Raw genomic sequence first — 57,671 nt, 5'->3', positions numbered from 1 at the left:
TATGAAATCGGGCAGGAATGTAGCCGATGCCATTCGTAGGGAGCCTTATGTGGAAGCTGTGGCATTCACAACATTCGGTATGCTGCAAACGTACAATACCGCTATGTTGAGGGATGTACAAGGCAACTCCATTGACTTGTTGCATTATCAGTTCATCGGAAAATATTTCGGAGGTAATGGGCATGGAATTGGTAGAGGGTTCGTGGCCGCAGCATGAAGGTGAAGCGGTGGTAGGCAGGAAGATGGTGGAAACGATGAAATGGGGCAATGAGCCCATAGGGAAGAAAATACCTATCGACCTCTCTTGGATGAAAATGGACGGACCGATTACGGTGGTAGGAGTGGTAGATGATATTCGCAATATGGGTTTCTTTGAGGAACTGACAAATACGGCTTTCATCTATAATGAAAAAGGGGTGCGTGTGTTTAACGTCCGTATAAAGGAACCGGTGGAGGAGAATGTAAAGCGGTTGAACGAAATGGTGAGCGAGGCATTCCCTACTTGTTCGTTGGAGTTCAAGACCTATGAACGGATACGTGAAGTGAAGAATGAAAGTGTATTGCGGTTCCGGAACATAGTGTGTGCTACGAGTATTTGCATTTTGTTTATCGTCCTGATGGGTTTGATAGGCTACGTCAGTGACGAGACACAGCGCCGTTCCAAAGAGATTGCCGTCCGTAAGGTGAATGGAGGAGAGGCTTTTGATATTCTCCGTTTACTGTCGGTAGGCATTCTAAAGGTAGCTGCCGGTGCTGTGATTATTGGAATTGTCTTTGCTTGGTATATTTCGGGTATCTGGATGGAGCAGTTTCCGGACAGCTCCTTACTTTCCGTTGGATGGTTTGTGCTGTTGGGCATTTGTTTGCTGGCACTCATTGTATTGGTGGTGGTAGTCAAAGCATGGCATATAGCTAATGAGAATCCGGTAAAGAGCATTAAGAGTGAATAAAAAATAACTTCAGGAAATTATGAGGAGGCACATTTATTATACATTGCAAAGCTTGTTGCACAAGCAAGGCTCCAATGCCATTAAGATTGTATCTTTGGCATTAGGACTGCTGATGTCTGTATTTCTATTTGCACGGATTGCATTCGAGTTGAGTTTTGATAACTTTTATCATGAATCGGATAACCTTTATATTGTGAAGACGGGTTGGCTGAAAAATGGAGTGTTGGAAGGGGGAGAAAGTCGCTTTACCATCATTCCGATTCCGGCTGCCATTGCCGAAGAGTTTCCTGAACAAGTGGAAAGTAGCACAGTGAGCTGTTCGCTTTTTGACAATAGTTTCCAGTTGGGTGAGCGTCAATTAGATATGTCCACGGTGATGGCAGATACACTTTATTTTTCTGTACTCGGTTTGGAGATGATAGAAGGCAATCCACAGGATTTGGCGGGTCCGGATGTCGTATTCCTTTCCGCCAAGTCAGCAAAGGAGGCCTTCGGTGACGAAAATCCGATAGGGAAAACACTGCGTTATGATTTTTGGGGATATCAGACTACACTGCTCGTGAAGGGTATCTTTGCCGATATTCCGTTGAACACTTCTTTGGAGAGACGTCCCGAGGCAATCATTTCTTTTCCTACTATTGGGCGGCATCTGAAGTGGGACCTGGGTTGGCAGAGCGGTGGAAACTACGACGGTTATCTCAGGCTGCGTAGTCCGCAGGATGCTGATTGGCTGAATGAGCGTATGTCCATAGCTATTGCCCGTCATATTCCACCGGAAAGTGGTTTGGAATTGAGCGTACGTATTGTCCCTATCCATAATCTGCATGTCGAGACTCCTCAAGTACGGAAGATGATTTGGATTATGTTCTTCCTGGGTATCGTACTGCTTTTTACGACCGCATTGAACTATGTACTCGTTTCCGTGGCTTCGCTGACACAGCGTGCCAAGGCCATCGGTGTACACAAATGCAGCGGTGCTTCGGGAAGTAGCATCTTTTCCATGTTCATGGTAGAGACTGCTATAGTAGTAGGGCTTGCCTTGCTGCTCATCGGGCTGCTGGTGTATATTTTCCACGAAAAAATGGAAGAATTGGCAGCTGTACCTCTCAGTGTTCTTTTTGACTGGCAGAATCTTTGGGCACCATTGTCGGTGATACTGTTACTGTTTATTTTAGGTGGTTGCCTGCCTGCCATGCTTTTCGCTCGTATTCCGGTGACACAAGTGTTCCGCCGCTATACTTCCGGACGTCGCGGCTGGAAACGGATACTGCTTTTTGTTCAGTTCATCGGAGCGGCATTCATTCTGGGGATGATGCTGATGGTCGTTTCACAGTACAGTTATGTAACGACGCGTGACCGTGGTTGGCGTCCCGAACGTGTGGCATATATCACCCAGCGGGAAGTGGATGGCAATAGCCTGCGCAGTATTGTCGGCAGTTTGCCTTATGTGGAAGGGGTTGCTTCGGCAGAACGTCCTATATTGTGGTTCGGTTCTAACCAGCCAATTCTTGACAATCAGGGTAACGAGCTTTTCTATCCTCGCAATACCTGGTTCGACAGTGATTTTCTTCCTTTCATTGGTCTGAGACTGAAAGAGGGGCATAACTTGACGGGAGAAGGTCAGTTGCTTGTCAACAGTGTCTTTTGTGAGAAGATGAATTGGACAGACAGCCCCGTAGGCAAGCGGGTGAATGATTATGGCACTGTTGTCGGGCTGTTTGACAGTTTCAGTTTTGCCGATATGCCCAACGATAATTTGCCGGTGATGGTGGAATGGACGGGGAAGACAGCTGCCACCCTGCATGTTCGCCTCAAAGAGCCATTGGATGAAAATCTCGCCCGCCTCAATGAAGAGATGCATCGGATTTATCCTCAGAAAAGCCTCGTATTCCGTTCGGTGGAGCAAGAAATGCGCAGTTATGCCGAGTCTGTACGGGTATTTCGTGATGTCACCCTGCTGGTTTCGTTGACCATACTCTTTATCATTCTGATGGGGCTGATAGGCTATGTGAATGATGAAATCCGCCTGCGTTCAAAAGAGATTGCCATCCGTAAAGTGAATGGCGCGGAGACGGAAAGTATTTTGCTGTTATTGTCAAGAGATGTGCTTTGGCTGGCCATTCCGTCTGTCGCCATAGGTATTTGGGGAGCATGCCGGGCCGGAAAGCTTTGGGCGAGCCAGTTCTCTGATGTTGTGCCATTCCCTATAGGCGGATATATTCTTGTAGGTTGTCTGTTGCTGTTGTTTATCGTTGCTACCGTGGTATTGAAGGCATGGTGCATTGCCAATGAAAATCCGGTAAAGAGCATCAAGAGCGAATAAAGTTGCCGCAACTACATCATGTGTTTGGGGTAGACAGACCATCTGTTTGGGGCGAATAGATGATGTGTTTGGGCTGAATGAATGATATATTTTCGAACAATTTGTTTGTTATAACATAAAGTGCTATATTTGCATCAGAACAAATGAAAGGTTATAACGTAATGAGAGCAAATATTATTAATATAGGAAATAGTAAGGGGGTTATCCTTCCCAGCTCTGTGCTGAAGGAGTTGAACTTATCCTTGAAGTCGTCCGTGCAAATCTCTGCCGAAAACGGTTCGATAGTCATAAAGCCTGCTCCCCGTCAAGGTTGGGAGGAAGCGGCTAAAGAGATGCACGTTTCGGGTGATGATGAACTATTGGTACCGGATATTTTTGAAGATGAAAACTTGGAGGAATGGACATGGGACGAGAAGATGAAATAGAACGTTTCAGTGTGTATTGGGTTAATCTGGACCCTACCAAAGGAAGCGAGATAAAGAAGACTCGCCCTTGTATTGTGGTGAGTCCGGACGAGCTGAATAGGCATCTTAATACCGTGATAATAGTACCGCTGACTTCTACAATCCGCAATTATCCCTTCAGAGTGCGTTGCCTTGTAGCTGACAAGGAGGGAGAGGCAGCCATAGACCAGTTGAAGACGGTAGATAAATCTCGTATAGGGAAATATGTTTCTTCTTTAAGAAAGTCTGAAATAAAGCAGATGAAGGAAGTTTTACGCCAGATGTTTGAGTGAGCTCTTTACATATATCCACAGTGCCACCGCTGCCGTCACAAAAGCAAAGAAGTCCGATACCGGCATACATATCCAGATGCCGTCCAGCCCAAAGTAATGCGGGAATATCAGTAGTCCCGGCAACAGATACAGTAATTGGCGTGTCAGCGACAAGAAGATGCTGATTTTCGCCTTCCCGATGCTTTGGAAGAAATTGCCGATGACAATCTGTGCGCCTACCAACGGGAATATGGCTACGGCAATGCGTACGCCTCTGGAAGCAATGTCTATCAACTCTTCATCACTGGTAAAGATGGCGGATATGGCATGGGGGAACAATTCGCAGATAAGGAAGCCGGTACTGGTGATACATACTCCGGCAATGATGGTCAGGCGCAGGGTGGCCTTCACACGGTCGTGCTTTTGCGCACCGAAGTTATAGCTACAATCGGTTGCATTCCCATCGTCAGCCCCAATACAGTCATTACATAGAGTACCAGCAGTCGGTTGATAATGCCATATGCCCCGATGGCCATATCGCCTCCGTACTGTTGGAGGCTGTTGTTTACGATAATCACAATGACACATGCCGTGACGTTCATCAGGAACGGTGACATGCCGATGGATAATATACTGCTGATGATGCGTTTCTTCATCTTCCAGAACCCCCGTTGCAGACGTACCACACTTGTCTTTTGCAGGAAATGGCTCACTACCCACACCATGCCGATGAACTGCGAGATGACCGTCGCCGTTGCAGCTCCCCGTATTCCCCAGTCGAACTGGAAGATGAAAATGGGAGCGAGGATTATGTTGCAGACTACCGTTACCATAGACGTGAGCATCGCTTTCTTGGGATATCCCGTGGCACGCATGATATTGTTCAAGCCAATCATGGTATAAGTGACGGGGGTACCCAGTAATATCACCTGCATAAAGTCGCGGGCATATGGCAACGTCTCATTGCTGGCACCGAAGAAGCGCAGAATATCATCCAGGAATATAAATGAGATGCCACCGAATATGAATGCATTGACCAGGCAGAACATCAGTGTGTTTCCCAGGACTTCGGTAGCCCCGTCCAGGTCTTTCTGTCCCAGCCGGATGGACGAAATGGTGGAGCCGCCTGCCGATACCATTGTACAGAAAGCCACGACCAGATTCATCAGAGGGAAGGTGATGGCAAGCCCGGCAATGCCCATGGGACCTACGCCATGGCCGATGAAAATGCTGTCGATGATGTTGTACAACGAGGTAATCGTCATGCCTATAATAGCCGGAATGGAATACTGCACAAGCAGTTTGCCAATGCGCTCGGTTCCTAATATATGCGGGTTGTTCATTTGATATGAGTCAATTAAGGAGTACAAAGGTAAGAAATATTTGTTTGATTCGCAGATTATTCTCACCTTTGTGCACTATAATGTTTTGGTATTAACAGATTTAGGTAAAAGAAAGTTTATGGACACAACAAAAGCAACCGCCGTACTTTTTGATTTCGACGGCGTGGTGGTAGACACGGAAACACAGTACAGTCACTTCTGGCATGAAATGGGAAAGCAGTATTTGGGTATGGATGACATTGAAGGCAGGGTGAAGGGCCAGACGCTGGTCTATATTTATGACACCTTCTTTCCGGGCATGGTGGAGGAGCAGGCCGAAATTACCGAACGGCTGAACCGCTTTGAACAGGAAATGTCATTCGACTTTATTCCCGGAGTGCTTGACTTCATTGCCGACCTGCACCGGAATGGGGTGAAAACTGCCGTAGTGACCAGCTCCAACGAAGCGAAGATGGCAGCTGTCTATCGGGTTCATCCCGAAATAAAGACTCTTTTCGACCGTATCCTTACGGCCGAGATGTTTACGGCTTCCAAGCCTGCACCGGATTGTTTTCTGTTGGGTATGGAGGTTTTCGGCACAACTCCCGACACAACATATGTATTCGAGGATTCCTTCAACGGGCTGAAAGCCGGCATGGCTTCAGGAGCTACCGTCATAGGGTTGGCAACCACCAATGCGCGTGAAGACATAGCTCCGTTGTGTCATTATGTATTGGATGACTTTCAGGGATTCACTTACGATAAATTAACTCAATTGCACAAGTAATCAGAAAAAGGATTACCTTTGCGCCGAAAATTAAATTGAGTAATTGTAAATTGTCAAATTGTAAATACTATCATGGGTTATATTTCAGACGACACTCGTAAAGTGACTACACATCGCCTTGTTGAAATGAAGCAAAGAGGCGAAAAGATATCAATGCTGACATCTTATGACTACACTATGGCGCAGATTGTAGACGGTGCCGGTGTAGACGTGATTCTGGTGGGAGATTCCGCTTCCAATGTAATGGCAGGCAATGTCACCACGCTTCCCATCACGCTCGACCAGATGATTTATCATGGCAAATCCGTGGTTCGCGGTGTGAAGCGTGCCATGGTCATCGTCGACATGCCTTTCGGCTCTTATCAGGGCAACGAACTGGAGGGATTGGCTTCCGCTATCCGTATTATGAAAGAAAGCCATGCCGACGCCCTCAAACTGGAGGGAGGCGAGGAAATCATCGGTACGGTGAAACGTATCCTCAGCGCCGGTATTCCTATCATGGGACATCTCGGACTGATGCCCCAATCCATCAATAAGTATGGAACATATACTGTCCGTGCCAAGGATGATGCCGAAGCCGAGAAACTGGTACGCGATGCGCATTTGCTGGAAGAAGCCGGATGCTTCGGACTGGTATTGGAGAAGATTCCTGCCGCATTGGCTGCCCGCGTGGCAAGCGAGCTGACTATACCCGTTATAGGCATCGGTGCCGGTGGCGATGTGGACGGCCAGGTGCTGGTGGTTCAGGATATGCTGGGTATGAACAACGGTTTCCGTCCCCGTTTCCTGCGTCGCTATGCCGACCTGCATACAGTGATGACGGATGCCATCAGCCGTTATGTATCCGATGTGAAGAACTTAGATTTCCCGAATGAGAAAGAACAGTACTAACAAACTCATGACACTCAATTTCTGGCGGATATGTACGGCAAATCTGTTGCTGTTCATATCCGTCTATATGCTTTTCCCTTTGCTTCCTTTTGTGATGGGAGAGCAGTTGGGTGTTTCCGCCGGGCAGGCGGGCAGCATGTTTCTGGTCTTTGCGGTGGCCATGTTTGCTGTCGGTCCTTTCCATGCCTATCTGGTCGATGAATATAAAAGGAAGCATGTGCTCCTTTACTCCACACTCATTATGCTGGCGGCTGTTCTGGGATATGCCTTTGTGGATGGTTATACGAAATTTCTGCTGCTTGCCGCTGTGCAGGGAGCATGTTTCGGGCTGGCAACCACAGCGGGTATTACGGTGGCTATCGACATAACGACATCCGCGCGCCGCAGCGCAGGAAACATGGTATATGCATGGGCTGCACGCTTGGGCATGCTGGTGGGTGTTGTGTTGGGCATTGGAATGTATAAGATGTATGGTTTCCGTATGGTGACCTATCTGTCCGTAGCAGCCGGACTGGCCAGCATATTTTTCGCATCGAGGGTATATGTGGCTTTCCGTGCTCCGATAGGCGTGTCGCTGTGCAATATGGACCGTTTCTTATTGCCGCGTGCATGGGTGCCTGCCATCAATATGCTGCTGATTGCTTTTGTACCGGGAGCGTTGCTGCCACTGATGTTTGTGGGCGATTACTGGTCATTGGCGGCATTGGCTGTATTGGTGTTCATTACAGTCCCGTTCATGAAGATGTTTGTCAAGTTGTCACACCACTGCCAGCGTGGAACGGCAAACACCACTTGCCATTTGTTTATGGAAGCAGGGCTGCTGGTGGGCATGGCTGTGGCTTGCCACCTGATGGACCAAGCGCAGATATACCATGTGGCATCTGTTGCTGCTATGCTTGCCGTATTTTTCTTTGTGCTGCTGACCTATCCTTATTATAAGAAGAAGCGGGTGAGGTAAGGGATAAATACAATCAATCCTATAATGGCCGCCGTTGCAGCACATACCAGTACTGCTCCGGCGGCTATGTCTTTTACTTGCCCTGCCACGGGATGCTGTTGGGGAGACACCAGGTCGACCAGCTTCTCAATGGCGGTATTGAACAGCTCGGCTGCTATCACCACTCCGATGCAGAGAATGACAATCATCCAATCGCTCCGGGCAATGTCCAATAAGAATCCGGCAATTACGGTGAGTACCGTAGCAATCAGATGGAAGATCAGGTTCTGTTCTTTTCCTACGCAGCACCGGATACCTTTCCAGGCATAGCCGAAACTGCGCAACTGCTTTTTAAAGTCGTACTGCATGCTTTTAATGTGCTAATACATTAATTCCTTGAAACTTGTTTCACTCCTTTTACCGTTCTCAGTTTCTTGATGAGCGCTTCCAGATGCCCCGTATCGCTCACCATGATGGTCAGTGTTCCGGAGAACAGTCCGTCATGCGAGTCAATGCCGATGCTTCTCAAAGTAATGCCCGTTTCTTTGGAAATGATGGAAGTGATGTTGGTCACGATACCGATATCATCATGCCCTACTACACGCAGGGTGATGGGGTACTGTGTACCTTGTGACTTTCCCGCCCAACGTGCCTTCACGATGCGGTAGCCGAAACGTGAATGCAAGTCACTGGCATTGGGACAGTCGCAACGGTGTATCTTGATGCCTCCCGTCACACTGACAAAGCCGAATACATCATCTCCATAGATGGGATTGCAGCAGCGTGCCAGCTTGAAATCCAGGCCTTTCAAGTTCTGGTCGATGACGAGTACATCTTCTTTGGTACCTATTTCTTCAGGCATGCCCTGCTGCAGGTTGTAGCCTTCGGCGCTGCGATAGGTTATCTCGTCGCGCGTATCATTTTCCCGTCTTTGCTGTTCCTGGTATTTGTCTATAATCTCGTTGACATCCAGTTCTCCATCGGCTATGGCCTGATAGAAGTCGGTCACTATCTTGAAACCGAGGCGCTTGATGAGGCGCATCATGGTTCCTTCATCATACTCTATCTTCCGGTTCTTGAACTTGCGTTCCAAAGTCTCTTTGGCGAAGGCATGCTGGCGTGCGGCCATTTCTTTCAATGCCTGGCGTATTTTAGTACGTGCCTTGGAGGTGGTTACGATGTTCAGCCAGTCCTGCTTGGGCGTCTGCGTATTCGATGTCATAATCTCCACCTGGTCACCGCTATGCAGCATTTGCTTCAGCTGTACATTCTTACCGTTCACTTTTGCACCGATGCATTTGCAACCCAGTTTGCTATGAATGTGGAACGCAAAATCGAGCACGGTGGAGCCTTTGGCAAGTTTGAACAAATCACCTTTGGGGGTAAATACAAATACTTCGTCCTCGTACAAATCCAGTTTGAACCGGTCCATGGTTTCCAGCCCGTTGCTGTCCGAGTTCTCCAGGGCTTCGCGTACGGAAGTCAGCCATTCGTCCAGTCCGGATTCACCTTTTACGCCCTTATATCGCCAGTGGGCAGCCAGACCGCGTTCGGCAATATCATCCATGCGTTCGGTACGTATCTGTACTTCCACCCACTTGCCTTCGGGACCCATCACGGTGATGTGCAGTGATTCGTAGCCGTTACTCTTGGGCACTGACAGCCAGTCACGTAGCCGTTTCGGGTTGGGCTGGTACATGTCTGTCACAATGGAGTAGGCTTGCCAGCATTCCAGTTTCTCTTTTTCCAGGCAGGAATCCAGAATGACACGGATGGCGAACAGGTCATACACGCCTTCGAAGGGGCATTTCTGCTTCTTCATTTTCTGGTAGATGGAGTGGATGGACTTGGTGCGTCCTTTAATGTGGAACTTTAGTCCGGCGTCTTCCAGTTTCTTTTGTACCGGTGCAATGAAAGAGGCGATGTACTTGTCGCGTGATGCCTTTGTCTCGTTCAGCTTGTCCTTGATATGATAGTAAACCTCTTTTTCGGTATATTTCAGCGAGAGGTCCTCCAGTTCCGACTTCAGCTTGTATAGTCCCAGCTTATGGGCCAGGGGAGCATAGAGATAAGCGGCCTCATTGGCTACCTGTCGGCGGGCTTCGTCATTTTCGCACTCCTTGATTTGCCGCATGATGTTTACGCGGTCGGCAATCATAATGAGAATGACACGCATGTCCTCGGCGAAAGTCAGCAACAGGTTGCGGAAATTCTCGGACTCGATGGTAGGGCTTTTGGAATAAAGTTCGTTTACACGTATCAATCCCCGGATGATGCCTGCCACATCCTCGCCATAGATTTGCTCCACTTCAAGAGCAGTGCAAGTGCCGCAGCGCACGGAGTCGTGCAGCATGAGTCCCAGGATAGAAGCACGTTTCATTCCGATTTCTTCCGCCACGATGACAGCCGTCTGCATATCTTTGATGACGGGATTCAAACCGAATATATCACGCTGGATACGGTTGTTCTGTATAGTATTGACAAGATGTGTTTTCAGCTTTTTGCAGTCTCCCTTCTGGAGGGTTTCTCCGGAAAGTTGCAACAGTTTGCGGTAGAGCGAGAAGAGTAAATCTTTCTCTTTGATAGTGAAAAATTCATCAGTTTCCATAATCGTCCGTATTTTATGCTTCAAAGGTAAGTTTTTTCTTCATTTTCTTGACCGTAGTTCTGCTTTTTTTGTATTTTTGGGCATGAATTAATAAAACAAGATATTATGATAACACCGCAAGACAAAGAGTTGCTCGAAAAGAAAGGCATCTCCGAAGAACAAATAGCCGAACAGTTGGCTTGTTTCGAAAAAGGTTTTCCATACTTGAAGCTGTCTGCCGCCGCTTCTGTAGAAAAGGGTATACTGGCTCCGGATACGGATGAACAGAAGAAATACCTGGATGCCTGGGAGGCATATACACAAACCGATAAAGTGGTAGTGAAGTTTGTGCCTGCTTCGGGTGCTGCCAGCCGTATGTTCAAGAACTTGTTTGAATTTCTCGGGGCAGACTATGACACTCCCCAGACAAGCTTTGAAAAGACTTTCTTTGAGAAAATAGAGAAGTTTGCCTTCTATGATGACTTGAATACCGCTTGCCAGAGGACTGCCGGAAAGGATATATCGGCTTTGGTTGCCGCCGGAAACTACAAGGCGGTTGTTGCTGCCCTGCTCGAAGCAGCCGGATTGAACTATGGCGCTCTGCCCAAAGGATTGCTGAAGTTCCATAAGTATGAAGACGGCAGCCGCACGCCATTGGAAGAGCACTTGGTAGAAGGAGCATTGTATGCTGCCAATAAGAACGGTAAGGTGAATGTGCATTTCACGGTTTCGCCCGAACATCGTGCCTTGTTCAAGGCTTTGGTAGACGAAAAGGCTGCCGCTTATGCAAAGAAGTATGGGGTGGATTATAACATCTCTTTTTCAGAACAGAAGCCGAGTACCGATACCATTGCCGCCGATATGGAGAACAACCCCTTCCGAGACAATGGCAAATTGTTGTTCCGTCCCGGCGGTCATGGCGCCTTGATTGAAAACTTGAACGACCTTGATGCGGATATTATCTTCATAAAGAATATAGACAATGTGGTACCCGACAAGCTGAAAGGTGACACCGTATTATATAAGAAACTGATTGCCGGTGTACTGGTAGCTTTGCAGCAGCAGGCATTTGCCTATTTGCAGTTGCTTGACAGCGGGAAATATACACACGAACAAATTCTTGAAATCCTGCAATTCCTGCAGAAACAACTCTATTGCAAGAATCCGGAGACAAAGAATCTGGAAGATGCCGAGTTGGTTATATATCTGAAAGAGAAGCTGAACCGTCCGATGCGTGTTTGCGGTATGGTGAAGAATGTAGGCGAACCGGGTGGAGGTCCGTTCCTGGCATACAACAGTGACGGTACTATCTCTCTGCAGATTCTGGAAAGTTCGCAGATTGATATGGGCGACCCGGAAAAGAAGGAAATGTTTGAAAAGGGTACCCACTTCAATCCGGTGGATTTGGTTTGCGCCGTACGTGACTATAAAGGACATAAGTTCAATCTTGTGAAGTATGTGGACAAAGCGACAGGCTTCATCTCCTATAAGTCCAAGAACGGCAAGGACCTGAAAGCGCTTGAACTTCCCGGTTTGTGGAACGGAGCCATGAGTGATTGGAACACAGTATTTGTAGAAGTGCCTCTGACTACATTCAATCCGGTAAAGACGGTGAATGACTTGTTGAGAGAACAACACCAATAAGGGGATTTTACTATTGGACGATTTACTATTTACTATTTTGCTGCGCTATAATCGGGTGGCGGATGGTAAGTAGTAAATCGTCTGATTGTATAGTGTTAAATAGTAAATTGTAAATCGTCAAATAGTAAATAAATAGGTAGGATGAAAAAGATTTTATTGTTAGGTTCCGGTGAGTTGGGCAAGGAGTTTGTTATTTCCGCCCAACGTAAGGGCCAGTATATCATTGCTTGCGACTCGTATGCCGGAGCGCCTGCCATGCAAGTGGCAGATGAATGTGAGGTATTCAGCATGCTCGATGGAGATGCTTTGGAACGTGTAGTGCGCAAACACCAGCCGGATATTATTGTTCCGGAAATTGAGGCTATCCGTACGGAACGTCTGTATGATTTCGAGAAAGAAGGCATTCAGGTAGTGCCCAGTGCACGCGCCGTGAACTTTACCATGAACCGTAAAGCCATACGTGACCTTGCAGCTAAAGAGTTGGGATTGAAAACTGCTAAATATTTTTATGCCAAATCTCTGGATGAACTGAAAGCTGCTGCTGAAAAAATAGGTTTCCCGTGTGTGGTGAAACCGCTGATGTCCTCTTCCGGCAAAGGCCAGTCTCTCGTAAAGAGTGCCGACGAACTGGAGCATGCCTGGGAGTATGGCTGTAATGGTAGCCGTGGAGACATCAAAGAACTTATCATTGAAGAGTTCATCAAGTTCGACAGTGAGATAACACTGCTCACCGTAACGCAGAAGAATGGCCCGACCTTGTTCTGCCCGCCTATCGGCCATGTGCAGAAGGGTGGGGATTATCGCGAAAGCTTCCAGCCTGCTCATATTGACCCTGCCCATCTAAGGGAGGCGCAGGATATGGCAGAGAAAGTGACCCGTGCCTTGACCGGTGCCGGATTGTGGGGAGTGGAATTCTTTCTCAGCATGAGAACGGTGTCTATTTCTCCGAACTCTCTCCACGTCCGCATGATACGGGTATGGTAACTCTGGCCGGAACCCAGAATCTGAATGAGTTTGAATTGCACTGTCGTGCGGTGCTTGGTCTGCCTATCCCTGGCATCAAGCAGGAGCGTATGGGAGCCAGTGCTGTCATCCTCTCTCCGATAGCCAGTCAGGAACGTCCCAATTATCGTGGCATGGAAGAGGTTGCGAAAGAAGAGGATACTTATCTGCGTATTTTCGGCAAGCCTACTGCCCGCGTAAACCGCCGTATGGGTGTAGTGCTGTGCTATGCACCTCTTGACAGTGACCTTGACACGCTGCGCGACAAAGCGAAGCGTATTGCTGATAGAGTAGAGGTATATTAATGATTAGTGATGAATGATTGGTGATTTATTGATGAATGGATACCATCGACAAATCACCAATCGTCAGTATTAATCATTGAAAAAGAGTCCGGGATAAATCTCTCCTCCAAGTTCTGTTACATCGAGGCTTTGTAATAGTTTCCCATCCGGAGCATAGAACAGTTGGAATTCTTCATCGGAATTGTATTGTTCCACCTCAATGATAATCACTGTGGGATGTTTGGGAAAGGTGATGATTCTTACGTCCCTTAACTTCATGCCGGCCATTGTACTGCTCATGAATGCTTCTGCCACGGGAGGCGGCACTTTTTCCAGTGACTCTACATCCGTTTCAGTCATGACCCACTCCGCTTGTTTATTGAACCAGACATCAATTTCCTGACCATCTGCAATAAATTCTGCCACGTAGCAACCGGCCATTTGCTCCCATTCCACATCCGTTGCTTGAGGATAGAGCCTTTGAAAAGCTGTTTGTATATTTGCAGGAAGACGTCCTTCCGCAAAAGCGGACACCGACAGCAAGACAAGTAGTCCTGCCAGAATACCGAATTTGAACTTTTTCATAATCAAGGTTGTTTTGAGTTTTCTGTAAGAACAACCTTGTTGTGTTTTTGTTTCCGGAAATCAGTATATTGGTTGATGCACTTTTAAATATCAGTGAACCGGCCTTTGTATACAAAAGCTTTTTTTCCGAAATCCACTTCCGGCAATACGGCATCTTCCTTGAATAATCCGTAAACAGATGACCCCGAACCACTCATGGAGGCATATACAGCTCCTTGCCGGTACATCTCTTCCTTGATTTCTCCGATAGCCGGGAATTGGGGGAATACGCTTTCTTCAAAGTCATTGACCATTCGTCCGTTCCATTCTTCTACGGGAAGTTGGGCAATTTCTTTCAGAGACATTTCCGGGTGATGCGGTTTTATTTTTGCAAAGGCATCCCGTGTAGAGACGAAAATGTCCGGCTTCACCAACCATATCCGATATCCTTTCAGTGAGAGGGGAAGGGGAGAAAATATGTTTCCGATACCTTCTGCGTATGTCGGACGGTTTCTGATGAAGAAGGCACAATCGGCCCCCAGCTTGGCGGCATACTCTTCCAGTGTGTCATCCGGCAGTCCGAGTTCAAACTTATTATTCAGAAGCTTCAGCATGAAGCTGCATCGGCCGAACCGCCACCCAGTCCGGCTCCCGAGGAATATGCTTGAAGAGATGAATATCTACCGGAGGAAGGTTGAACCGGTCATCCAGCAACTTGTAGGCTTTCACTACCAGGTTACTCTCTGCTTCTCCCTCAATTTCCAGACCTGCCTGATGCAGACGGAACTTTCCGTTTCCTTCGTTCAAGATATTGATTTCCAAAGCATCTTCTATGGGAACCGGATAGAAAATGGTTTCCAGATTATGGTATCCGTCCGGACGCTTCTCTGTGATATTCAGTCCCAGGTTTATTTTGGCATTTGGAAAAGTCAGCATGGCGTTGAAAATTAAGAATTAATAATTTAAAATTAAAAGGGGAAGCTATTGGAGTGCAGCTTCCGAAGACAAAGTTAGTGATTTCTGTTCATAGTAGATTGAAAACTTAGCAATGATTTATTTACCGCTTATAAATAAATTCGCTTATCTTTGCTTCCCCTTTCTGAAAGGGAAGTTCATTTAATTTTTAATTTTCAATTTTTAATTCTTAAAGTGGCAGAACAAAGAAGAACATCCCGTACTCCGAAAGGAAAGGCACCACAGCCCGTAACAGACTACGGACGTATCCACCGCAAGCGCCGGAGCTGGAAGAAGCTGTCTTGGGAGCCTTGATGATTGAGAAGGACGCTTATTCGCTGGTAAGCGAAATTCTTCGTCCGGAGTCATTCTATGAGCATAGACATCAGTTGATATATTCCGCTATTACCGATTTGGCCGTGAATCAGAAGCCGGTCGACATCCTCACCGTGAAGGAACAGCTTTCCAAGCGGGGAGAATTGGAGGAAGTGGGCGGCCCGTTCTATATTACCCAACTTAGCAGTAAGGTGGCATCTTCTGCACACATCGAATACCATGCACGTATCATTGCACAGAAAGCTTTGGCACGTGAATTGATTACTTTTACCAGTAATATCCAGAGCAAGGCTTTCGACGAGACGCTGGACGTGGACGATTTGATGCAGGAGGCCGAAGGAAAACTGTTCGAGATTTCCCAGCAGAACATGAAGAAGGATTATACACAAATTAATCCTGTCATTGCCGAAGCCTATGATTTGATTCAGAAAGCTGCTGCCCGTACCGATGGTTTGAGTGGCTTGGAAAGTGGGTATACCAAGCTGGACAAGATGACTTCCGGATGGCAGAAGTCCGACCTCATCATTATTGCAGCCCGTCCTGCCATGGGTAAAACGGCATTCGTACTTTCCATGGCGAAAAACATTGCCGTGAATTTCCGCAATCCCGTAGCGCTGTTCTCGCTTGAAATGAGTAACGTGCAGCTGGTGAACCGTTTGATATCCAACGTGTGCGAGATTCCGAGTGAGAAAATCAAGAGTGGCCAGTTGGCGGACTATGAATGGCAGCAGTTGGATTACAAACTGCGTGATTTGCTGGATGCTCCGCTTTATGTGGACGATACGCCTTCTTTGTCGGTATTCGAACTCCGTACGAAGGCACGGCGTCTGGTACGTGAACACGGAGTGAAGATTATCATCATCGACTACCTTCAGCTGATGAATGCAAGCGGAATGTCTTTCGGTAGCCGTCAGGAAGAAGTTAGTACCATTTCGCGTTCATTGAAAGGTTTGGCCAAGGAGCTGAACATTCCTATCATCGCTCTGTCGCAGTTGAACCGTGGTGTGGAGAACCGTGAAGGCGAGGAAGGCAAGCGTCCCCAGTTGAGTGACCTACGTGAATCCGGTGCCATCGAGCAGGATGCCGATATGGTGTGCTTCATTCACCGTCCCGAATATTACAAGATTTATACTTCTGCCGATGGCAGTGACTTGCGCGGTATGGCAGAAATCATCATAGCAAAGCACCGTAACGGTGCCGTGGGGGATGTGCGTCTGAGATTTATCGGGCAGTATACCCGTTTCCAGAATCCGGAAGATGATATGGTCATCCCACCTCCGACGGAGGGTGGAGGAGCTACATTCGGTTCACGTATGAATGCGCCTATCGGAAGCACGGCGACACCGCCACCTCCATCGGCTGCAGACTTTCCGCCACAGACGGACAACCCGTTTGGAGGTGTGGGGTCGGACGGGCCATTGCCTTTCTGATGTATTTTTTATGGGGATGAATGTGTCAAAAGTATATGAACACTTTCATAATGCTATAATCTTAGGCGCGGATTACGCGGAAGAACGCGGATTCAATAAACTAAATCTGTGAAATCCGCGTAATTCGCGCCTAAATGAACGTATTAAGAGGATTTTCGCATTCTCATGTTAAAATACTGTATTTGAGCCTATTTACTTATTCTAAAACCTTCAATGTGGACAGTAAGAACGTCAATCTTGCTTTTGCTCCCTTTTCCGTTTTGATTGCGCCTCGGGCATCTGCTGTTCTGTGTTTATTTTATCAGTGGATAGGGTATCTTGTTTTACTTCTTGTTCCTTTCTCAGCCGGTTGAGTTTCCATCTGTTCCAGAAAAGGAGCTCACTCCATTTGTTGAAATCCTTTTTGAAGATAATGCCAATACCTTGTGTTGTCAGATTTGTTCGGGTGTAGTAGCGGTCGTTCGTCTCGTTGTACGCTTTCAGGCGGATGTCTCCGGAACGGTTGACGAGCCATTCCGCTTCAAAGTCTCCCACAAAATTGGTATTTGCCATCGGATTGTCACGATAACCGAAATTACCATTGATAAGTAGTCGGTTATTCAATAATTGCCCCGAAAGCATGGTCTCGAACTCCATGTCTGTCCAGCCTCTTTCACCGGTACTGAAATTGGTGCCGAAGTTCCAGTTATTGACATCGAGAATGTTCGATAAAGCGTTATTCAACTGTCCGGAAAGGGTGGATGAAACAACACTGGACATCATATTCGAATTCTGGGTGGCTCCCAAGTTTTCCGGGGTATAGAACTTGCCGATAGCCAGCAGATAGAGTATCTGCATGTTCATTTGCTCGTCAGTAGGAATATAGTTGCGGACAATGGCCTGCACTTCATCGCGTTCGTTGGGCAGCTCGATGTCGAACTTTACATCGGGTGAAGTCAATTGTCCGGTAAGGTCCATCATACAGTTCACTTTTACATTTGTCTGGCTGATGTAGCCGGAGGTTGCCTCGTTGGGCATCAGGTCATTTAAGGATGCTGAGTTGACCGTATAGCCTGCTTTTATGTCCAGAGTGGCATCCAGCGGCGAACCGTTGAATGCAATGGTACTTCCATCCCTGATAATAAAGTCCTTTCGGATAACCTCTTGCAGACTGAATTTATAGACTCCCTGGCTTATCCGGTAACTGCCGAACATCTTTACATCTCCTTTATTGAAAAACTCAGTACGGATATTTCCGGTTCCCCGTCCACTGATATAGTCGCCGGCGATAGGGTCCATGATAATCTTCATGGTAGCGTCGGGAGTGGCGTCTACCAAGAGATTCAGCCGGATGTCAGTGTCGCTCTCTTTATCTTCCTCGATTTCCTTTTGGGCAATCTCGTAGTCGGAAAGGCGGACAGAGTCTTGTACGGCACGGCGTGGTGTCTTGTCCACAAACTTGATGAACAGGTTGCTGACTGCTGTAGATACGTTATCCTTTATATAGGTAAAGGTGGTGTTGCGATTGGTAGTCATTGCAACGTCAATGTTAACGCCATCTTGGGCATTACCGGCAATAGTGGCACTTCCCGTACCATAGACGGTACCGTAGAAGGGGTAGTCCGGTGATTCTTTGGTATTCATCACCAGCATGTCGTTGACATTGAAATTGAAACGGTACTCCAGGTTCTTGAAATGCTGATAGTGCAGATAGCCGCTCATACTGCCTTGATGCCCTTGCGTGTCGAAAATGCGGTTGTTGCGGAAGGTCAACCCGCCGGGCTCGATGTAGATGCTGTCTTTGACGGAGAAAGTGGTGTTGAGCACGTCTACCTTCATGGAAGCATCGCCGAATACACGTCCTTCCATGGTGAGAGCCTTGAATTTGCCATAGAAATGTACATGGCCGGTGGCACGTCCGTTGAATTCGGGCGTGATGCTGCTCATATAATGATGTATAAACTTCAAGTTGGTGCCGCCCGCTTCAATTTGGAGATCCAATGAACTGGTGGGCTTCAAGGGATAGACATAGCCATACACATGGCTTTTGGCGATATCTTTCTCCCGGATATGGGCATCCAGATAGATGCCCTTCACGTCGTGGTGCCATTCTCCGTGTATGTTGGCATCACCCAGCAAGCCTTCGTTCAATCCGAGGTCGCGGATAAACAAGTCAGTGCTCATGACGGGCTTTTCCAGTACTCCGCTGGCGAAAGCCGGACCGGTGGCTTCTCCTTTGAAATTGACTCCAAGGTCTGCGATGTCGAACACATAACCGATGTTGATTTCCTTCAAATCCAGACGTACTGTATCTTCGGGCTGTGGTGAAACGATACCATTGATACGCAAGTGCCGGTCTTTATGGCTGAAGTAGAAATCATTGACATACACTTTGCCGGAGTCGAGTACTACCTGGGAAGGATGTATATCCCACAGTGTATCGTTCAGTATCACGTTGGTGGGCTGGACATCAATGACGGTTTTTAAGGGGGGAAGTTTCCTTTTGCTTTTATTCGCTTCTTTCTGTTCACGGATGAAGTGGGCGATGGCGGCGAGTTTCCCGCTGTAGGTTACAGTGCTGCTGTTACCCCAGTTCAGCGTGGTCTGTATGCTGTTGTTCTGGGCTTGCGCTTCTAAGGCTATATTGACAGCGCCGCTTGATTTGCGGTTGCTGAAGCGTAGGCGTGTATGGAACTGGCCACCGGGATTCTCGCAAAGGAACATTCCGGATTCGATGAATTTGTTTTCATAGCGGAGACGCGGAAAATAGCCTTCTACACGGAGTCGCTGTGCCTTGTCATTGAAGTATCCTTTAATGGTGGAATGGGTATATACTTTTACCGGAATCTGAAAGACGGTGGAGAGCAGTTCCGTATTGTAAATGTGCATGTCGAAATGGAAATTGTTCTCCGTCTCTATAGGTTTCTTGTCTGGCAGAATCAGGGCGGGGATATAACGACGCATGATATTCAGTACACTGGCAGGCAGGGTACGATAAGAATAGTCGCCTTCTATGCTACCTTGGAGAAAGTTGGATTGGATGGTCAGCCGTTTCCGGTCTTCGCTTTCTCTTATGGCGGATATCTTCAGATTGTCCAGGAAGTATTGTGTTTCCGGAGCTGCGAACAGTAAGCTGTCAATGTTGATTTCACCGTTCATCTCGTCAATGGAACCGCCGGTGAAGTCTGCCTTGACTTTGACTGATATTTCCGTATCTTCATAGTTGGGTGTCAGATGTAGGGCATGAGGACGAAATTTGTCGATGCTTGCCTGAAAGTTGAAGGTCGGTACCCGACTGGCGGTATTGATGGTACCGTTCAAAATAACAGAACCATTGGTGTCATCCAAGGCGACTTTTCCCGTGAAGCCTCCCTGCTTGTATTCTCCATCCAGGGTGATATTTTCGTAATTGTAGTCGCTGTAATCAATGGAGCAACCAGCCTTTCAGCAGTACGGACGGGTATTGGTTTTCGTAATGGCTGCTGTTGACATCCAGATTGAAAGTTACTTTACCCAGTTTCTTGTTGCCCAGCATCTTGCCCAGCTCAAACTCTTTGGTTTTCACTGCACCGGAATAGGCAAAATAACCTTTATCTTTGTTAGAACTTAGTTTTACGTCAGTTTGGATGGTTCCGATGTCAGTGCGTACTTGTCCGTAAGTTACGAGGTCTGTGAAGTAGCCCGAGACTTCTCCACGGAAGGAAACCGTTCCTAAGTGTTGCAGGACGGGAGGTACTCCATTATAGTTCTTGCTGAAATTCCGGACAAAGAAGGCAATTCCTTCCGGGTCTGCGTACAAATTGGACAAATTACCGAATATATAAGCATTTTCCGGATGGGAAAGGTCTTGTAGAGATACGTCTCCTCTCAGATAAAAATGATTTCCGACAGAGACGGAAAGATGCGGGCAATTCAGTTGATTGATACTTCCGTCCGTCTGTACCTCTACTTGCAATTTTTCCTTGAAGGAACCAAAAGCCGGAACAAAAGCCGATAAATCCTGCAAGGCGATTTGAGAGGGCAGCAAATGGAATGAGAAACGGACATCTTGGGCAAGATTGTCAAACGCCCCCAGACTATCATAATCCATGTGTATAGTATCCATTGCCAAAGAGGTGTTGGGGAGGTCAATGGCGAAATTTTCGATTTTCATCCGTTGGTCATTGCCGATAACCTTTAGGCTTAGTTTCTTCAATTCAAATCCGGAATGTTCTTCTTCGATGCTCAGACGCTTGATGGCGGCATTGATAGAATCATTTTGCAATGCTTTTAGGGAGATGTTTGCAATAATGTTACGCAAGCGGAGATGCTGTGGATTGAACTTTCCCGGAGTCTCTTTCTCGGACAGCACATCATATGAAACCTTTCCGCGGCGTATCAGTAAGGAATTGATACGGAGATCCAGGTTGTTTTTCTTTTGAACCGTATCTTTGGATGCGAATGCGTCGAGTACAAACTGAAAATTAGGTTTATCCTTGGGAGTCTGCTTGCTCAGATTGATGTTAAAGCCGAACAATTGTATGTTACTGATGGATATTTTGCCGCTGAATAGGGGGAGAATATCGAATTTGGCGGAAAGACGGGTCACCTTCAGCATTTCCTTGCCGGACTGGTCGTCCAGGAGCAGGTCGTCGATGATGATGCGGTTCAGCAATCCTATGTTTATTCGCCCAATGGAAATCTTGCTGTCCAGTATGGAAGCCAGTTCATTGGCAACAAATACAGACATTTGTCGCTGAACGGATGGAATGTTCAGCAACAATATGGTACCGATATACAATCCCAATACAATACCGAGTACCCAGCGTACTGTTTTTTTTAGCTTTCTGATAGGCGGTTAATTTTTATAATCAGCCAACAAAAATATGAAATAATACGTTATGAATCGTACTTTTATCACTACTTTTGCAGCGTTTAAACGTAAATAAACATTATGAGTACAATAATCTTGGGAATAGAATCTTCTTGTGATGACACTTCTGCAGCTGTCATCAAAGATGGTTATCTGCTTTCGAATGTGGTGGCCAGCCAAGCTGTGCATGAAGCATACGGCGGGGTAGTGCCTGAACTGGCTTCCCGCGCGCACCAACAAAATATAGTTCCGGTAGTGCATGAGGCATTGAAGCGCGCCGGAGTAACCAAAGAGGAATTGAGTGCTGTGGCCTTTACGCGTGGACCGGGATTGATGGGGTCGTTGTTGGTGGGGGTATCTTTTGCCAAAGGATTCGCCCGTTCATTAGGTATTCCTATGATTGATGTTAATCATTTGACTGGCCATGTGTTAGCTCATTTCATTAAAGCAGAAGGTGAAGATAATGTGCAGCCGGAATTTCCTTTCCTTTGTTTGCTGGTTTCCGGTGGAAATTCACAGATTATCTTGGTGAAAGCCTATAACGATATGGAAATTTTGGGGCAGACTATTGATGATGCCGCCGGTGAAGCCATTGACAAATGCTCGAAGGTGATGGGATTGGGATATCCGGGTGGTCCGATTATTGACAAGCTGGCTCGGCAAGGTAATCCTAAAGCCTTCTCGTTCAGCAAACCGCATATTCCAGGGTTGGATTATAGTTTCAGCGGACTTAAGACCTCGTTTCTTTACTCTCTGCGCGACTGGATGAAGGAAGACCCCGATTTCATCGAACATCACAAGACGGATTTGGCGGCATCGCTGGAAGCTACCGTCGTAGATATCCTGATGGATAAGTTGCGCAAAGCCGCCAGGCAATATAAAATAAAGGAAGTGGCTGTTGCCGGAGGCGTTTCTGCCAATAACGGATTGCGCAATGCATTCCGTGAGCATGCCGGGAAATATGGCTGGAAGATATTTATTCCGAAGTTCAGCTACACAACGGATAACGCTGCCATGATTGCCATTACAGGATACTTCAAGTATATGGACAAGGATTTTTGTCCGATGGAAGCGCCTGCTTATTCACGTGTAACTTTAGGATAATAGCCCGTTGGTGGAATTAACCGCTTTCATATCTCCTTCTTGGAGGTATGCGCTGGCTTCATTTTGTTCTGTTTTTCGGTTTTCTGCCTACCAGCTTTCTATTTTCTCCCTATCTGCTCCGTGTATATATAAAGGGACCAAATAGGGAGCAGATAGGGAGCAGGTAAGGATTAGGTAGGGAGCGGGTAGGAAAATGTTCTGTTTGTCGGTTTTTCTACATCTTTTGATTCCGACAACGGGTTAATAAGTATGTTTCAAAAATTAACTTATAGTATCTGTCATGGTGGCTACTCAGCGAATCGGTAAAAGTGGATTTTTTAGATGCTGATTAAGCGGATTGGGCGGATTGTTTTAATTTCACGTCCTCGTAAATCGGGCTTTTAAGAATAAAATCCGCTGAATCTGCCCAATCCGGCGTCTGAAAAATGACATAAAAGTGATTCATTGAATGGCTGCGTTGCTGTCATGCTAATATAGACCAATTATTAACATCCACTTATATATATAATAAGGTATGAAGCTGGAAGAAAAGATAGGAGAGTTGCTGAAAGCAAAGAAATTGTCCCTTTCCACCGCAGAAAGTTGTACGGGTGGAGGGATTGCCGCTGTGATAACTTCCGTTCCTGGCAGTTCGGAATACTTTAATGGTGGTATAGTGGCGTATTCCAATGAAATAAAGATGTCTCTGCTGCATGTCTCTGCCGAAACATTGGAAAAACATGGAGCGGTAAGTCGCGAAACTGTTACAGAAATGGTGAAAGGTGCGATGAAAACGCTGAAAACAGATTGTGCAGTGGCTACTTCCGGTATTGCAGGTCCTGGAGGTGGGACTCCGGAAAAACCGGTGGGTACGGTGTGGATAGCTGCTGCCTATAAAAATGAAATCGTTACCATGAAGCAGGAGGGAGACGAGGGAAGAAAGGGAAATGTGGAAAAAGCAATTCAAAATGCCCTTTTGTTGCTTTATGAGAAGCTGAAATGAGGAAAAAATGCTATCATACAGTGAATTATTTTAAGAAAAACTTGTTTGGTAACGATAAAAGTGCTTACTTTGCGCTCTGTTTGAAATAGGCAAAAAAGAAAACTATAAAATTAAGATAGAAATGTCAAAGATTTGTCAAATTACCGGAAAGAAGGCCATGATTGGCAACAATGTTTCACACTCAAAGAGAAGAACGAAGAGAACCTTTGATTTGAACTTGTTTAACAAGAAGTTCTACTATGTAGAGCAGGATTGCTGGATCAGCCTTAGCATTTGCGCTAATGGTTTGCGCATTATTAATAAGAAAGGACTGGACGCTGCTTTGAAAGATGCGGTAGCTAAAGGTTATTGTGATTGGAAAAGCATTAAAGTTATTGGCTAAAGTAGAGGAGAATACTGATTATGGCAAAGAAAGCAAAAGGTAACAGAGTACAGGTGATTCTGGAATGCACAGAACACAAGGATAGCGGTATGCCGGGTACTTCTCGTTATATTACGACGAAGAACAGAAAGAATACCACAGAGAGATTGGAGTTGAAGAAATACAACCCGATTCTGAAGAGAGTGACAGTACATAAAGAAATTAAATAATAAATCTATAACTTATGGCAAAGAAAGCGGTAGCAACCTTGCACGAAGGAAGCAAAGAAGGACGTTCTTATACAAAGGTTATCAAAATGGTGAAGTCTCCTAAGACTGGTGCTTACATCTTTGATGAACAGATGGTCCGTAATGAAGATGTTCAGAACTTCTTTAAGAAATAAGATAAATGCAGTGGCTGTAAAGCGCTGATGACTTATAAAGATCCCCTTGTCGGAATTTCCGGTAAGGGGATTTCTTTTTAAAAAGAGGATGAAGTTTTTAATATTCGTCAGTTTTGTTATATCTTTGCTGAAAATGCGAAGATAGGCTGCACCTCAGCATAAAAAATGAACGGGTTCATTTTATTCTGCATTCGGTTTGCACTATCTTTGCAGGGAATGCGAAAACAGGTTGCATAAAAATAATTAGCGTATGGGATTTTTTAGTTTTTTTCTCCAAGGAAAAAAAGGAAACATTAGATAAAGGATTATCTAAGACCAAAGAAAGTGTGTTTGGCAAGATTGCGCGTGCCGTAGCAGGAAAGTCAAAAGTTGATGATGAAGTATTGGATAATCTGGAAGAGGTGTTGATAACTTCGGATGTGGGCGTGGAAACGACACTGAAAATTATTGAACGTATCGAAAAGCGTGCAGCATCCGACAAATATATGAATGCCACTGAGCTGAATCATATTTTACGTGATGAAATCGCAGCGTTGCTTACAGAGAATAATTCGGAGGATGTGGATGACTTTGAAGCGCCGATTGCGAAGAAACCATACGTCATTATGGTAGTGGGGGTCAATGGTGTAGGGAAGACTACTACGATTGGCAAACTGGCTTATCAGTTCAAGAAAGCCGGAAAGTCTGTTTATCTGGGTGCTGCCGATACTTTCCGTGCTGCTGCTGTGGAGCAGTTGGTGATATGGGGTGAACGGGTAGGTGTACCTGTTGTAAAGCAGAAAATGGGTGCTGACCCGGCTTCTGTCGCTTTTGACACACTGAGTTCTGCAACTGCCAATAATGCGGATGTGGTAATTATTGATACGGCAGGACGCCTTCATAATAAAGTCGGCTTGATGAATGAACTGACGAAAATCAAGAATGTGATGAAGAAGGTTGTCCCTGATGCTCCGAATGAGGTGTTGCTTGTGTTGGATGGCTCAACCGGACAGAATGCATTCGAACAGGCCAAGCAGTTCACTCTGGCAACGGAGGTTACGGCAATGGCTGTTACAAAGTTGGACGGAACAGCCAAGGGTGGCGTAGTCATCGGCATTTCAGACCAGTTTAAAATTCCGGTTAAATATATTGGATTGGGTGAAGGAATGGAAGATTTGCAGGTGTTCCGTAAAAAGGAATTTGTTGATTCACTGTTCGGGGAGAATGCATGAAACGGAAGACTATAGATATCATCACTTTAGGATGTTCTAAAAACCTGGTGGATTCGGAACATTTGATGCGCCAGTTGGAGGAAGCGGGATTCCATGTGACACATGATGCGGAAAGGCCGAAAGCAGATTGCCGTAATCAATACTTGCGGTTTCATCGGTGACGCCAAGGAGGAATCCATTAATATGATTCTGGAATTTGCGCAGGCCAAGGAGGAAGGAAGCTTGGAGAAGCTTTATGTAATGGGCTGTCTTTCGGAACGTTATCTGAAGGAATTGGCCGTTGAAATTCCCCAGGTGGATAAATTCTATGGTAAATTCAATTGGAGAGAGTTATTGCAGGATTTGGGAAAGGCCTATCATGACGAGTTGCACATAGAGCGTACATTGACCACTCCCAGGCATTATGCCTATTTGAAGATATCCGAAGGGTGTGACCGTAAATGTTCTTATTGTGCTATCCCCATCATTACGGGGCGGCATGTGTCGCGCCCGATGGAGGAAATACTTGACGAGGTGAAATATCTGGTTGCACGGGGTGTAAAGGAATTCCAGGTTATAGCCCAGGAGTTGACCTATTACGGAGTAGATTTATATAAGAAGCAAATGTTGCCCGAGCTTGTTGAGCGGATTTCGGATATTCCCGGAGTGGAGTGGATACGCTTGCATTATGCCTATCCGGCGCATTTTCCGACTGATTTATTCCGTGTGATGCGTGAGCGTGACAATGTATGCAAATATATGGATATTGCCCTGCAACATATCAGCGACAATATGCTGCAAAAGATGCGCCGCCATGTGACGAAGGATGAGACATATAAGCTGATAGAACAATTTCGTGAAGAGGTTCCCGGTATCCATCTCCGTACTACACTGATGGTGGGGCATCCGGGAGAAACTGAAGCCGATTTTGAGGAGCTGAAAGAGTTTGTCCGTAAAGTGCGTTTCGATAGAATGGGGGCTTTTGCGTATTCGGAAGAAGAAGGAACGTATGCTGCTGCTGAATATGAGGATTCTATTCCCCAGGAAGTGAAACAAGCGCGCCTGGATGAGTTAATGTCTATTCAGCAAGGCATTTCAGGGGAGTTGAGTGCGGAGAAAGTAGGCAGGCAGATGAAAGTAATCATTGACCGGCTGGAAGGCGAATATTATATTGGACGTACAGAATTTGATTCTCCCGAAGTGGATCCGGAGGTTTTGATTGAGCGTGGAGACAAAGCGTTGCATATAGGTAACTTTTACCATGTAGAGATAGTAAATTCCGATGATTTCGACCTTTTTGGACGAATAATTTAAAGATTTTTCCTTATCTTCTTGCATATGTGAAGAAGATTTGCTAATATAGCACCGTAGTTCAATTTAAAGGCTTACATTTTGAATAACAAAGAGTTTACTTCTGAATTGTCGCGGAGGTTAGGATACACATTGAAAGATACTTCTGAACTGGTTGCTTCATTGCTGTCGGATATGACACGACAGTTGGAGGAGGGGAATATTATCTCTATACAAGGGTTCGGTACATTCGAAGTGAAAAAGAAGGCAGAGCGTATTTCTGTGAATCCGACTACAAAGCAGCGTATGCTGGTACCTCCCAAATTGGTGTTGACCTATAAGCCGAGTACATTGTTAAAGGATAAGTTTAAGTAACCGGCTTTAAAAAAAATCTCCCGTATTATGAATGAGAAACTGAACATACAAGACCTGATTGACACGCTGGCTGAAAGGCATGGCATGAGCAAGAAGAATGCGGATAGTTTTGTGAAAGAATTCTTCCAGCTGATTGAGGAGTCATTGGAGAAGGATAAGTATGTGAAGATACGAGGTTTGGGGACTTTCAAGCTGATAGATGTCGGGAGTCGTGAAAGCGTTAATGTGAATACGGGGGAAAGGTTTGAGATACAAGGGCATACAAAAGTGTCGTTTACACCGGAACCGGCTTTGAAAGATATTATCAATAGGCCATTTTCGCATTTTGAAACTGTAGTTTTGAATGACGCTACGGTGCTTGAGGACACTCTGCAGGAAAATGACAGTGAAGATGAAGAAGATACTGAAATCAAAACTCCGGAACAAGAGGTGGAGGAGAAGCTTGCCTTAGTGGAAGAAGCCACGATGGAAGAACCTTTGGTGGAAACTGTAATAGAAGAGCCGTTAATTGAGCCCGAACCGGAAGTTGAAGAGGAGAAACCGGAAAAAACCGAACCTGAAGCAATGCCTGAAAATATAGTTGCTGTTGAGCCGGAACCGTCTGAGCCGGTGATAAAAGATACGGCAGATTCTTCGACTATGAAATATTTTATAGGCATCGTCGTGTTTGTAGTGTTGTTGTGTGGTGGCGCCGTAGCTTTCATGTATTATCCGGACTTGCTTGACAAACTTACTGCAAAGCCTCTTGTAGAAGAAGTTGCAGACTCGGATGTGAAGGAATCTGCTACTGAAAAGGTGGATGTTCCTGCCGGTCAAGACAATATTGCCTTGACAGACAGTATTGTTTCAAAAGATGTTGTAGTTCCTGCCCGGACAGATACTGTGGCAGAAACTGTTGCTGCAACAACTCCTGTGCTTAAAGAAACTCCAAAGGAAAATGTACAAGTACAGTCTCCCGCTCCCAAAAAAGAGCAGAAAAAGACAGTTGTACCGTTTGAGCCGGATTCTGTGGGATATACGATTGTGGGAACAGAAACCACTTATACCATCAAGGAAGGAGAAACGTTGACTAGGGTAGCGCTTCGTTTTTATGGGACAAAAGCTCTTTGGCCTTATATCGTGAAGCACAATCCCGGCGTAATCAAGAATCCGGATAATGTGCCTTATGGTACTACTATCAAGATACCGAAATTGGTCAAGAAGCAGTAAAAAATTACTGCTTCTTTTTTTGTTAAATACTAAACTCTATGAAAGTAGTTTAATCTAAAGGTTTCGCATAGTTTTTTAATAAAAATTAGTTGGTATGGTTAATTTATTCCCGTACTTTTGGGAGCGAAAAAAATAATTACCGGTTCAAAATCGGATAAATGAAGAAATTAAACATTAAAAAATAGATTGATTTATGGCTGAAACAATTGACATCCGCGAACTGAATGAGCGGATTGAAAGACAAAGTGCTTTCGTTACCAATCTTACCACAGGTATGGACCAGGTCATTGTAGGACAAAAGCATCTGGTAGAGTCGTTGTTAATTGGTTTGTTGTCCGATGGACACGTGTTGTTGGAAGGTGTGCCCGGTTTGGCAAAGACTTTAGCTATCAAGACGCTTGCTTCGTTGATTGATGCGCAATACAGCCGCATTCAGTTTACGCCTGACTTGTTGCCTGCCGACGTAATAGGTACAATGGTTTATAGCCAGAAGGACGAAACGTTCCAAGTAAAAAAAGGTCCGGTCTTCGCAAACTTTGTTTTGGCCGATGAAATCAACCGTGCTCCCGCCAAAGTACAGAGTGCTTTGCTGGAAGCCATGCAGGAACGTCAAGTTACTATCGGCAATGAAACTTTCGGGTTGCCCAAACCATTCCTGGTGCTTGCCACACAGAATCCTATCGAGCAGGAAGGTACTTATCCGCTGCCCGAAGCGCAAGTGGACCGTTTCATGCTGAAAGTTGTAATAGACTATCCGAAGCTGGAAGAGGAGAAACTGATTATCCGCCAGAATATCAACGGAGAGAAGTTCAACGTGAAGCCAATCTTGAAGGCTGACGAGATTATCGAAGCCCGCAAGGTGGTTCGCCAGGTGTATCTGGACGAGAAAATCGAAAAATATATTGTCGATATTGTATTTGCTACCCGTTATCCGGAAAAATATGATTTAAAAGAACTGAAAGACATGATTGGTTTCGGCGGTTCGCCCCGTGCTTCCATCAACTTGGCCCTGGCTGCCCGCAGCTACGCGTTCATCAAACGTCGCGGTTATGTCATTCCGGAGGATGTGCGCGCTGTGGCACATGACGTACTTCGCCACCGTATCGGCTTGACTTACGAGGCAGAAGCCAGCAATATGACATCTGATGAAATCGTCAGCAAGATACTGAACAAGGTTGAAGTGCCCTGACGCATAATAGAGGTTTTCGTAAACTTGAGGTTTACAATCCTAGACCTAAGGTTTAGCGTCGTAAACCTTAGGTTTGAGTACCGAAAACCTCCCCCTTTTCATAGGGAAGTTTCTGTTATAAACTAAATTGCGCTTGTGTGCTTAAATGAGATTATTAAAATAAATCAATGGAAACAACAGAACTTTTGAAGAAAGTCCGTCAGATTGAGATAAAGACGCGCGGATTGTCCAACAATATCTTTGCCGGGCAGTATCACTCTGCCTTCAAGGGTAGAGGTATGGCATTCTCCGAAGTGCGCGAGTATCAGTTTGGCGATGACATACGCGACATTGACTGGAATGTGACCGCCCGCTTCAACAAGCCTTACGTCAAGGTGTTTGAGGAGGAACGCGAATTGACAGTGATGTTGTTGGTAGATGTTTCCGGTAGTTTGGAATTTGGTACGGTAAAGCAGATGAAGAAAGATATGGTGACGGAAATTGCCGCCACATTGGCATTCTCTGCCATTCAGAATAATGACAAGATTGGTGTCATCTTCTTTTCGGACCGGATTGAGAAGTTTATTCCACCCAAGAAGGGACGTAAACATATACTTTACATCATCCGCGAATTGATAGACTTTCATGCGGAGAGCCGGAGGACAAACATCCGTTTGGGATTGGAATATCTGACGAATGTGATGAAACGCCGTTGCACGGCATTTGTCTTGTCCGACTTCATCGACCAGGAAAGTTTCAAGAACGCCATGACCATTGCCAATCGTAAGCATGACCTGGTTGCCGTTCAGGTATACGACCGTCGTGTGGAAGAATTGCCACCCGTGGGACTGATGAAGATTAGGGATGCCGAGACGGGACATGAGCAGTGGATTGACACCTCCTCGCGTGCTGTGCGTCGTGCCCATCATGACTGGTGGGTGAACAAGCAGGCGGAACTGAATGAAACGTTTACCAAGAGTAATGTCGACAATGTGTCGGTACGTACCGACCAGGATTATGTCAAGGCATTGATGAATTTGTTTGCGAAACGAAATTAATCGGAAAATGAAAAGATATTTATTTCTGATAGCGTTATTGATAGCATGGTTGGGAAGGGTAGTAGCCCAGTCGGTAACGGTAGATGCTACGATTGACTCTTTGCAGATTCTTATTGGAGAGCAGGCAAAGATAAAGCTTCAAGTATCTCTGGATGCCGATAAGCGTGCCATATTTCCGGTATATACCGATACGCTGGTGAATGGGGTTGAAATTATTGATGTGGTCAAGCCCGATACGCAGCTGTTGAATGATGGCCGGCGTGCATTGATAACCCAAGAGTATACAGTTACCTCTTTCGACTCGGCTCTTTATTATCTGCCGCCTATGGAAGTGACGGTGGATAATGAGAAGTATCGCTCCAAAGCGTTGGCCTTGAAAGTATATTCGGTGAATGTCCCGTTAGACCCGGAGAATCCGGAACAGTTCTTTGGTCCCAAGACAGTGATGCAAGCGCCTTTTGCTTGGGAAGACTGGTATGGTCTTATGGCTTGTGGTGCGCTGATTATCCCGATAGGGTATTACTTGTCTATCTGATAATGCGTTTCTTCGACAATAAGCCTATTATCCGTAAGGTGAAGGTAGAACCTAAGCTGCCTCCCCATCAGTTGGCTATGCAGGAGATAGAACGTATCAAGAATGAGAAGGTATGGCAGAAAGGGGAGCCGAAGGAATATTATACGGAATTGACCGATGCTCTTCGTACATATATAAAAGATCGTTTTGGTTTCAATGCTTTGGAAATGACTTCTACGGAAATCATAGATAAGTTGCTGGAAATGAAAGATAAGGAAGCTATATCAGATTTGCGTGAATTGTTCCAGACTGCTGATTTGGTGAAATTTGCCAAGCATAATCCATTGATGAACGAAAATGACGCTAACCTGATTAATGCCATTGACTTTATTAATGAAACCAAGGAGAAAGAAGAGGAGAATGCCAAGCCGCAGCCTACTGAGATTACCATTATCGAGAAACGTTCTTTGCGTACCAAGATTTTGCTGGGAGCGGGTATTGTAGTGTTGGCTGTAGCCCTTGTCAGTTCATTGATATATATCGGATTGGAGTTGTATAATTATTTTGCTTAATGCTGGAAAAGTGACTTCAATCGGATATACATGAGTGAAAAATGAAGGATGTTTGGAGCGGAGCTGAATTGTAAATCGTTAAATCGTACATAAATATGGTTTTTGCCAATATTGAATATTTATTTTTGCTGCTGTTGCTTATACCTTATATAGTATGGTATATTATGAAGCGGAAGAATAGTGAAGCTACGCTTCAGATTTCGGATGCCCGTGTGTATGCCCATACCCCTAAAAGCTATAAGAACTATTTGTTGCATGTACCGTTTGTATTGCGGATAATTGCCTTGATACTGATTATTCTTGTTTTGGCACGTCCGCAAACCACCGATAGCTGGCAGAACAGTGAGATTGAGGGTATTGATATCATGCTTGCTATGGACGTTTCTACCAGTATGCTGGCCGAAGACTTGAAACCTAACCGGTTGGAAGCGGCGAAGGATGTAGCGGCAGAGTTTATTAACGGACGTCCGAATGACAATATAGGTATAACTCTGTTTGCTGGAGAAAGCTTTACGCAATGTCCGTTGACAGTAGACCATGCCGTATTGTTGAACTTGCTTAAAGATATGAAGTGCGGGCTGATTGAGGACGGAACGGCAATCGGTATGGGTATTGCCAATGCCGTTACCCGTTTGAAGGATAGCAAGGCAAAGTCGAAAGTTATTATTCTGCTGACGGACGGTGTCAACAATAAAGGTGATATTTCTCCTTTGACAGCTGCTGAAATAGCAAAGAGTTTTGGCATTCGTGTTTATACTATTGGGGTGGGAACCAATGGTATGGCTCCTTATCCTTATCCGGTAGGTGGAACAGTGCAATATGTCAATATGCCCGTCGAAATTGATGAAAAGACTTTGACACAGATTGCCGGAACAACGGAAGGTAACTATTTCCGTGCCACCAGCAACTCGAAGTTGAAGGAAGTGTATGAGGAGATAGACAAGCTGGAGAAAACAAAATTGAATGTAAAAGAATACAGCAAGCGCCAGGAAGAGTACCGCTGGTTTGCGTTGGCTGCTTTCTTGTGTGTATTACTGGAGGTACTGTTACGCAACTCTATATTGAAGAAGATACCGTAAAAACGGAGAATGTCTTTTAGCGTATCAGTCATTGCGTAGCCAAATTGTAATTTGTAAATTGCTAAATTGTAAATAAAAAGATGTTTCGATTTGAAGAACCTGCATATTTGTACTTGTTGCTGCTGTTGCCTTTATTGGCGGCCTTCTACTTGTACTCCAATTATCGGAGAAGGAAAGCCATTCGTAAGTTTGGTGATCCTATACTGATGGCACAACTAATGCCGGATGTTTCCAAATACCGTCCGGATGTGAAGTTTTGGTTGGTTTTTGCGGCTATCGGGTTGTTCACGGTACTGCTGGCACGTCCGCAGTTTGGTTCCAAACTGGAGACGGTAAAACGTCAGGGAGTGGAAGTGATGATTGCGTTGGATATATCCAATTCCATGCTGGCACAAGACGTACAGCCAAGCCGCTTGCAGAAGGCAAAACGGCTGGTGGCACAGTTGGTAGATAAGATGCAGAATGACAAGGTTGGTATGATTGTTTTTGCAGGTGACGCATTTACCCAGTTGCCTATTACGAGTGATTATATTTCTGCCAAGATGTTTTTGGAGTCTATCGATCCTTCGCTGATTTCCAAGCAAGGTACGGCAATTGGAGCTGCGATAAATCTGGCTGCCCGGAGTTTTACACCTCAAGAAGGAGTGGGACGTACTGTTATTGTCATCACCGACGGTGAAAACCATGAAGGTGGTGCCGTAGAAGCTGCTAAGGCTGCTGCAGAGAAAGGTATCCAGGTCAATGTATTAGGGGTAGGTATGCCCGAGGGTGCCCCCATTCCAATAGAGGGTACTAATGATTATCGTCGTGACCGTGAAGGTAATGTAATCGTTACTCGCTTGAATGAGCAGATGTGCCAGGAAATTGCTCAGGCGGGAAATGGTATTTATGTGCGCGTAGACAATACCAATGGTGCACAGAAAGCGATTAGTCAGGAAATCAACAAGATGGCAAAGGCAGATGTGGAAACACAGGTGTACACGGAATTCAATGAACAGTTTCAGGCAGTGGCATGGATTATTCTGCTGTTGTTACTGGCTGAGATGTTGATATTGGAGCGCAAGAATCCTCTGTTCCGCAACATTCATTTATTCTCTAATAAGAAATGATGCGTATGTTACAGAAAAAGTATATTGGAATGGTTTTGCTGCTGTTAGTGGCAGTTTCAGCTTCTGCACAGAAGGCGGAACGCGATTATATCCGTAAGGGAAACCGTTTTTTTAAGGATAGCGTATATGTGGATGCAGAAGTGAACTATCGGAAGGCTTTGGAGGTAAACCCGAAGTCAACGGTTTCCATGTTCAACCTGGGAAATACATTGACCCAGCAGAACAAGCTGCAGGAAGCGATGGAGCAATATGTGGGGGCTACCAAGATAGAAAAGGACAAATCGAACTTAGCACAGATTTATCATAATATGGGAGTCATCTTTCATTCTCAGAAGGATTATGCAAAGGCGGTAGAAGCTATAAGGAGTCGTTACGCAATAATCCGAAAGATGATGAAACGCGCTATAACCTTGCTTTGGCACAGAAACAGTTGCAAGACCAGCAGCAGAACCAGGATCAGAATCAAGATCAGGATAAACAGGACCAACAGAAGGAGCAGGATAAACAGCAGGATCAGCAGAAAGACCAGCAACAGAATCAAGACCAGCAACAACAACCTTCTCAGCCGGAAAAGAAAGATAATGAGATGTCTAAGGAAAATGCCGAGCAGCTGTTGAACTCTGTCATGCAAGACGAGAAGGATGTGCAGGATAAAGTGAAAAAGCAGCAGGTACTTCAAGGAGGTCGTCTGGAAAAAGATTGGTAACAAACATAATAGGAAATAATATATGAGAAAAATAGTTTTCTTATGGATAGCACTGATTGCAGTCAGTATGAATGCCTTTGCCGATGGCAAGGTATCGTTTACTGCGTCCGCTCCTGACGCTGTGGCGGTAGGAGACCAGTTCAGACTGTCGTATACGGTGACTACACAAAAGGTGAGGGACTTTCGTGCTCCTTCTATTAAGGGATTTGATGTGTTGATGGGGCCCAGCCGCTCGCAACAGAGTAGCGTGCAGATGATTAATGGGCAGACGACTTCAACCAGCAGTATTACATTCACTTATATTTTAATGGCGACTGCAGAAGGTGATTTTACCATTCCAGGAGCCACTATCACTGCTGATGGTAACCAAATGGTTTCGAATTCTGTACGAGTAAGGGTTCTTCCGGCAGATCAGGCTGCTAATGGAGCTTCTGGAAATAGTGGCAAACAGAGTGGGGGCACTGCCAGCCGCGCTTCTTCCGGGACATCTGTATCGAATAGTGATTTGTTTATTACAGCTACTGCCAGTAAGATGACGGTGTATGAACAAGAGGCTTTTCTGCTGACATACAAGATATATACCTTGGTGGACTTACGTATGTTTGATAATGTGAAATTGCCTGACTTCAAAGGATTCCATTCTCAGGAAGTAGAATTGCCTAATGACAGAAGATGGGGATTGGAGCATTATAAAGGTAGAAATTATCAGTCTACAATCTATCGCCAGTTTGTGTTGTTCCCGCAACAAGCCGGTAAGCTGACAATTGATGCTGCACGCTTTGATGCTTCCATTGCAAAGGCTACACAAGTTGCTGATCCGTTCGAGGCATTTTTCAATGGAGGAAGCAATTACGTAGAAGTTAAAAAGACAATTTTAACTCCGCAACTGACAATTGACGTAAAACCCTTGCCAGCAGGTAAGCCTGCCGATTTTTCGGGAGGGGTGGGAGAGTTCAATATAACTTCTTCTATCAATAGTACAAATGTCAAGACCAATGATGCTGTGACTGTCAAACTTGTCATTTCTGGTACTGGTAATCTGAAATTGCTTTCTAATCCGGAAGTTAAATTCCCCGAGGATTTTGAAGTATATGATCCGAAGGTGGACAATAAATTCCGTCTGACAAATTCGGGCCTCTCCGGTAGTAAGGTCATTGAGTATCTGGCAATTCCTCGCAATGCGGGAACTTATAAGATTCCTGCCGTAAAGTTCAGTTATTTTGATATTAATTCCCGTTCGTATAAAACGTTGACTACGGAGGAGTATGAATTGCATGTGGAAAAGGGAGCAGGTAATGCTGCTCAGACTATTGCAAACTTTACAAGCAAGGAAGAGTTGAAAGTATTGAACGAGGATATTCGTTTTATCAAGCAGAATAACGTTACTCTGTCTCCCAAAGGTAATTTCTTCTTCGGTTCGTTGACGTATTGGTTGTTTTATTTGATACCGGGTATTGCATTCATTACATTCTTTATCATCTATCGTAAGCAAATAGCAGCCAATGCAAATGTAGCAAAGATGCGTACTAAGAAAGCCAATAAAGTGGCGGTGAAACGTATGAAACAAGCTGGTAAATTATTGGCAGAGAATAAGAAAGATGCGTTTTATGATGAGGTTTTGAAGGCTCTTTGGGGGTATATCAGTGATAAACTGAACATTCCGGTATCCCGTTTGTCTAAGGATAATATCGAAGAGGAACTTCGCAATTATGGCGTGAATGATGCGTTGATAAAGGAATTCCTCGATGCATTGAATAACTGTGAGTTTGCCCGCTTTGCTCCGGGTGATGATAACCAGGCTATGGATAAGGTATATTCAGCTTCTTTGGAAGTTATCAGCAAAATGGAAAACTCGATAAAACATTAATCAGGAGGAAATGGTAATGAATAAAATATTGTTTTTTACTCTTAGTCTGGTGATGGCAATTACTGCCTATGGGCAGAATTCTGCATCTGTAGATACATTACAGACTGCTAGTGACTCTACATCCGTCGGTTCACATGCGGAATTCTCTGCTGCAAGACAAGAACGCAATGTGACAAAGGCTGAAGGTGACAGCGCTATATACGGAATGATTATGCTTCTGCCATTCAAATATATGAGAATCTGTTAAAGAAGGGAGAGGCTGCAGAGGTCTATTATAATCTTGGCAACAGTTATTATAAGGCAGATGATATAGCAAGAGCTATATTGAATTATGAGCGTGCCTTGTTGCTGGAACCTGGTAATGCTGATATTCGTGCAAATTTGGAGATAGCACGTTCTAAGACAATCGATAAGGTAATCCCGGTTCCTGAGGTTTTCTTTGTATCTTGGACTAAATCGTTGATTAATTGTCTTAGCGTAGATGCATGGGCTAAGTTGGGGATTGTATTCTTTATACTGTTACTCGTTTCGTTCTATCTCTTTTTCTTTTCAAAACAGATTATGGGAAAGAAAGTGGGATTTATTGCAGGAATAGTATTTCTGGCTCTTGTTATATTGAGTAATGTGTTTGCTGCTCAGCAAAAAGGCGAACTGATGGAACGTAATGAAGCTATAGTGTTAGCACCTAGTGTCACAGTGCGTAGTACTCCCAGTGAAAGTGGTACAAGTCTGTTCATTCTTCATGAGGGACGTAAAGTTGAGATAAAAGACAACTCTATGCGTGAATGGAAAGAAATTCGTTTGGAAGACGGTAAAGTAGGGTGGGTTCCAGCTTCCGCCATAGAAGGTATTTAAATTTTTCCCTATATTCTAAAAACAGCTCGTATAAACCGGTAATTCCGCTTTATACGAGCTGTTTCTGTCTATTTTCAGGAGCTTTTTCTCTGTACTTATAATTCTGTATACTTGAAAAATGATTATTTTTTTGAGAGGCAATATTCTTTTTGAAAAAAGATAAAGAAATAGTTTGTTTTATCTTTTTTTTTCCTTAAGTTTATAGCGTGATAATAAAAAGTACAGAGTATTAACCATTAAATTTATGAATATGAGAACAATAACATTTAATGAATTACGTAAGATTAAAGACTCATTGCCTAGTGGTAGTATGCATAGAATAGCCGATGAACTTGGACTGAATGTTGACACTGTAAGAAATTTTTTCGGTGGACACAATTTTAAGGAGGGGAAAAGTGTTGGGATTCACTTGGAACCTGGACCAGATGGTGGATTGGTTATGATTGATGATACTACTGTTTTAGAGCGAGCTTTAAAAATTTTAGATGAAATGGCAGGTAAAACTGAAGAAGCTGTTTGAGCTTAAGAAGAGAAGTTAGATAGAATCCCAATTGCTGACAACAATTGGGATTTCTTGTTTGTTTTAATCTCAAAATCAATGATATATGGAAGATAAATTAGTTACTTTGGCAATCTTAACGTATGCGAAAGCTCAAATATTGAAAAATGTTCTTGAAAATGAAGGTATTGAGACTTATATCCACAATGTAAACCAGATACAACCGGTTGTTTCTTCGGGTGTACGTGTGCGTATTAAGGAGAGTGACTTACCCCATGCTCTGAAAATTACTGAAAGCTCTGCGTGGTTATCTGAAGAGGTAGTGGAGGGAAGTCACCTAAACTGGAGAAGGTTAGTAATAAAGTGCTGATTCCAGTGGATTTTTCCAATTATTCTTTGAAGGCTTGCGAGTTCGGTTTCAATTTCGCTCAGAATATAGGTGCAGAAGTTGTTTTGCTACATGTTTATTTTACTCCTATATATGCAACTTCTTTGCCATACGGAGACGTATTTAACTATCAGCTAAGTGATGAGGAGAATGTAAGGAGTATCTTACAAAAAGTTCATGCGGATTTAAACGCATTATCTGATAAAGTAAAAGAGAAGGTAGCTTCCGGCGAGTTTCCAGATATTAAATATACTTGTGTCTTGCGTGAAGGTATTCCTGAAGAAGAGGTACTCCGCTATACCAAGGAATATCGACCACGCATTATCATAATGGGAACTCGTGGTAAAAGTCAGAAGGATATTGATTTGATCGGTAGTGTAACGGCTGAAGTGATTGAACGTAGCCGTGTACCGGTATTGGCCATTCCTGAAAATACTCCATTCAAGCAATTTTCTGAGGCTAAGCGTATTGCATTCATTACTAATTTTGATCAACGTGATTTAATAGCTTTTGATTCGCTAATAAATAATCTGAAATCATTTAAGTTTTCAGTGTCTCTGATACATCTTTCAGATGTTCAGAATACATGGAATGAAATAAAACTGGCTGGTATTAAGGAATATTTTCAAAAACAATATCCACAATTGGAAATATACTATGATGTGGTAAAGAACGATAATCTGCTTAGTAGTTTAGACAGTTATATCAAGAGTAATCATATTGATATTATAACATTAACTTCTTATAAAAGAAATATATTTTCGCGCTTATTTAACCCTGGCATTGCCAGAAAGATGATTTTCCATTCTGATACACCATTGTTGGTAATTTATGGAAGACCGAATTAGGTGTTGAATATGGATAATATGGTTTCTGTTCAATATCAGCATTATGTTTAATATAGCGCTGGAATAATTTAATCTAATTTTAATTTCTTCTCTCCCTCACTTAAGAAATAACATTCTTTACTTAATGATATAACAATAATAAAAGCCTAATTAATAATTTAATTAGGCTTTTATTATTATGAAAGTATTACATCAACTTTTCAATTTCTTCGAATTCAGGGCCCATTTGCAAATTATAATACACTCTATACAGACCATTTAACCACAAATCTTTTTGATCAGGTTTCAGTTCTCTTGCCTTTTCATAATAAGGTTTTGCCTTTTCATAGAAAGTCTTCAGAGTAGCCTGGTCTTCTTTATACTTCGGATCATTAATATCTGTAGTTGCTTTTTCTGAGAAATCTTGTGCTTGTAAGCAGTAAATCAAGCCTAAATTAGAGTATGCTTCTGCATAATTAGGATCTACTTCTATAGTTTTTTTATAGAATTCAATAGCTTTATCATAGTCCTTCATATTGTGATAAAGGTAGCCTTTTACATACAAATAGAATGTATTGTTAGGATCTTTAGCCAACATATCATCAGCAAACTGCATAGCTTCGTCATATTTGTTGTTATTGCTATAATAATCAATCAAGTGACCGAAGAAGAATGAATGTTCAGGATATTTCTGGATACCTTCTTTTAAAGAAGCAATCCATTTAACAGTATCACCTTCAGCTTTCAATGCAGTAGAGATAAATTCCATTGCGTATTTCCCAACTTCTTTATCATCTTGCGCATAAGGAGCATACTTCAAAATACTAGGATAATCTTCCATCTTAGCAGCTGCTAAACTTGCATAATATGCTATTTGGGGTAATACAGTATCTGTTTGTAATAGATTTTCCTTTTCAAACATCGGGTTGATAGCAATATCAATGTATGTTGCAAAGAAATCTAATGCTTTTTTATTGTCTTCATTGGCTGCATCGCCTTCTTTCTGTGAGGCCAAATTAAAGAATTGGATACCGCCATTGATCAGATTACCGCGTTCTGCTAAAATTGTAGCAGAATTAGATTTTCTATATTTATTCTTGATTTTGCCCTTTTCATTGGGAATTTGTGCCAATTCGTCACATTTGAAGTAGAATTTACACATGTTCAATGCGCTATTATATACCTGAAGAGTGTCATAAGGTTTTCTCAGATAGGCATTTTCCATTTCTTTTTCACTTCTTTTTCTTTGGATAAGACCTGCTACATCCCACGTTTCGGCATTGTCCTTTGTTTCGGGATTGGTTAAAGCCTGATTTATCAGTTCCTCTGCTTTGGCAAAGTCAGGATTTACTCCGTTAGCAATACTTTTAGCCTCTTTTACGTTCTTTTCTTGGGCGAAAGTAAAGCTTGCGACAAGTAGTAAAACCATTGAAAATAATACTCTTTTCATGATTGTAGAAAATTTAAATTAATATTATGTCTATTCTTCATTTTCATTGTTTACCTCGTTCTGAGGGCTTTCAAGGGTATTTTCTTCCCCCTCCTCTATAAGTTCCTCTTCATTTTCTGAAGTGACTTTACATACAGAGCCGATTTCGTCATTACGTTTCTCAAGGTTGATTAGACGCACACCTTGTGTAGCACGTCCCATGATACGAACATCGGCGACTTTCAGACGGATGGTAATACCGGATTTATTAATAATCATCAAGTCATTTTCATCTGTAACAGACTTGATAGTTACTAATTTACCCGTTTTATCGGTGATATTCATTGTTTTCACACCTTTACCTCCACGATTGGTCTTGCGATAATCTTCAATATCCGAACGTTTGCCATATCCTTGTTCCGATACAACCATAATTGTTTCCGCTTCAGGATCTTTGATGCATATCATACCTACTACTTCGTCTTGACCGTCTTCATCCAATGTCATACCACGTACACCGGTGGCAGTACGTCCCATAACGCGCACAGCACTTTCATGGAAACGAATGGCACGTCCGTTACGGTTGGCAATGATGATTTCATTGTTGCCGTTTGTCATACGCACTTCGATTACACGGTCGTCTTCACGGATAGTGATAGCATTTACACCATTTTGGCGAGGACGTGAATACTGCTCAAGCAATGTTTTCTTAATGACACCATTCTTAGTACAGAACAATACATAATGGCTGTTGATAAATTCTTGGTCGTTCAAGTTCTTCACGCGCAAATAGGCGTTTACAGCATCGTCAGAGTCGATATTCAACAAATTCTGGATGGCACGACCTTTCGAATTCTTAGTACCTTCGGGGATTTCGTATACCTTCAGCCAGTAACACTTACCTTTCTGTGTAAAGAACATCATGGTATTATGCATGGTTGCAGGATAAATATGCTCTACAAAGTCTGCATCGCGGGTTTCGGTACCTTTGGAGCCTACCCCACCACGGTTTTGCGCACGGAATTCGCTCAGCGGTGTGCGTTTGATGTATCCCATGTGCGAGATGGTGATAATCATTTCATCATCTGCATAGAAGTCTTCCGGATTGAATTCTTCTGATGAATAGACAATTTCCGAGCGACGTTCGTCACCATACTTCTCTTTTACTTCAATCAGTTCATCTTTAATGACTTTGCGGCAGAGTTCGTCATTGACAAGGATTTCTTCCAAATAAGCAATCTGCTTCTGAATTTCCTCATATTCGGCGTGCAGCTGGTCTTGCATCAATCCTGTGAGCTGACGCAAACGCATTTCAACAATGGCACGTGACTGAATTTCACTGAGTTGGAATCGCTCCATCAAACCTGATATAGCATCATTCGGGGTTTTAGCAGCACGGATAATCTTGATTACTTCGTCGATATTATCAGATGCAATGATTAATCCTTCCAGAATATGTGCACGTTCTTTGGCCTTGCGCAAATCATACTGAGTACGGCGGATGACTACGTCGTGTCTGTGCTCAACGAAGTATTTTATCAAATCCTTCAGATTCAGCAGACGTGGACGGCCATGTACCAATGCAACATTGTTCACACCAAAAGATGTCTGCAGCATTGTCATCTTGTAGAGCTTGTTGAGTACAACGCTGGCATTTGCATCACGTTTTACATCAATAACGATACGCATACCTTCACGGTCGGATTCGTCATTAGCATTGGCAATACCTTCAATTTTCTTTTCGTTGGCCAAATCGGCTATATTCTTAATCAATTCAGCTTTGTTGACACCATAGGGAATTTCTGTCACAACGATTTTATCGTGCGTCGAACCAGTCTCAATTTCGGCTCTAGCACGCATTATGACACGTCCGCGTCCCGTGAGATAGGCTTCGCGAACACCGCTCATACCGTATATATAGCCTCCGGTCGGGAAATCAGGAGCTTTGACATACGTCATCAGCTCTTCTATATCGATGTCATTGTTTTCGATGTATGCAATACAAGCGTCAATAACCTCAGATAGATTATGGGTCGGCATATTGGTAGCCATACCTACGGCAATACCAGATGCACCATTTACCAAAAGATTCGGAATACGGGCCGGCATGACGGTAGGCTCTTGCAAAGAGTCATCGAAATTGTTCTGCATGTCAACAGTCTCTTTCTCAAGGTCTGTCATCATGTCTTCACCAATTTTTCGCAAACGACACTCTGTATAACGCATGGCAGCAGCACTGTCACCGTCTACTGAACCGTAGTTACCTTGTCCATCTACCAACATGTAACGCATTGCCCAAGGCTGAGCCATACGTACAAGAGCTCCGTAAACGGACGAGTCGCCATGAGGGTGATATTTACCTAATACTTCACCTACAACTCTGGCTGATTTTTTATAAGGTTTGTCGGAGGTATTTCCTAATCCCATCATTCCGAAAAGAATTCTTCGGTGAACGGGTTTAAAACCATCTCTAACATCCGGAAGGGCACGTGAAACAATGACCGACATAGAGTAGTCAATGTACGATGACTTCATTTCCTCCTCGATGTTAATCTTTATAATTCTGTCTTGTTCAAGCATTTAAAAAGATTATTAATTATACATTTTCGGGTTCGTGAAAAACCATGCTAAAGTACTGCTTTTTTACGATATACAAAAGTTTTCCTCCATAAACTTTGTTGCCTGCAGCATAAATATGGAAGTACTCCCTCCCTTCCTCCCCAAATTGCTATTAATATATAAGGTATAGAGTGGAAAAACAGATTTGAAATTTATGGCACGAGATTTGTATACTATTAAATCAGTTAAATATGATACGCTGAATTAATAAATGCGTATCTTTGTCGTGGATAACCTTTTTAATTGAGGAGAATTATAAAATATGAACAATCAATTTTCACAAAGAGTTTCAGACATAATTACTTATAGCAAGGAAGAAGCCAATCGATTGAGAAATCGCTATATTGGTCCGGAACACCTTCTGCTCGGCATGCTGCGTGATGGCGGAGGAAAAGCTATTGAAATATTGTTGAAACTTGATATAGATTTAAAACGAGTAAAAAGTCGTCTGGAGGGTTTCCTAAAGGATGCCGAGGACGATACTCTCTTGCCGGACGCTGAAGTGCCCTTGTCCCCGATGACGGCTAAGATATTGAAGATGTGTATGCTTGAAGCGCGTTTGCTGAAAAGTGCAACTGCCGATACGGAACATGTATTGCTGGCTATTTTGAAAGATGGCGACAATCTTGCTGCAACTGTTTTGGAAGAACACCGGGTGGATTATCAGGCTGTATTTGAACAGCTTTCGATGAAATCGACCAATCCGAATGCGGGAATGGGATTCACCGAGGATGATGAAGAGGATGAAGAAGATATGAATATGTCTCGCTCCTCCCGTACTGGGGGGGCTGGTTCGGCTTCGGCTGCACAGGCTGCATCCAGAAAGCCGTCCAATGATACTCCTGTACTGGACAATTTCGGCGTAGACATGACGCGGGCTGCCGAAGAAGGTAAGCTGGACCCGGTTGTGGGTCGCGAACGCGAGATTGAACGTCTGGCGCAAATCTTGAGCCGTCGCAAGAAGAACAATCCGGTGCTTATCGGCGAACCGGGTGTAGGAAAATCTGCCATCGTAGAGGGTTTGGCATTGCGTATTGTGCAAAAGAAAGTTTCGCGTATCTTGTTCGAGAAGCGCGTGGTGATGCTTGATATGGCCTCTGTGGTGGCGGGAACAAAATACCGTGGCCAGTTTGAGGAACGTATCCGCTCTATTATCAACGAGTTGCAGAAAAATCCGAATGTCATCCTTTTCATCGATGAAATCCATACGATTGTAGGTGCCGGTGCTGCTGCCGGTTCCATGGATGCTGCCAATATGCTGAAACCGGCTTTGGCGCGTGGTGAAATCCAGTGTATTGGAGCTACTACTCTCGATGAATACAGAAAGAATATCGAGAAAGACGGTGCTTTAGAGCGTCGTTTCCAGAAGGTGATTGTAGAGCCTACCACGGCTGAAGAAACGCTTCAGATATTGAAGAATATCAAGGAGAAGTATGAAGACCATCATAACGTGAGCTACACGGATGAAGCCCTGGAAGCATGTGTCAAGTTGTCAGCACGCTATATTACCGACCGCAACTTCCCGGATAAAGCTATTGATGCTTTGGACGAGGCAGGTTCGCGTGTGCATTTGACGAATATTAATGTCCCAAAAGAAATTGAGGAACAGGAAAAGCTGATTGAAGAGGCACGTAGCCTGAAGGCTGAAGCTGTAAAGTCACAGAATTTTGAGCTGGCTGCCAGCTACCGCGACCGTGAGAAGGAACTTTCTGTCCGCTTGGAGGAGATGAAGGTTGAGTGGGAAGCCCGTTTGAAGGATGACCGCCAAACGGTAGGTGAAGAGGAAATAGCCAATGTTATTTCGATGATGTCCGGTGTACCCGTACAGCGCATGGCGCAGGCAGAAGGACTTAAACTGGCTGGAATGAAGGAAGAACTACAGGCGAAGGTGATAGCTCAAGATGCTGCGATAGAGAAACTTACCAAAGCAATCTTGCGTAGCCGTGTGGGGTTGAAAGACCCGAACCATCCCATCGGAACCTTTATGTTCCTTGGCCCTACTGGTGTGGGTAAGACACATTTGGCAAAGCAATTGGCAAAATATATGTTTGGCTCTGCCGATGCTTGATACGTATCGATATGAGCGAGTATATGGAGAAATACACCGTATCTCGTATGATTGGTGCCGCTCCGGGATATGTGGGCTATGAGGAAGGCGGCCAGTTGACCGAAAAGGTTCGTCGCAAGCCGTATTCCATTGTTTTGTTGGATGAAATTGAGAAAGCCCATCCGGACGTGTTCAATATCTTGCTCCAGGTACTGGATGAAGGCCGTTTGACTGACAATTATGGCAGAACCATTGATTTCAAGAATACGGTTATCATTATGACCTCCAATATCGGTACGCGGCAGTTGAAGGAGTTTGGCCGTGGTGTAGGTTTTGCGGCGCAAAACCGCACGGATGACAATGAACATTCGCGCAGCGTGATACAAAAGGCTCTGAACAAGACCTTTGCTCCCGAATTCTTGAATCGTTTGGATGAAATCATTACTTTCGACCAGCTCTCTTTGGAGGCCATCACAAAGATTGTGGACATTGAGCTGAAAGGTTTGTACGAACGGGTTGAAGCAATTGGTTACAAGCTGGTTGTGGAGGATGATGCAAAGACATTCCTTGCTTCGAAAGGGTACGATGTACAGTTTGGTGCGCGCCCATTGAAGCGCGCCATTCAGAACCACTTGGAGGATGGACTTTCCGAGCTGATAGTGGCGGAGGAGTTACAGCCGGGTGATACGGTAAACGTATCAGTAGACAAAGAAAAAGACGAGCTGAGCATCAGGAAGGCATAAGCTGTTCTTTATAAAAACCGTCAAAATGTCAGTCCTTATGGGCTGGCATTTTTTTGTGCTATATCTGCCGGAATAATTAAAAATATAAATCTAAAAAATATAAATGTAGTATGCAAAAAGGTAATATTGGGGTAACTACTGAGAATATCTTCCCCGTCATTAAAAAGTTCTTGTATAGTGATCATGAAATTTTTCTCCGTGAGTTGGTTTCTAACGCGGTTGATGCTACACAGAAGCTGAAAACACTCTCCTCTATCGGTGAGTTCAAGGGTGAAGTTGGCGATTTAACCGTACATGTCTCGCTGGGAAAAGATACCATTACGGTGTCCGACCATGGTATAGGTCTTACGGCTGAAGAAATAGACAAGTATATTAACCAGATAGCTTTCTCTGGCGCCAATGACTTCCTTGAGAAATATAAAAACGATGCCAACGCCATCATCGGCCATTTTGGATTGGGTTTCTATTCGGCTTTTATGGTTGCCAAGAAAGTCGAAATCATCACTAAATCCTATCGGGAAGGCGCCCAGGCTGTAAAGTGGACATGCGATGGCAGTCCGGAGTTTACGATTGAAGACACTGATAAGGCAGAACGTGGTACGGATATCGTTCTTTACATAGACGATGACTGCAAGGAATTCCTTGAAGAAGCGCGCATTTCCTCTTTGTTGAAGAAGTATTGCAGCTTCCTCCCTATCCCGGTTGCATTCGGCAAGAAGAAAGAATGGAAAGACGGCAAGCAGGTTGAAACTGCCGAGGATAATATCATCAATGATTCCAACCCGTTGTGGACGCTGAAACCCAGCGAATTGAAAGATGAAGATTACAAGAAGTTCTACCGTGACCTTTATCCCATGTCCGACGAACCTTTGTTCTGGATTCATCTGAATGTGGATTATCCGTTCCACCTTACCGGTATTCTGTACTTCCCCAAAGTGAAGAGCAACATCGAGTTGAACAAGAATAAGATTCAGCTCTACTGCAACCAGGTATATGTGACGGATTCGGTGGAAGGTATTGTTCCCGACTTCTTGACCCTGCTGCATGGTGTGCTCGATTCACCGGACATTCCATTGAACGTTTCCCGTTCTTATTTGCAGAGCGATGCCAACGTGAAGAAAATTTCTACATATATCACGAAAAAGGTGTCAGACCGTTTGCAGTCCATCTTCAAGAACGACCGTAAGCAATTTGAGGAAAAGTGGAATGACTTGAAAATCTTCATCAACTACGGAATGCTTACGCAGGAAGATTTCTATGATAGAGCCAAGGACTTTGCCCTTTTCACCGATACAGACAGCAAATATTATACTTTCGAGGAGTATAAGACGTTGATTAAGGATAGCCAGACGGATAAGGATGGAAATCTGATTTATCTGTATGCCAACAATAAAGATGAGCAATACAGCTACATAGAGGCCGCTACGAATAAAGGATACAATGTGCTGTTGATGGATGGACAGCTGGACATTGCGGTGGTGAGCATGTTGGAACAGAAGTTCGAAAAGGTTCGCTTCACTCGTGTGGACAGCGATATTATTGATAATCTGATTGTCAAGGAAGACAAGAAGAACGAAGCGTTGGAAGCCGGCAAGCAGGAAGTTCTTTCTTCCATCTTCAAGAGCCAGTTGCCCAAGATGGATAAGACGGAGTTCAACATCACGGCGCAGGCTTTGGGCGAAAATGCCACTCCTATCATGATAACTCAGAGCGAGTACATGCGCCGTATGAAGGAAATGGCGAATATCCAGGCTGGAATGAGCTTCTATGGCGAAATGCCGGATATGTTTAACCTGGTATTGAATTCAGACCATAAGCTGGTAAAAGAAGTTCTGGCAGATGAAGATAAGGAATGTGCTGCTGCCGTTGCTCCGGTTCAGGCAGAGATGGATGAAGTGAACAAGCAGCGTAATGACCTGAAAAAGAAGCAGGAAGGCAAGAAAGATGAGGATATACCGACTGCCGAAAAGGATAAAGTGAATGAGCTGGATAAGAAGTGGGACGAACTGAAAACACAGAAAGAAGGCATCTTCGCCGATTATGCTGCCAAGAATAAGGTTGTCCGTCAACTGATAGATTTGGCACTGCTGCAGAATGGTATGTTGAAAGGTGAAGCTTTGAACAACTTTGTCAAGAGAAGCATTGACCTGATAAAATAAGCCCCTTTAAATTTGTATTTAATATATGCAAGGGTATTGTGATTCTTCAGAGTCGCAATACCCTTTTTTATTCATTTTCACCAATTAAGGTGTGATTTTCTTCGTTGAATACGGCATTTTTAGAAACTATTGTTTATATTTGGGGCAATGAACATTTATCTTACTCGGAATCGCATAGTTATGAAAAGAGTTTTATTGTTTTTTTCGTTTCTTCTATGTACCCTTATTTTACAAGCCCAGAAAGTGGGACTTGTATTGAGTGGCGGTGGAGCAAAAGGCATGACTCATATTGGCATTATCCGGGCTTTGGAAGAGAATAATATCCCCATTGATTATATAACCGGAACCTCTATGGGAGCTATCATCGGTTCTCTGTATGCTATGGGGTATTCTCCGGACGATATGGAGGCGCTCTTGCGCTCTCCCGACTTTAAGCGTTGGTATTCGGGTAAAGTGGAACCCAAATACGAGTATTATTTTAAGAAGAATCGTCCTTCACCGGAATTTTTCAATATCCGTTTTGCTTTTAGGGACTCGCTGCATATAAAGCCCCAGATACTTCCCACAAGCATGGTCAACCCCATACAGATGAATCTGGTATTTGTGGAATTGTTTGCACGCGCTACGGCTGCATGTGGCGGTAATTTCAACAAACTGTTTGTCCCCTTTCGCTGTATAGCATCCGATGTGTACAATAAAAAGCCATTGGTATTGGGTAAAGGGGATTTGGGAGATGCGGTACGTGCTTCCATGAGCTTTCCATTTGTCTTCAAACCGATAGAAATAGACAGTACGCTTGCTTATGATGGCGGCATTTACAATAATTTCCCTACGGATGTGATGCGGGAGGATTTTCATCCGGATGTCATCATTGGCAGTGTGGTGGCGGCCAATCCCGGTAAGCCGAAGGAAAATAACCTGATGAGCCAATTGGAGAATATGATTATGCAGAAGACCGATTACTCCATTCCGGACTCATTGGGTATAGTCATGACCTTCAAGTATGACGATGTCAACCTGCTGGATTTTGACCGTCTGCAGGAATTGCACGATATAGGCTACAACCGTACCCTTAATATGATGGATTCCATCAAAAGCCGTGTCCATCGTAGGGTGAATGCTGACAATGTGCGTTTGAGGCGTCTTGTCTTCCGGAGTAACCTGCCTCAATTCCGTTTCCGGGATATCATTATTGAAGGGGCGAATGCTCAACAACAAGCCTACATCAAAAAAGAATTTCATGATGAGGAGCATGAAGTCTTTACTTATGAAGACTTGAAGCGCGGGTATTTTCGTTTGCTGGCGGATAATATGATTTCGGAAATAGTTCCTCACGCAGTGTATGATTCGGAAGCCGATTTATATCAACTGCATTTGAAGGTGAAGATGGAGGATAATTTTTCCGTGCGTCTGGGGGGCAGTGTCTCTACCACGAGCTCAAATCAAATCTATTTGGGAATAGGATATCAGAACTTGAATTATTATTCCAAGGAAATCACTTTTGACGGTCAGTTGGGTAAGATTTATAATAATGCCCAGTTGATGGGTAAGATTGATTTGCCTACCCACATACCTACGTCCTTTCGTTTTATTGCTTCAATCAGTACCTTCGATTACTACAAGAAGGACAAGCTGTTTTCTAGGAATGACAAGCCTTCATTCAATTCAAAGGACGAACGTTTTGTGAAGTTGATGGTTGCCTTGCCGTTTTTGGCCAATAAGCGTGCGGAGTTCAGTCTGGGATATGGCCAACTGGAAGATAACTACTTTCAATCAAGCGTAATAGATTTCGATAAGGACCGTTCGGACAGAAGTACCTACAAACTTTTGGGAGGTTCCATCGGTTTCTATGGGAGCACCCTGAATACGCGGCAATACGCGACAAAAGGCTATCTGGAGAAGCTGATAGCCCAGGTTTTTACCGGGAGGGAAAGATTTGAACCGGGGAATCCGCAAGAAGGGTACAGTCCTTCTCCGCAAGAGCGGCAATCATGGTTACAAATCTCTTATATGAAAGAGGCATATCACACGATGGGACCGAAATTTACCCTGGGATGGATGGCAGAAGCACTGTATTCATCGAAGAATTTTTCCGAGAATTATACGGCAACCATGATGCAGGCAGGAGAATTTGCACCGACTCCGCATAGTAAACTGATGTACAATGAAGCTTTTCGTGCCAATCAGTATGTGGCTGCCGGTATCAAACCCATATATGTTTTGAACGACATGTTCCAGTTCCGGACAGAATTTTATGGCTTTACACCGATTTTTCCGATAAAAAAGAATGCATTGAATAAAGCATATTATGGAAAAGCATTCTCCCGCTTTGAGTATATGGGAGAAGTTTCTGTTATTTGTCATTTGCCCTTTGGAGCCATCTCTGCTTATGTAAATCATTATAGCTCACCGAGAAGGGAGTGGAATGTGGGGATGACCATCGGCTGGCAGTTGTTTAATTATCGCTTTGTCGAATAAATTTCTTCAAAAAAAGTTTGTATATCGTTTGCTAATTCGGAAAAAGTACGTATCTTTGCACCCGTTAAACAAAGAGGCCGCGTAGCTCAACTGAATAGAGTAGCTGACTACGGATCAGCCGGTTACAGGTTTGAATCCTGTCGCGGTCACAAGTTTCATAATTTTTTAAGGGTCGCGTAGCTCAACTGAATAGAGTAGCTGACTACGGATCAGCCGGTTACAGGTTTGAATCCTGTCGCGATCACAAAGAACCTCCGCAAGTTTTCTTGCGGAGGTTCTTTGTTTTTACAGCTATGGCATATAGTTTATATTCTCCCCTTGTATGGCACTGGCGCGTGTTTTGCTAAGTAAAACAAATTGTTTCCCTTAACTAAACACTTTGTTTCATTATGGAGAACACTTTGTTTCCCTTAACAAAACAGTTTGTTCCATTATATGAAAACAAATTGTTTTTCATTGTTGAAACAAAGTGTTTTTCTATGCTGGAACAAACTGTTCAGTGTTGTGAACTAATAGATTAGCTGAAATAATAGTCTTGTCTTTATTGAGCTAGCGATGTCTTTTTCTCGATTTAACCAGATGTCTTTTTGTTTTATAACGTAATCAGTAGACTGTTGGGTATTGTACTGATAAATATAGTCACACATAGGAAAAAAAGAAGGAGTTAATTCCGTGTTTCCACAAAATTAACTCCTTGCATATCTGATATTAATATGTTGTATACTGGAAATTAATATCCTATAGGGTGGTATAAGGCCTTAGCATTTGATGTTCAATTCATCCAAAATCTTGCGCATGGCTTCGAAAGTGGTGATTCTGGTCGGCACCAATGGCAGGCGGAGCTTGTTCTCAATCATTCCCATTACATTCAGCATGGCTTTTACTCCGGCAGGGTTGCCGTCTACAAACAGAAGCTTGAATAATTCGGCAAATTTGTGGTGAATGGTCAATGCATTGGCATAGTCTCCTTGCAGTGCCAGGCGTACCATACGGCTGAACTCACGCGGGAACGCGTTTCCGATGACCGAGATAATGCCGACAGCCCCCAGGGTAATCAGAGGGAAGGTGATGCCGTCATCGCCCGAAATAACGTCGAAATTGGCCGGTTTGTTTTTGATGATGTCGTCCATCTGCGTGATGTCGCCCGAAGCTTCTTTGACGGCTATCACATTCTTGAAATCACGTGCAATGCGCAGGGTTGTTTCCGCCTTCATGTTCACACCGGTACGACCGGGGACATTATAAAGCACAATCGGCAAATCCGTTGCTTCCGAAATGGCCTTATAATGCTGATATATACCTTCTTGTGAGGGCTTGTTATAATATGGAACAACGGAGAGAATAGCATCTACTCCGGTGAAATCGTCATTTTTCAGTGTTTCCACTATGGCTCGGGTGTTATTTCCGCCTACGCCCAGCAGGATAGGAATTCTTCTGTTCACTCGCTCGATGACCATTTTCTTGATTTTCTTTTTCTCTTCTTCAGTCAGAGTCGGAGTTTCTGCCGTGGTGCCGAGCACACATAAAAAGTCGGTATTGTTTTGAAGTTGATAGTCTACCAAACGCATCAACGCATCGTAGTCAACGCTTTCATCCTCTTTAAATGGAGTAATCAGCGCTACCCCCATTCCTTTCAATCTTGTCTGTATCATGAGTATTATAAAGTAATCTCTAATTAAATGACTCGCAAAAGTACGAATTTTTTCGATTTACCCTACAAATATAAGCCATAAAAAAGCTTTTTGTGGAAATTTGTTAGGATAGCAATGCCAAAAACTCATCTTCGCTCATAATCTTTACTCCCAGTTTCTGCGCTTTCTCCAGTTTGGCAGGTCCCATATTTTCTCCGGCCAGGATAAAGCTGGTTTTGGAGGAGATGCTTCCGACGTTTTTCCCACCGTTCTTTTCAATCATCTCTTTGTATTCGTCCCGTGAGTGGTGGGTGAATACACCGCTGATGACGATGGACTGGCCCGCCAGTTTGTCGGTGTATCCGCTGAGGTCTTCTTCCGTCCGGTGGAGTTGCAGACCGTTCGATTTCAGCCGTTCCACCAGCTCTCTGTTGGCAGGATTGGAGAAGTAAGTTATAATGCTCTGCGCTATTTTTTCACCGATTTCATCGATGTTTTTCAGCTTTTCGAGGTCTGCGTTTTCCAGCTCTTCGATGTCCGTAAAGGACTTGGCTATCTTCTTGGCAACCGTTTCTCCCACGAAGCGTATGCCCAGTGCAAAGAGCACTCTTTCAAATGGCACTTCTTTACTTGCCGCAATACCGTTGACTATGTTTTCTGCCGATTTTTCGCCCATCCGTTCCAGGTTCTTGATATCGTCGGTTTTGAGCTGGTATAAATCTGCAGTATCCTTTATCAGCCCCAATCGGTAGAACATATCTACTGTTTCAGGTCCCAGTCCGTCTATATTCATGGCTTTGCGGCTGATGAAATGCTCTATTTTCCCTTTAATCTGCGGAGGACAAGTGGTTTCATTGGGGCAATAGTGGGCTGCTTCTCCTTCAAAACGTATCAGTTTGCTGCCGCATTCGGGACAATGGGTGATGAACTTCACTTTTTCACCGATAAGCATACTGCGGGCATCCTTATCGACACCGGTTATTTTGGGGATGATTTCACCGCCTTTTTCCACATACACCATGTCGCCTATATGCAGGTCCAGCCCCTCGATAATATCTGCATTGTGCAGGGAGGCACGTTTCACAATGGTGCCGGACAGTTGTACGGGGTCCAGATTGGCAACCGGAGTGACTGCGCCGGTACGTCCTACTTGGTAGGTGACCCTGTTCAAGCGTGTCAGTGCACGTTCTGCCTGGAATTTGTATGCGATGGCCCACCGGGGGGACTTGGCTGTGAATCCCAAATTCTTTTGTTGTCTCAAGCTGTTGACTTTTAGCACAATACCATCAGTAGCCACCGGAAGGTTCTTACGCTCCGTGCCCCAATAATTGATGTATTCGAAGACTTCCTCCAGGCTGTGGGCTTTTCTGGTGTGCTCTGATGTTTTAAATCCCCAGCCGGCGGCGGCTTGCAGATTCTCGTAATGGCCGTCGCAGGGCAATTCCTCTCCCAATAGATAGTAGAGATAAGCATCCAGCTTTCTGGATGCTACGATGGCGGAATTCTGCAACTTCAAGGTACCGGAAGCAGCGTTGCGCGGATTGGCGAAAAGCGGTTCCTCACGTGCTTCCTTTTCCCGGTTCAGTTCTTCGAAAACCACCCAGGGCATCAGGATTTCCCCTCTGATTTCGAATGACTTAGGATAATTTCCATGGAGGACCAGCGGAATCGTCCGGATTGTCTTTACATTGTCCGTCACATCATCGCCCTTTTCGCCGTCGCCACGGGTGACGGCACGCACCAATTTGCCATCCTCGTAAGTCAGCGAGATGGAAGTACCGTCATACTTCAGCTCGCAGCAGATTTCAAAATCCTCGTTCAACGCCTTTTTTACCCGTTCGTAAAAGTCGGTCACTTCGTTTTCGGAATAGGTGTTTCCCAATGAAAGCATGGGATATTTGTGTGCCACTTGTGTGAAGTTCTTATTTAAATCACTTCCTACACGCATCGTGGGCGAATTATCATCTTGGTATTCAGGATGTTCTTTCTCTAAGTCTTGTAGCTCGCGCATCAGGTCGTCAAACTCCTTGTCGGATATTTCAGGAGCATTCAGCACATAATAATTGTAGTTGTGCTGGTGTAATTCCGCACGGAGCTGGTCTATTTTTTCTTTTACAGTCATAGGGTTTTCGGATTGTTTGAACGCAAAAATACGGGTTTCTCCCCGAATATTTGTACTTTTGCAGCTTGAAATAGCTAAAATAAAGTTATATGCGCATTGACATTATCACAGTTTTGCCGGAGATGATTGAGGGATTCTTTAACTGCTCCATCATGAAACGTGCTCAAAATAAAGGGCTTGCAGAGATACATATCCATAATCTTCGTGATTATACGGAAGATAAGTACCGTCGTGTAGACGATTATCCGTTTGGCGGCTTTGCCGGAATGGTCATGAAGATAGAGCCGATAGAGCGGTGTATCAACGCCTTGAAGGCCGAGCGGGATTACGACGAGGTTATCTTTACCACCCCCGATGGTGAGCAGTTCAATCAGCCGATGGCAAATACTCTTTCCCTTGCCCAGAATCTCATCATTCTCTGCGGGCATTTCAAAGGGATAGATTACCGGATTCGCGAGCATCTCATCACCAAGGAAATCAGTATCGGCGACTATGTGTTGACTGGCGGAGAACTGGCGGCGGCTGTCATGGCAGATGCCATCGTCCGTATCATTCCGGGAGTGATTTCCGATGAGCAGTCTGCACTTTCAGATTCCTTTCAGGACAATCTGCTGGCTGCGCCGGTCTATACACGCCCCGCTGATTACAATGGATGGAAGGTTCCGGATATTTTACTTTCCGGACATGAGGCCAAGATTAAGGAATGGGAGCTGCAACAGTCTTTGGAAAGGACTCGTAGACTGCGTCCGGATTTGTTGGGAGAGTAAGTTTACTGATGTAAATAAAAAGAAAAAGGACATTCATTAATGAATGTCCTTTTTTATGAATATATATTGCGAATGGCAATCTCTTGTTATTCTTTATACATCGAGTGCACCGATAATATCCTTTACAGACTGATAACCGTGTCTGTCAAGATAGTCATTTATTCCTTCTACCACTTTCACTGTAACCGCCGGATCAATGAAGTTTGCCGTACCAATCTGGATGGCAGAGGCACCTGCAAGCATGAATTCCACAGCATCTTTCCAGTTCATGATACCCCCCAAGCCTATGACGGGGATTTTTACCGCTTTAGCCACTTGCCATACCATACGTAAGGCAATGGGTTTCACGGCCGCACCGGACATACCACCGGTGACAGTGGAGAGTATCGGACGCCTGCGTTCCGCGTCTATAGCCATTCCCAGCAGGGTATTGATGAGGGAAACGCTGTCTGCACCGCCATTTTCGGCTGCGCGGGCTATTTCAGTGATGTCGGTAACGTTCGGGGAGAGCTTTACGATAAGTGTCTTTTTGTAAACTGAGCGCACGGCTTTCACCACTTCTTCGGCTCCCTTGGCGGTAACACCGAATGCCATTCCTCCTTGCTTCACATTGGGGCAAGAGATGTTCAACTCTATGGCAGGAATTTTGTCAAGTTCATTAATGATTGCGGCTGTTTCAGCATAGTCTTCGATGGCAGAACCCGAAACATTCACAATCATGTTGGTCTGAATGTCCTTGATGCGGGGATAGATGTGTTCAACAAAGTAATGTACACCCTTATTTTGCAGTCCCACAGCGTTTAACATACCCGAAGGAGTCTCTGCCATACGCGGATATGGATTGCCTTCACGTTTGTGAAGGGTGGTTCCCTTTACAATAATACCGCCTATTCGCGATAGTTCGATGAAATCGGCGAATTCTTCACCATATCCGAATGTTCCGGATGCAGTCATCACCGGATTATTCATTTGTAATTCACCAATATTTACACTTAAATCTGCCATAATAGTTTGTTTATATTAAAAACCGGACCTTCTTTACATACGCACAAATGACCTTCCGTGGTATTTTCTACACAGCATAGACAAGCGCCTATGCCACACGCCATCATATTTTCCAGAGATACTTCGCAACTGATACCTTTACTTTTGGCATACTTTGCTACTGCCATCATCATCGGTTTGGGGCCGCAAGTATATATCTGCTCAAAGCACACCTTATTTAATATGGAGTGTTGCGTTACGTATCCCTTCTCTCCGTGGCTGCCATCTTCGGTGGTGGTATACACCTCGCCATAGGCAGCAAACTGCTCTAATTGAAGCAAATCCTTGTCGCTTCTGGCACCCAGCAGGAAGGTTGCTTACAGCCTTTCTTGGCAAGCTGTTCGCCTAAATATAACATAGGAGCTGTACCTACACCTCCACCTACCAATAAGAGCTTGTCTGAGGGCTTTTCAGGCATTGTGAAGCAGTTTCCCAACGGAAGTACTACATTGATTATATCGCCTGCTTTTGCGTCTCCTAATCGCTTGGTTCCGTCGCCTACAAGTTGGATTAAGAACCAGACTTCATTCCGTTGTCTATCTACATAATTGATGGAGATGGGGCGGCGCAAAAAAGTGGTAGGCGAGCCGTCCACGCGAATCTCTGCAAATTGTCCCGGAAGCATTTCCGGAAGTGGGGACGGAGAAGTCAACTTCAACAACACGTAGTTGGCATGCAAGCGGAGGTTCTCTGTCACTGTCAGATCTAAAATATACTTTTTCATATCTATAAAGAGGGATGTTTTTCTTTCGGGTGCAAAGATAGTGTAAACCGAGTGCAGAATAAAATGAACCCGTTTCTTTTTTATGTTGGGGCATTAGTCTATTTCCATTCTCATTCCTTAATTTTCCGGTTTGAAAGTCTCGTAAGTATTGTCATCAAAGAAAATTCTTATTTCAGTGATTTTTCTGGGAGGTCTTTCTTTGTAGATAATCTCTTGTTTTACAATCTCTTTAGACGATTTTAGGGCTGTCTCTAATGCAATTTCCTTGCGATTTTCAGATTCTTCCGGCCCGTTGGACAGATTTTCCGGATTCTCGGCGAATAAAGGATAGTCGAATCCATCGTTTTCGGGTGAATCCGGATTATTACTCATATTGCCTTTTCCGGTAAGCAGCCACTCCAAGTTTATGTCGTTGTATCGTTGATGCAATCGGAGAATAACTTCCGTACTTGGATATTTGTTACGCGGACCCAAGATGTGGGAAATGGTGGCTTGGGCCACACCAATACTCTCGGCAAAAGCTCCTGCTGTCAGTTTCTCCCGATCCATAACCATTTTGAACCTGTCTTTTATACTCATGGTTTATGTGTTATTACAATTGTACATATTATTTATTGGATTACAAAAGTAAAAAAACGACATCACAAAAGCAAATTAAAAATGTGATATTTTGAGATTTACAAATAAAATGTTACCATTACAATATTCATCATTACAAATGCTATAATACAAATTACGAGTGAAATAGGTATTTATTTTAAGTTTAATAAAGTAATATATTTATCTAGTTATTAG

The 57,671-nt window shown here is 44.3% G+C and carries 37 protein-coding genes, 2 tRNA genes and 11 pseudogenes (1 of these 50 running past the window's edge); 37 read left to right on the top strand and 13 right to left on the bottom strand.

The window, feature by feature from the left end:
• From JCM16496_RS02645 to JCM16496_RS02630, 5 genes are all read left to right on the top strand, one after another.
• Window positions 1-217, top strand: the 3' portion of a protein-coding gene (locus tag JCM16496_RS02645) for an ABC transporter permease (RefSeq protein WP_244440199.1). 1,373 nt of this gene lie to the left of the window's left edge; the window shows 217 of its 1,590 coding nt (coding positions 1,374-1,590); its start codon lies beyond the left edge, outside the window; its stop codon occupies window positions 215-217.
• Window positions 183-950, top strand: a complete 768-nt coding sequence (locus tag JCM16496_RS23320) for an ABC transporter permease (protein WP_244440198.1) — start codon at window positions 183-185, stop codon at window positions 948-950. Before JCM16496_RS02645 ends, JCM16496_RS23320 begins: the two co-directional genes overlap by 35 nt.
• Before the next feature lie 19 nt (window positions 951-969).
• Window positions 970-3,273, top strand: coding sequence for an ABC transporter permease (locus JCM16496_RS02640; protein ID WP_025832145.1), 2,304 nt, complete (start codon window positions 970-972; stop codon window positions 3,271-3,273).
• Window positions 3,274-3,434: 161 nt separating this feature from the next.
• On the top strand, window positions 3,435-3,698 hold the full coding sequence (locus tag JCM16496_RS02635; protein ID WP_025832144.1) for an AbrB/MazE/SpoVT family DNA-binding domain-containing protein: 264 nt from the start codon (window positions 3,435-3,437) through the stop codon (window positions 3,696-3,698).
• Window positions 3,671-4,009, top strand: a complete 339-nt coding sequence (locus JCM16496_RS02630; protein ID WP_244440197.1) for a type II toxin-antitoxin system PemK/MazF family toxin — start codon at window positions 3,671-3,673, stop codon at window positions 4,007-4,009. The genes JCM16496_RS02635 and JCM16496_RS02630 overlap by 28 nt, the downstream gene beginning before the upstream one ends.
• On the opposite strand, the pseudogene JCM16496_RS02625 reads toward JCM16496_RS02630, so the two are convergent.
• A pseudogene (locus JCM16496_RS02625) lies at window positions 3,989-5,331 on the bottom strand (MATE family efflux transporter). The gene JCM16496_RS02630 and the pseudogene JCM16496_RS02625 sit on opposite strands and share 21 nt — an antisense overlap.
• A 118-nt stretch (window positions 5,332-5,449) precedes the next feature.
• Here JCM16496_RS02625 and JCM16496_RS02620 point away from each other — a divergent pair.
• The 3 genes from JCM16496_RS02620 (at window position 5,450) to JCM16496_RS02610 (ending at window position 7,946) form a co-directional block, all read left to right on the top strand.
• Window positions 5,450-6,097, top strand: coding sequence for an HAD family hydrolase (locus JCM16496_RS02620; protein ID WP_025832140.1), 648 nt, complete (start codon window positions 5,450-5,452; stop codon window positions 6,095-6,097).
• 69 nt (window positions 6,098-6,166) lie between these two features.
• The gene (panB, locus tag JCM16496_RS02615; RefSeq protein ID WP_025832138.1) at window positions 6,167-6,988 is read left to right on the top strand and encodes a 3-methyl-2-oxobutanoate hydroxymethyltransferase; all 822 of its coding nucleotides are present in this window, start codon (window positions 6,167-6,169) and stop codon (window positions 6,986-6,988) included.
• Window positions 6,969-7,946: an MFS transporter gene (locus tag JCM16496_RS02610; protein WP_025832136.1), complete on the top strand. Its 978-nt coding sequence runs from the start codon at window positions 6,969-6,971 to the stop codon at window positions 7,944-7,946. Before panB ends, JCM16496_RS02610 begins: the two co-directional genes overlap by 20 nt.
• Here the strand turns inward: JCM16496_RS02610 and JCM16496_RS02605 are convergent.
• On the bottom strand, window positions 7,922-8,293 hold the full coding sequence (locus JCM16496_RS02605) for a diacylglycerol kinase family protein (RefSeq protein WP_025832133.1): 372 nt from the start codon (window positions 8,291-8,293) through the stop codon (window positions 7,922-7,924). The genes JCM16496_RS02610 and JCM16496_RS02605 overlap by 25 nt on opposite strands.
• Window positions 8,294-8,313: 20 nt before the next feature.
• Complete coding sequence (locus JCM16496_RS02600) at window positions 8,314-10,533, bottom strand: RelA/SpoT family protein (RefSeq protein ID WP_025832132.1); 2,220 nt, start codon at window positions 10,531-10,533, stop codon at window positions 8,314-8,316.
• Between the two features lie 105 nt (window positions 10,534-10,638).
• Between JCM16496_RS02600 and JCM16496_RS02595 the strand changes: the two genes are divergently transcribed.
• The 3 genes from JCM16496_RS02595 to JCM16496_RS25190 all read left to right on the top strand — a co-directional run bounded on the left by JCM16496_RS02595 (window position 10,639) and on the right by JCM16496_RS25190 (window position 13,463).
• Window positions 10,639-12,156, top strand: a complete 1,518-nt coding sequence (locus JCM16496_RS02595; RefSeq protein WP_025832130.1) for a DUF4301 family protein — start codon at window positions 10,639-10,641, stop codon at window positions 12,154-12,156.
• Window positions 12,157-12,297: 141 nt separating this feature from the next.
• Entirely contained in the window at window positions 12,298-13,140 is an 843-nt protein-coding gene (gene purT, locus JCM16496_RS02590) for a formate-dependent phosphoribosylglycinamide formyltransferase (protein ID WP_439644507.1), read from the top strand.
• Entirely contained in the window at window positions 13,134-13,463 is a 330-nt protein-coding gene (locus JCM16496_RS25190; RefSeq protein WP_439644506.1) for a hypothetical protein, read from the top strand. Before purT ends, JCM16496_RS25190 begins: the two co-directional genes overlap by 7 nt.
• A 69-nt stretch (window positions 13,464-13,532) precedes the next feature.
• On the opposite strand, the gene JCM16496_RS02585 is transcribed toward JCM16496_RS25190, so the two are convergent.
• A complete protein-coding gene (locus JCM16496_RS02585) occupies window positions 13,533-14,027 on the bottom strand; it encodes a PepSY-like domain-containing protein (protein WP_025832128.1) in 495 nt (164 codons plus the stop codon).
• A gap of 83 nt (window positions 14,028-14,110) precedes the next feature.
• A pseudogene (gene ispE / locus JCM16496_RS02580) lies at window positions 14,111-14,942 on the bottom strand (4-(cytidine 5'-diphospho)-2-C-methyl-D-erythritol kinase).
• A 213-nt stretch (window positions 14,943-15,155) separates the two neighbouring features.
• Between ispE and dnaB the strand changes: the two are divergent.
• Window positions 15,156-16,726: pseudogene (gene dnaB, locus JCM16496_RS02575) on the top strand (replicative DNA helicase).
• 231 nt (window positions 16,727-16,957) lie between these two features.
• Here the strand turns inward: dnaB and JCM16496_RS02570 are convergent.
• A pseudogene (locus JCM16496_RS02570) lies at window positions 16,958-21,434 on the bottom strand (translocation/assembly module TamB domain-containing protein).
• Between the two features lie 204 nt (window positions 21,435-21,638).
• Between JCM16496_RS02570 and tsaD the strand changes: the two are divergent.
• From tsaD to JCM16496_RS02475, 19 genes and pseudogenes are all read left to right on the top strand, one after another.
• Window positions 21,639-22,661 carry a tRNA (adenosine(37)-N6)-threonylcarbamoyltransferase complex transferase subunit TsaD gene (gene tsaD, locus JCM16496_RS02565; RefSeq protein ID WP_025832126.1) on the top strand — a complete coding sequence of 341 codons (1,023 nt, stop codon included), beginning with the start codon at window positions 21,639-21,641 and terminating at the stop codon, window positions 22,659-22,661.
• 514 nt (window positions 22,662-23,175) lie between these two features.
• Entirely contained in the window at window positions 23,176-23,643 is a 468-nt protein-coding gene (locus JCM16496_RS02560; protein WP_025832124.1) for a CinA family protein, read from the top strand.
• Window positions 23,644-23,764: 121 nt separating this feature from the next.
• The gene (gene rpmB, locus JCM16496_RS02555; protein WP_004291052.1) at window positions 23,765-24,025 is read left to right on the top strand and encodes a 50S ribosomal protein L28; all 261 of its coding nucleotides are present in this window, start codon (window positions 23,765-23,767) and stop codon (window positions 24,023-24,025) included.
• Between the two features lie 20 nt (window positions 24,026-24,045).
• Window positions 24,046-24,234 (top strand): 50S ribosomal protein L33, encoded by a 189-nt coding sequence (rpmG, locus tag JCM16496_RS02550; protein ID WP_002560155.1) that lies wholly within the window; start codon window positions 24,046-24,048, stop codon window positions 24,232-24,234.
• A gap of 14 nt (window positions 24,235-24,248) precedes the next feature.
• Window positions 24,249-24,407: a DUF4295 domain-containing protein gene (locus tag JCM16496_RS21275; protein ID WP_005827735.1), complete on the top strand. Its 159-nt coding sequence runs from the start codon at window positions 24,249-24,251 to the stop codon at window positions 24,405-24,407.
• Window positions 24,408-24,649: 242 nt separating this feature from the next.
• Window positions 24,650-25,618, top strand: a complete 969-nt coding sequence (gene ftsY, locus JCM16496_RS02540) for a signal recognition particle-docking protein FtsY (protein ID WP_128809397.1) — start codon at window positions 24,650-24,652, stop codon at window positions 25,616-25,618.
• Window positions 25,615-26,911 (top strand): annotated as a pseudogene (rimO, locus tag JCM16496_RS02535) (30S ribosomal protein S12 methylthiotransferase RimO). The gene ftsY and the pseudogene rimO overlap by 4 nt, the downstream one beginning before the upstream one ends.
• Window positions 26,912-26,989: 78 nt before the next feature.
• Entirely contained in the window at window positions 26,990-27,262 is a 273-nt protein-coding gene (locus tag JCM16496_RS02530) for an HU family DNA-binding protein (RefSeq protein WP_025832116.1), read from the top strand.
• Window positions 27,263-27,289: 27 nt separating this feature from the next.
• Window positions 27,290-28,471 (top strand): HU family DNA-binding protein, encoded by a 1,182-nt coding sequence (locus JCM16496_RS02525; RefSeq protein ID WP_025832114.1) that lies wholly within the window; start codon window positions 27,290-27,292, stop codon window positions 28,469-28,471.
• A 193-nt stretch (window positions 28,472-28,664) separates the two neighbouring features.
• Window positions 28,665-29,660 carry an AAA family ATPase gene (locus JCM16496_RS02520; RefSeq protein WP_025832112.1) on the top strand — a complete coding sequence of 332 codons (996 nt, stop codon included), beginning with the start codon at window positions 28,665-28,667 and terminating at the stop codon, window positions 29,658-29,660.
• Between the two features lie 167 nt (window positions 29,661-29,827).
• Complete coding sequence (locus tag JCM16496_RS02515) at window positions 29,828-30,697, top strand: DUF58 domain-containing protein (RefSeq protein ID WP_005827747.1); 870 nt, start codon at window positions 29,828-29,830, stop codon at window positions 30,695-30,697.
• Window positions 30,698-30,704: 7 nt separating this feature from the next.
• Window positions 30,705-31,783: pseudogene (locus JCM16496_RS02510) on the top strand (hypothetical protein).
• Between the two features lie 95 nt (window positions 31,784-31,878).
• Window positions 31,879-32,862: a vWA domain-containing protein gene (locus tag JCM16496_RS02505; protein ID WP_005827750.1), complete on the top strand. Its 984-nt coding sequence runs from the start codon at window positions 31,879-31,881 to the stop codon at window positions 32,860-32,862.
• A gap of 80 nt (window positions 32,863-32,942) precedes the next feature.
• Window positions 32,943-33,971, top strand: a complete 1,029-nt coding sequence (locus tag JCM16496_RS02500) for a VWA domain-containing protein (RefSeq protein WP_005827751.1) — start codon at window positions 32,943-32,945, stop codon at window positions 33,969-33,971.
• Window positions 33,968-34,677: pseudogene (locus JCM16496_RS02495) on the top strand (tetratricopeptide repeat protein). Before JCM16496_RS02500 ends, JCM16496_RS02495 begins: the two are co-directional and overlap by 4 nt.
• Before the next feature lie 22 nt (window positions 34,678-34,699).
• The gene (locus JCM16496_RS02490; protein ID WP_025832105.1) at window positions 34,700-36,544 is read left to right on the top strand and encodes a BatD family protein; all 1,845 of its coding nucleotides are present in this window, start codon (window positions 34,700-34,702) and stop codon (window positions 36,542-36,544) included.
• 10 nt (window positions 36,545-36,554) lie between these two features.
• Window positions 36,555-37,399: pseudogene (locus JCM16496_RS02485) on the top strand (tetratricopeptide repeat protein).
• A gap of 250 nt (window positions 37,400-37,649) precedes the next feature.
• Window positions 37,650-37,919 (top strand): DNA-binding protein, encoded by a 270-nt coding sequence (locus JCM16496_RS02480; RefSeq protein WP_128809396.1) that lies wholly within the window; start codon window positions 37,650-37,652, stop codon window positions 37,917-37,919.
• A gap of 85 nt (window positions 37,920-38,004) precedes the next feature.
• Window positions 38,005-39,134 (top strand): annotated as a pseudogene (locus JCM16496_RS02475) (universal stress protein).
• Between the two features lie 187 nt (window positions 39,135-39,321).
• On the opposite strand, the gene JCM16496_RS02470 reads toward JCM16496_RS02475, so the two are convergent.
• The gene (locus JCM16496_RS02470; RefSeq protein WP_005837195.1) at window positions 39,322-40,563 is read right to left on the bottom strand and encodes a tetratricopeptide repeat protein; all 1,242 of its coding nucleotides are present in this window, start codon (window positions 40,561-40,563) and stop codon (window positions 39,322-39,324) included.
• Window positions 40,564-40,593: 30 nt separating this feature from the next.
• A complete protein-coding gene (gene gyrA / locus JCM16496_RS02465; protein ID WP_025832103.1) occupies window positions 40,594-43,122 on the bottom strand; it encodes a DNA gyrase subunit A in 2,529 nt (842 codons plus the stop codon).
• Window positions 43,123-43,423: 301 nt separating this feature from the next.
• Here gyrA and JCM16496_RS02460 point away from each other — a divergent pair.
• The 5 genes and pseudogenes from JCM16496_RS02460 to JCM16496_RS02440 all read left to right on the top strand — a co-directional run bounded on the left by JCM16496_RS02460 (window position 43,424) and on the right by JCM16496_RS02440 (window position 50,832).
• Window positions 43,424-45,951 (top strand): annotated as a pseudogene (locus tag JCM16496_RS02460) (ATP-dependent Clp protease ATP-binding subunit).
• A 110-nt stretch (window positions 45,952-46,061) separates the two neighbouring features.
• The gene (gene htpG, locus JCM16496_RS02455; protein ID WP_025832101.1) at window positions 46,062-48,110 is read left to right on the top strand and encodes a molecular chaperone HtpG; all 2,049 of its coding nucleotides are present in this window, start codon (window positions 46,062-46,064) and stop codon (window positions 48,108-48,110) included.
• 180 nt (window positions 48,111-48,290) lie between these two features.
• Window positions 48,291-50,588, top strand: a complete 2,298-nt coding sequence (locus JCM16496_RS02450; protein ID WP_025832100.1) for a patatin-like phospholipase family protein — start codon at window positions 48,291-48,293, stop codon at window positions 50,586-50,588.
• A 75-nt stretch (window positions 50,589-50,663) separates the two neighbouring features.
• Window positions 50,664-50,737, top strand: a tRNA-Arg gene (locus JCM16496_RS02445).
• 21 nt (window positions 50,738-50,758) lie between these two features.
• Window positions 50,759-50,832 (top strand) — tRNA-Arg (locus JCM16496_RS02440).
• 514 nt (window positions 50,833-51,346) lie between these two features.
• On the opposite strand, the gene dapA is transcribed toward JCM16496_RS02440, so the two are convergent.
• Together dapA and ligA are read right to left on the bottom strand one after the other, a co-directional pair.
• A complete protein-coding gene (dapA, locus tag JCM16496_RS02435; RefSeq protein ID WP_025832099.1) occupies window positions 51,347-52,240 on the bottom strand; it encodes a 4-hydroxy-tetrahydrodipicolinate synthase in 894 nt (297 codons plus the stop codon).
• A 103-nt stretch (window positions 52,241-52,343) separates the two neighbouring features.
• Window positions 52,344-54,341 carry an NAD-dependent DNA ligase LigA gene (gene ligA, locus JCM16496_RS02430; RefSeq protein WP_025832097.1) on the bottom strand — a complete coding sequence of 666 codons (1,998 nt, stop codon included), beginning with the start codon at window positions 54,339-54,341 and terminating at the stop codon, window positions 52,344-52,346.
• A gap of 89 nt (window positions 54,342-54,430) precedes the next feature.
• Between ligA and trmD the strand changes: the two genes are divergently transcribed.
• On the top strand, window positions 54,431-55,108 hold the full coding sequence (gene trmD / locus JCM16496_RS02425) for a tRNA (guanosine(37)-N1)-methyltransferase TrmD (protein WP_005837186.1): 678 nt from the start codon (window positions 54,431-54,433) through the stop codon (window positions 55,106-55,108).
• 93 nt (window positions 55,109-55,201) lie between these two features.
• On the opposite strand, the gene JCM16496_RS02420 is transcribed toward trmD, so the two are convergent.
• The 3 genes and pseudogenes from JCM16496_RS02420 to JCM16496_RS02410 form a co-directional block, all read right to left on the bottom strand.
• Window positions 55,202-56,113, bottom strand: a complete 912-nt coding sequence (locus tag JCM16496_RS02420) for a dihydroorotate dehydrogenase (protein WP_016273787.1) — start codon at window positions 56,111-56,113, stop codon at window positions 55,202-55,204.
• Window positions 56,101-56,876: pseudogene (locus JCM16496_RS02415) on the bottom strand (dihydroorotate dehydrogenase electron transfer subunit). The gene JCM16496_RS02420 and the pseudogene JCM16496_RS02415 overlap by 13 nt, the downstream one beginning before the upstream one ends.
• Before the next feature lie 117 nt (window positions 56,877-56,993).
• Window positions 56,994-57,455 (bottom strand): helix-turn-helix domain-containing protein, encoded by a 462-nt coding sequence (locus tag JCM16496_RS02410; RefSeq protein WP_025832088.1) that lies wholly within the window; start codon window positions 57,453-57,455, stop codon window positions 56,994-56,996.
• Window positions 57,456-57,671: the final 216 nt, after the last annotated feature.

The sequence above is a fragment of the Bacteroides rodentium JCM 16496 genome (genome assembly GCF_000614125.1).
In the GTDB taxonomy this organism is placed as follows: domain Bacteria; phylum Bacteroidota; class Bacteroidia; order Bacteroidales; family Bacteroidaceae; genus Bacteroides; species Bacteroides rodentium.
The sequence above is the reverse complement of the archived record's forward strand: the minus strand, read 5'-3'. Positions and strand labels throughout refer to the sequence as shown.

Coding starts and splice junctions, on each gene's coding strand:
- JCM16496_RS23320 (WP_244440198.1), top strand. CDS start 183: ATGGAATTGGTAGAGGGTTCGTGGCCGCAGCATGAAGGTGAAGCGGTG.
- JCM16496_RS02640 (WP_025832145.1), top strand. CDS start 970: ATGAGGAGGCACATTTATTATACATTGCAAAGCTTGTTGCACAAGCAA.
- JCM16496_RS02635 (WP_025832144.1), top strand. CDS start 3,435: ATGAGAGCAAATATTATTAATATAGGAAATAGTAAGGGGGTTATCCTT.
- JCM16496_RS02630 (WP_244440197.1), top strand. CDS start 3,671: ATGGACATGGGACGAGAAGATGAAATAGAACGTTTCAGTGTGTATTGG.
- JCM16496_RS02620 (WP_025832140.1), top strand. CDS start 5,450: ATGGACACAACAAAAGCAACCGCCGTACTTTTTGATTTCGACGGCGTG.
- JCM16496_RS02610 (WP_025832136.1), top strand. CDS start 6,969: ATGAGAAAGAACAGTACTAACAAACTCATGACACTCAATTTCTGGCGG.
- JCM16496_RS02605 (WP_025832133.1), bottom strand. CDS start 8,293: ATGCAGTACGACTTTAAAAAGCAGTTGCGCAGTTTCGGCTATGCCTGG.
- JCM16496_RS02600 (WP_025832132.1), bottom strand. CDS start 10,533: ATGGAAACTGATGAATTTTTCACTATCAAAGAGAAAGATTTACTCTTC.
- JCM16496_RS02595 (WP_025832130.1), top strand. CDS start 10,639: ATGATAACACCGCAAGACAAAGAGTTGCTCGAAAAGAAAGGCATCTCC.
- purT (WP_439644507.1), top strand. CDS start 12,298: ATGAAAAAGATTTTATTGTTAGGTTCCGGTGAGTTGGGCAAGGAGTTT.
- JCM16496_RS25190 (WP_439644506.1), top strand. CDS start 13,134: ATGGTAACTCTGGCCGGAACCCAGAATCTGAATGAGTTTGAATTGCAC.
- JCM16496_RS02585 (WP_025832128.1), bottom strand. CDS start 14,027: ATGAAAAAGTTCAAATTCGGTATTCTGGCAGGACTACTTGTCTTGCTG.
- tsaD (WP_025832126.1), top strand. CDS start 21,639: ATGAGTACAATAATCTTGGGAATAGAATCTTCTTGTGATGACACTTCT.
- JCM16496_RS02560 (WP_025832124.1), top strand. CDS start 23,176: ATGAAGCTGGAAGAAAAGATAGGAGAGTTGCTGAAAGCAAAGAAATTG.
- rpmB (WP_004291052.1), top strand. CDS start 23,765: ATGTCAAAGATTTGTCAAATTACCGGAAAGAAGGCCATGATTGGCAAC.
- rpmG (WP_002560155.1), top strand. CDS start 24,046: ATGGCAAAGAAAGCAAAAGGTAACAGAGTACAGGTGATTCTGGAATGC.
- JCM16496_RS21275 (WP_005827735.1), top strand. CDS start 24,249: ATGGCAAAGAAAGCGGTAGCAACCTTGCACGAAGGAAGCAAAGAAGGA.
- JCM16496_RS02525 (WP_025832114.1), top strand. CDS start 27,290: ATGAATGAGAAACTGAACATACAAGACCTGATTGACACGCTGGCTGAA.
- JCM16496_RS02520 (WP_025832112.1), top strand. CDS start 28,665: ATGGCTGAAACAATTGACATCCGCGAACTGAATGAGCGGATTGAAAGA.
- JCM16496_RS02515 (WP_005827747.1), top strand. CDS start 29,828: ATGGAAACAACAGAACTTTTGAAGAAAGTCCGTCAGATTGAGATAAAG.
- JCM16496_RS02505 (WP_005827750.1), top strand. CDS start 31,879: ATGGTTTTTGCCAATATTGAATATTTATTTTTGCTGCTGTTGCTTATA.
- JCM16496_RS02500 (WP_005827751.1), top strand. CDS start 32,943: ATGTTTCGATTTGAAGAACCTGCATATTTGTACTTGTTGCTGCTGTTG.
- JCM16496_RS02490 (WP_025832105.1), top strand. CDS start 34,700: ATGAGAAAAATAGTTTTCTTATGGATAGCACTGATTGCAGTCAGTATG.
- JCM16496_RS02480 (WP_128809396.1), top strand. CDS start 37,650: ATGAGAACAATAACATTTAATGAATTACGTAAGATTAAAGACTCATTG.
- JCM16496_RS02470 (WP_005837195.1), bottom strand. CDS start 40,563: ATGAAAAGAGTATTATTTTCAATGGTTTTACTACTTGTCGCAAGCTTT.
- gyrA (WP_025832103.1), bottom strand. CDS start 43,122: ATGCTTGAACAAGACAGAATTATAAAGATTAACATCGAGGAGGAAATG.
- htpG (WP_025832101.1), top strand. CDS start 46,062: ATGCAAAAAGGTAATATTGGGGTAACTACTGAGAATATCTTCCCCGTC.
- JCM16496_RS02450 (WP_025832100.1), top strand. CDS start 48,291: ATGAAAAGAGTTTTATTGTTTTTTTCGTTTCTTCTATGTACCCTTATT.
- dapA (WP_025832099.1), bottom strand. CDS start 52,240: ATGATACAGACAAGATTGAAAGGAATGGGGGTAGCGCTGATTACTCCA.
- ligA (WP_025832097.1), bottom strand. CDS start 54,341: ATGACTGTAAAAGAAAAAATAGACCAGCTCCGTGCGGAATTACACCAG.
- trmD (WP_005837186.1), top strand. CDS start 54,431: ATGCGCATTGACATTATCACAGTTTTGCCGGAGATGATTGAGGGATTC.
- JCM16496_RS02420 (WP_016273787.1), bottom strand. CDS start 56,113: ATGGCAGATTTAAGTGTAAATATTGGTGAATTACAAATGAATAATCCG.
- JCM16496_RS02410 (WP_025832088.1), bottom strand. CDS start 57,455: ATGAGTATAAAAGACAGGTTCAAAATGGTTATGGATCGGGAGAAACTG.